Origin of the sequence: Bacillus sp. ISL-47, assembly GCF_018613175.1 — a bacterium.
GTDB lineage: Bacteria > Bacillota > Bacilli > Bacillales > Cytobacillaceae > Cytobacillus.
In genome coordinates this window covers 57,672-114,516 of record NZ_JAGGQS010000045.1, presented here as the reverse complement: position 1 = coordinate 114,516, position 56,845 = coordinate 57,672, and the positions used below count along the sequence as shown (strand labels likewise).

59 protein-coding genes (1 of these 59 running past the window's edge) are annotated in these 56,845 nt (G+C 41.0%); 12 read left to right on the top strand and 47 right to left on the bottom strand.

The annotated features are described in order from the left end of the window. From phnE to J7I93_RS15330, 4 genes are all read right to left on the bottom strand, one after another. A protein-coding gene (phnE, locus tag J7I93_RS15345) for a phosphonate ABC transporter, permease protein PhnE (protein ID WP_214726731.1) crosses the window boundary here: on the bottom strand, window positions 1-389 show its 5' portion. 367 nt of this gene lie to the left of the window's left edge; only the first 389 of its 756 coding nucleotides appear in the window; it begins with the start codon at window positions 387-389; the stop codon falls past the left edge of the window. An 11-nt stretch (window positions 390-400) separates the two neighbouring features. After that, window positions 401-1,294: a phosphate/phosphite/phosphonate ABC transporter substrate-binding protein gene (gene phnD, locus J7I93_RS15340; RefSeq protein WP_214726730.1), complete on the bottom strand. Its 894-nt coding sequence runs from the start codon at window positions 1,292-1,294 to the stop codon at window positions 401-403. An 87-nt stretch (window positions 1,295-1,381) separates the two neighbouring features. Beyond that, a complete protein-coding gene (gene selD / locus J7I93_RS15335; protein ID WP_214726729.1) occupies window positions 1,382-2,434 on the bottom strand; it encodes a selenide, water dikinase SelD in 1,053 nt (350 codons plus the stop codon). 17 nt (window positions 2,435-2,451) lie between these two features. Further along, entirely contained in the window at window positions 2,452-3,483 is a 1,032-nt protein-coding gene (locus J7I93_RS15330) for a glycosyltransferase (RefSeq protein WP_214726728.1), read from the bottom strand. Between the two features lie 237 nt (window positions 3,484-3,720). Here J7I93_RS15330 and J7I93_RS25635 point away from each other — a divergent pair, with 237 nt between their 5' ends. Beyond that, window positions 3,721-4,056: a transposase gene (locus J7I93_RS25635; protein WP_483297139.1), complete on the top strand. Its 336-nt coding sequence runs from the start codon at window positions 3,721-3,723 to the stop codon at window positions 4,054-4,056. Next, window positions 4,053-4,904 (top strand): IS3 family transposase, encoded by an 852-nt coding sequence (locus tag J7I93_RS15325; protein WP_483297138.1) that lies wholly within the window; start codon window positions 4,053-4,055, stop codon window positions 4,902-4,904. The genes J7I93_RS25635 and J7I93_RS15325 overlap by 4 nt, the downstream gene beginning before the upstream one ends. A 58-nt stretch (window positions 4,905-4,962) precedes the next feature. On the opposite strand, the gene pepF is transcribed toward J7I93_RS15325, so the two are convergent. Then, on the bottom strand, window positions 4,963-6,750 hold the full coding sequence (pepF, locus tag J7I93_RS15320) for an oligoendopeptidase F (RefSeq protein WP_214726727.1): 1,788 nt from the start codon (window positions 6,748-6,750) through the stop codon (window positions 4,963-4,965). 132 nt (window positions 6,751-6,882) lie between these two features. Here pepF and J7I93_RS15315 point away from each other — a divergent pair, with 132 nt between their 5' ends. Continuing rightward, window positions 6,883-7,692: a hypothetical protein gene (locus J7I93_RS15315; RefSeq protein WP_214726726.1), complete on the top strand. Its 810-nt coding sequence runs from the start codon at window positions 6,883-6,885 to the stop codon at window positions 7,690-7,692. Between the two features lie 33 nt (window positions 7,693-7,725). On the opposite strand, the gene J7I93_RS15310 is transcribed toward J7I93_RS15315, so the two are convergent. Next, window positions 7,726-8,724 (bottom strand): DUF438 domain-containing protein, encoded by a 999-nt coding sequence (locus tag J7I93_RS15310; protein ID WP_353050275.1) that lies wholly within the window; start codon window positions 8,722-8,724, stop codon window positions 7,726-7,728. A gap of 306 nt (window positions 8,725-9,030) precedes the next feature. On the opposite strand from J7I93_RS15310, the gene J7I93_RS15305 reads away from it, so the two are divergent. Further along, window positions 9,031-10,194, top strand: coding sequence for a glycosyl hydrolase family 18 protein (locus J7I93_RS15305; RefSeq protein ID WP_214726724.1), 1,164 nt, complete (start codon window positions 9,031-9,033; stop codon window positions 10,192-10,194). Window positions 10,195-10,249: 55 nt separating this feature from the next. Here the strand turns inward: J7I93_RS15305 and J7I93_RS15300 are convergent, their stop codons facing one another. From J7I93_RS15300 to J7I93_RS15290, 3 genes are all read right to left on the bottom strand, one after another. After that, the gene (locus tag J7I93_RS15300; RefSeq protein WP_214726723.1) at window positions 10,250-10,774 is read right to left on the bottom strand and encodes a type 1 glutamine amidotransferase domain-containing protein; all 525 of its coding nucleotides are present in this window, start codon (window positions 10,772-10,774) and stop codon (window positions 10,250-10,252) included. A gap of 77 nt (window positions 10,775-10,851) precedes the next feature. Next, window positions 10,852-11,763, bottom strand: a complete 912-nt coding sequence (locus tag J7I93_RS15295; protein ID WP_214726722.1) for a CBASS cGAMP-activated phospholipase — start codon at window positions 11,761-11,763, stop codon at window positions 10,852-10,854. Between the two features lie 64 nt (window positions 11,764-11,827). Further along, window positions 11,828-12,094 (bottom strand): DUF1292 domain-containing protein, encoded by a 267-nt coding sequence (locus J7I93_RS15290; protein ID WP_214726721.1) that lies wholly within the window; start codon window positions 12,092-12,094, stop codon window positions 11,828-11,830. Between the two features lie 190 nt (window positions 12,095-12,284). On the opposite strand from J7I93_RS15290, the gene J7I93_RS15285 reads away from it, so the two are divergent. After that, window positions 12,285-12,716: a cytidine deaminase gene (locus J7I93_RS15285; protein WP_214726801.1), complete on the top strand. Its 432-nt coding sequence runs from the start codon at window positions 12,285-12,287 to the stop codon at window positions 12,714-12,716. Window positions 12,717-12,899: 183 nt separating this feature from the next. On the opposite strand, the gene J7I93_RS15280 is transcribed toward J7I93_RS15285, so the two are convergent. Next, complete coding sequence (locus J7I93_RS15280; RefSeq protein WP_214726720.1) at window positions 12,900-13,997, bottom strand: branched-chain amino acid aminotransferase; 1,098 nt, start codon at window positions 13,995-13,997, stop codon at window positions 12,900-12,902. A gap of 451 nt (window positions 13,998-14,448) precedes the next feature. Here J7I93_RS15280 and J7I93_RS15275 point away from each other — a divergent pair, with 451 nt between their 5' ends. Beyond that, window positions 14,449-14,763, top strand: coding sequence for a hypothetical protein (locus J7I93_RS15275; protein WP_214726800.1), 315 nt, complete (start codon window positions 14,449-14,451; stop codon window positions 14,761-14,763). 29 nt (window positions 14,764-14,792) lie between these two features. On the opposite strand, the gene J7I93_RS15270 is transcribed toward J7I93_RS15275, so the two are convergent. The 16 genes from J7I93_RS15270 to J7I93_RS15195 form a co-directional block, all read right to left on the bottom strand. Further along, window positions 14,793-15,392, bottom strand: coding sequence for a response regulator transcription factor (locus tag J7I93_RS15270; protein WP_214726719.1), 600 nt, complete (start codon window positions 15,390-15,392; stop codon window positions 14,793-14,795). Beyond that, window positions 15,389-16,525, bottom strand: coding sequence for a sensor histidine kinase (locus J7I93_RS15265; RefSeq protein ID WP_214726718.1), 1,137 nt, complete (start codon window positions 16,523-16,525; stop codon window positions 15,389-15,391). The genes J7I93_RS15270 and J7I93_RS15265 overlap by 4 nt, the downstream gene beginning before the upstream one ends. A 162-nt stretch (window positions 16,526-16,687) precedes the next feature. After that, complete coding sequence (gene desA / locus J7I93_RS15260; RefSeq protein ID WP_214726717.1) at window positions 16,688-17,734, bottom strand: Delta(5) desaturase DesA; 1,047 nt, start codon at window positions 17,732-17,734, stop codon at window positions 16,688-16,690. 163 nt (window positions 17,735-17,897) lie between these two features. Beyond that, the gene (locus J7I93_RS15255) at window positions 17,898-18,482 is read right to left on the bottom strand and encodes a branched-chain amino acid aminotransferase (RefSeq protein ID WP_214726716.1); all 585 of its coding nucleotides are present in this window, start codon (window positions 18,480-18,482) and stop codon (window positions 17,898-17,900) included. A 25-nt stretch (window positions 18,483-18,507) separates the two neighbouring features. Beyond that, window positions 18,508-19,905, bottom strand: a complete 1,398-nt coding sequence (locus J7I93_RS15250) for a DEAD/DEAH box helicase (protein ID WP_214726715.1) — start codon at window positions 19,903-19,905, stop codon at window positions 18,508-18,510. A gap of 263 nt (window positions 19,906-20,168) precedes the next feature. Beyond that, the gene (locus J7I93_RS15245; RefSeq protein ID WP_214726714.1) at window positions 20,169-20,615 is read right to left on the bottom strand and encodes a hydrogenase maturation protease; all 447 of its coding nucleotides are present in this window, start codon (window positions 20,613-20,615) and stop codon (window positions 20,169-20,171) included. Further along, window positions 20,615-22,021: a nickel-dependent hydrogenase large subunit gene (locus J7I93_RS15240; RefSeq protein ID WP_214726713.1), complete on the bottom strand. Its 1,407-nt coding sequence runs from the start codon at window positions 22,019-22,021 to the stop codon at window positions 20,615-20,617. Before J7I93_RS15240 ends, J7I93_RS15245 begins: the two co-directional genes overlap by 1 nt. Next, window positions 22,014-22,919 (bottom strand): hydrogenase small subunit, encoded by a 906-nt coding sequence (locus J7I93_RS15235; RefSeq protein WP_214726712.1) that lies wholly within the window; start codon window positions 22,917-22,919, stop codon window positions 22,014-22,016. Before J7I93_RS15235 ends, J7I93_RS15240 begins: the two co-directional genes overlap by 8 nt. Next, window positions 22,919-23,425: a cytochrome b5 domain-containing protein gene (locus tag J7I93_RS15230; protein ID WP_214726711.1), complete on the bottom strand. Its 507-nt coding sequence runs from the start codon at window positions 23,423-23,425 to the stop codon at window positions 22,919-22,921. Before J7I93_RS15230 ends, J7I93_RS15235 begins: the two co-directional genes overlap by 1 nt. Before the next feature lie 54 nt (window positions 23,426-23,479). Continuing rightward, a complete protein-coding gene (gene hypE, locus J7I93_RS15225) occupies window positions 23,480-24,490 on the bottom strand; it encodes a hydrogenase expression/formation protein HypE (protein WP_214726710.1) in 1,011 nt (336 codons plus the stop codon). 2 nt (window positions 24,491-24,492) lie between these two features. Continuing rightward, window positions 24,493-25,599, bottom strand: a complete 1,107-nt coding sequence (gene hypD, locus J7I93_RS15220) for a hydrogenase formation protein HypD (RefSeq protein WP_214726799.1) — start codon at window positions 25,597-25,599, stop codon at window positions 24,493-24,495. After that, the gene (locus tag J7I93_RS15215; protein WP_214726709.1) at window positions 25,574-25,807 is read right to left on the bottom strand and encodes a HypC/HybG/HupF family hydrogenase formation chaperone; all 234 of its coding nucleotides are present in this window, start codon (window positions 25,805-25,807) and stop codon (window positions 25,574-25,576) included. The genes hypD and J7I93_RS15215 overlap by 26 nt, the downstream gene beginning before the upstream one ends. Before the next feature lie 16 nt (window positions 25,808-25,823). Further along, window positions 25,824-28,115, bottom strand: a complete 2,292-nt coding sequence (gene hypF, locus J7I93_RS15210) for a carbamoyltransferase HypF (protein WP_214726708.1) — start codon at window positions 28,113-28,115, stop codon at window positions 25,824-25,826. Then, window positions 28,093-28,758, bottom strand: a complete 666-nt coding sequence (hypB, locus tag J7I93_RS15205; protein ID WP_214726707.1) for a hydrogenase nickel incorporation protein HypB — start codon at window positions 28,756-28,758, stop codon at window positions 28,093-28,095. Before hypB ends, hypF begins: the two co-directional genes overlap by 23 nt. Continuing rightward, on the bottom strand, window positions 28,748-29,113 hold the full coding sequence (locus J7I93_RS15200) for a hydrogenase maturation nickel metallochaperone HypA/HybF (protein ID WP_214726706.1): 366 nt from the start codon (window positions 29,111-29,113) through the stop codon (window positions 28,748-28,750). The genes hypB and J7I93_RS15200 overlap by 11 nt, the downstream gene beginning before the upstream one ends. Before the next feature lie 201 nt (window positions 29,114-29,314). Continuing rightward, complete coding sequence (locus J7I93_RS15195; RefSeq protein WP_214726705.1) at window positions 29,315-29,752, bottom strand: YndM family protein; 438 nt, start codon at window positions 29,750-29,752, stop codon at window positions 29,315-29,317. Between the two features lie 206 nt (window positions 29,753-29,958). Between J7I93_RS15195 and J7I93_RS15190 the strand changes: the two genes are divergently transcribed. Then, window positions 29,959-30,483 carry a ribonuclease H-like YkuK family protein gene (locus J7I93_RS15190; protein ID WP_214726704.1) on the top strand — a complete coding sequence of 175 codons (525 nt, stop codon included), beginning with the start codon at window positions 29,959-29,961 and terminating at the stop codon, window positions 30,481-30,483. Window positions 30,484-30,540: 57 nt separating this feature from the next. Here J7I93_RS15190 and J7I93_RS15185 read toward each other — a convergent pair whose 3' ends face one another. The 3 genes from J7I93_RS15185 to J7I93_RS15175 all read right to left on the bottom strand — a co-directional run bounded on the left by J7I93_RS15185 (window position 30,541) and on the right by J7I93_RS15175 (window position 32,306). Then, complete coding sequence (locus J7I93_RS15185) at window positions 30,541-31,002, bottom strand: SRPBCC family protein (RefSeq protein ID WP_214726703.1); 462 nt, start codon at window positions 31,000-31,002, stop codon at window positions 30,541-30,543. A gap of 86 nt (window positions 31,003-31,088) precedes the next feature. Then, entirely contained in the window at window positions 31,089-32,081 is a 993-nt protein-coding gene (locus J7I93_RS15180; protein WP_214726702.1) for an LLM class flavin-dependent oxidoreductase, read from the bottom strand. 21 nt (window positions 32,082-32,102) lie between these two features. Further along, a complete protein-coding gene (locus J7I93_RS15175) occupies window positions 32,103-32,306 on the bottom strand; it encodes a hypothetical protein (protein WP_214726701.1) in 204 nt (67 codons plus the stop codon). Between the two features lie 479 nt (window positions 32,307-32,785). Between J7I93_RS15175 and J7I93_RS15170 the strand changes: the two genes are divergently transcribed. Continuing rightward, window positions 32,786-33,919, top strand: coding sequence for a zinc-dependent alcohol dehydrogenase (locus tag J7I93_RS15170; RefSeq protein WP_214726700.1), 1,134 nt, complete (start codon window positions 32,786-32,788; stop codon window positions 33,917-33,919). 35 nt (window positions 33,920-33,954) lie between these two features. Here J7I93_RS15170 and J7I93_RS15165 read toward each other — a convergent pair whose 3' ends face one another. Together J7I93_RS15165 and J7I93_RS15160 are read right to left on the bottom strand one after the other, a co-directional pair. Continuing rightward, on the bottom strand, window positions 33,955-34,824 hold the full coding sequence (locus J7I93_RS15165) for a deoxyribonuclease IV (protein ID WP_251025856.1): 870 nt from the start codon (window positions 34,822-34,824) through the stop codon (window positions 33,955-33,957). 11 nt (window positions 34,825-34,835) lie between these two features. Further along, window positions 34,836-37,412 carry a DEAD/DEAH box helicase gene (locus J7I93_RS15160; protein ID WP_214726699.1) on the bottom strand — a complete coding sequence of 859 codons (2,577 nt, stop codon included), beginning with the start codon at window positions 37,410-37,412 and terminating at the stop codon, window positions 34,836-34,838. A 211-nt stretch (window positions 37,413-37,623) separates the two neighbouring features. Between J7I93_RS15160 and J7I93_RS15155 the strand changes: the two genes are divergently transcribed. Continuing rightward, window positions 37,624-38,157: a YceI family protein gene (locus tag J7I93_RS15155; protein WP_214726698.1), complete on the top strand. Its 534-nt coding sequence runs from the start codon at window positions 37,624-37,626 to the stop codon at window positions 38,155-38,157. A gap of 47 nt (window positions 38,158-38,204) precedes the next feature. Here J7I93_RS15155 and dacB read toward each other — a convergent pair whose 3' ends face one another. Then, on the bottom strand, window positions 38,205-39,689 hold the full coding sequence (gene dacB / locus J7I93_RS15150; RefSeq protein ID WP_214726697.1) for a D-alanyl-D-alanine carboxypeptidase/D-alanyl-D-alanine endopeptidase: 1,485 nt from the start codon (window positions 39,687-39,689) through the stop codon (window positions 38,205-38,207). Window positions 39,690-39,951: 262 nt separating this feature from the next. On the opposite strand from dacB, the gene J7I93_RS15145 reads away from it, so the two are divergent. Continuing rightward, on the top strand, window positions 39,952-40,209 hold the full coding sequence (locus J7I93_RS15145) for a YpbS family protein (RefSeq protein ID WP_214726696.1): 258 nt from the start codon (window positions 39,952-39,954) through the stop codon (window positions 40,207-40,209). Between the two features lie 61 nt (window positions 40,210-40,270). Here J7I93_RS15145 and J7I93_RS15140 read toward each other — a convergent pair whose 3' ends face one another. From J7I93_RS15140 to J7I93_RS15115, 6 genes are all read right to left on the bottom strand, one after another. Continuing rightward, window positions 40,271-40,591, bottom strand: a complete 321-nt coding sequence (locus tag J7I93_RS15140) for an MGMT family protein (protein ID WP_214726695.1) — start codon at window positions 40,589-40,591, stop codon at window positions 40,271-40,273. Window positions 40,592-40,664: 73 nt separating this feature from the next. Further along, window positions 40,665-41,477 carry an endonuclease I family protein gene (locus J7I93_RS15135; RefSeq protein ID WP_214726694.1) on the bottom strand — a complete coding sequence of 271 codons (813 nt, stop codon included), beginning with the start codon at window positions 41,475-41,477 and terminating at the stop codon, window positions 40,665-40,667. Next, on the bottom strand, window positions 41,474-42,439 hold the full coding sequence (locus J7I93_RS15130; RefSeq protein ID WP_214726693.1) for a S8 family peptidase: 966 nt from the start codon (window positions 42,437-42,439) through the stop codon (window positions 41,474-41,476). Before J7I93_RS15130 ends, J7I93_RS15135 begins: the two co-directional genes overlap by 4 nt. A gap of 358 nt (window positions 42,440-42,797) precedes the next feature. Continuing rightward, window positions 42,798-43,310, bottom strand: coding sequence for a G/U mismatch-specific DNA glycosylase (mug, locus tag J7I93_RS15125; RefSeq protein WP_214726692.1), 513 nt, complete (start codon window positions 43,308-43,310; stop codon window positions 42,798-42,800). A 146-nt stretch (window positions 43,311-43,456) separates the two neighbouring features. Beyond that, on the bottom strand, window positions 43,457-43,648 hold the full coding sequence (locus tag J7I93_RS15120; protein ID WP_214726691.1) for a YbxH family protein: 192 nt from the start codon (window positions 43,646-43,648) through the stop codon (window positions 43,457-43,459). A gap of 111 nt (window positions 43,649-43,759) precedes the next feature. Continuing rightward, window positions 43,760-44,197 carry a peptidylprolyl isomerase gene (locus tag J7I93_RS15115; protein ID WP_214726690.1) on the bottom strand — a complete coding sequence of 146 codons (438 nt, stop codon included), beginning with the start codon at window positions 44,195-44,197 and terminating at the stop codon, window positions 43,760-43,762. A gap of 176 nt (window positions 44,198-44,373) precedes the next feature. Here J7I93_RS15115 and J7I93_RS15110 point away from each other — a divergent pair, with 176 nt between their 5' ends. Then, window positions 44,374-45,030 (top strand): MtnX-like HAD-IB family phosphatase, encoded by a 657-nt coding sequence (locus J7I93_RS15110; protein WP_214726689.1) that lies wholly within the window; start codon window positions 44,374-44,376, stop codon window positions 45,028-45,030. 384 nt (window positions 45,031-45,414) lie between these two features. On the opposite strand, the gene J7I93_RS15105 is transcribed toward J7I93_RS15110, so the two are convergent. The 5 genes from J7I93_RS15105 to J7I93_RS15085 all read right to left on the bottom strand — a co-directional run bounded on the left by J7I93_RS15105 (window position 45,415) and on the right by J7I93_RS15085 (window position 52,124). Next, complete coding sequence (locus J7I93_RS15105; RefSeq protein ID WP_214726688.1) at window positions 45,415-45,933, bottom strand: HD domain-containing protein; 519 nt, start codon at window positions 45,931-45,933, stop codon at window positions 45,415-45,417. 38 nt (window positions 45,934-45,971) lie between these two features. After that, window positions 45,972-46,166: a hypothetical protein gene (locus J7I93_RS15100; protein WP_214726687.1), complete on the bottom strand. Its 195-nt coding sequence runs from the start codon at window positions 46,164-46,166 to the stop codon at window positions 45,972-45,974. Between the two features lie 175 nt (window positions 46,167-46,341). Further along, window positions 46,342-48,420, bottom strand: coding sequence for a transglycosylase domain-containing protein (locus J7I93_RS15095; protein WP_214726686.1), 2,079 nt, complete (start codon window positions 48,418-48,420; stop codon window positions 46,342-46,344). Window positions 48,421-48,571: 151 nt separating this feature from the next. Then, window positions 48,572-49,555 (bottom strand): ring-cleaving dioxygenase, encoded by a 984-nt coding sequence (locus J7I93_RS15090; RefSeq protein ID WP_214726685.1) that lies wholly within the window; start codon window positions 49,553-49,555, stop codon window positions 48,572-48,574. A 325-nt stretch (window positions 49,556-49,880) separates the two neighbouring features. Continuing rightward, the gene (locus tag J7I93_RS15085) at window positions 49,881-52,124 is read right to left on the bottom strand and encodes a DEAD/DEAH box helicase (RefSeq protein WP_214726684.1); all 2,244 of its coding nucleotides are present in this window, start codon (window positions 52,122-52,124) and stop codon (window positions 49,881-49,883) included. Between the two features lie 220 nt (window positions 52,125-52,344). Here J7I93_RS15085 and J7I93_RS15080 point away from each other — a divergent pair, with 220 nt between their 5' ends. After that, entirely contained in the window at window positions 52,345-52,518 is a 174-nt protein-coding gene (locus J7I93_RS15080; RefSeq protein WP_181396072.1) for a hypothetical protein, read from the top strand. On the opposite strand, the gene J7I93_RS15075 is transcribed toward J7I93_RS15080, so the two are convergent. From J7I93_RS15075 to J7I93_RS15060, 4 genes are all read right to left on the bottom strand, one after another. Further along, on the bottom strand, window positions 52,515-53,789 hold the full coding sequence (locus tag J7I93_RS15075) for a LysM peptidoglycan-binding domain-containing protein (protein WP_214726683.1): 1,275 nt from the start codon (window positions 53,787-53,789) through the stop codon (window positions 52,515-52,517). The genes J7I93_RS15080 and J7I93_RS15075 overlap by 4 nt on opposite strands. Before the next feature lie 356 nt (window positions 53,790-54,145). Beyond that, window positions 54,146-54,847: a hypothetical protein gene (locus J7I93_RS15070; RefSeq protein ID WP_214726682.1), complete on the bottom strand. Its 702-nt coding sequence runs from the start codon at window positions 54,845-54,847 to the stop codon at window positions 54,146-54,148. Between the two features lie 252 nt (window positions 54,848-55,099). Then, window positions 55,100-55,678, bottom strand: coding sequence for a TerD family protein (locus J7I93_RS15065; RefSeq protein ID WP_214726681.1), 579 nt, complete (start codon window positions 55,676-55,678; stop codon window positions 55,100-55,102). A gap of 316 nt (window positions 55,679-55,994) precedes the next feature. After that, complete coding sequence (locus J7I93_RS15060; protein WP_214726680.1) at window positions 55,995-56,576, bottom strand: TerD family protein; 582 nt, start codon at window positions 56,574-56,576, stop codon at window positions 55,995-55,997. Between the last annotated feature and the right edge of the window lie 269 nt (window positions 56,577-56,845).

Here is a 56,845-nt window from a genome sequence, read left to right as displayed (position 1 = left end):
ACAGCCGGGAAAGGCCCCAGACCAAGTGCGGTTAATAAAATCAAGCCAAATACAATCTCAGGTATGGATCGTACAAAGCTAAGACCAACACGGGTTAAATGATAAACAAACGGTGCACCGGCTGTGTTTTTGGCAGCCATAAAGCTTAGAGGCAAACCGATAAGAAGGCCGAAAAAACTTCCCAGAAAGGCCATGGCCAGTGTTTCCATACTGTCCTCCAAAATCTTCGGAAGAAGAGAGAAATCCATCGGGAACCAATGGGACAGGAAGTCAATCATGTTTCGGAAGTCTCTGAATTTGGATAAATCAAACTCTGTCAGCTTCATACTTAAAAAAACAAATAAAGCCAATAGAGCATGTGTGATAATGCTGCGTCTTTTAAACCACAATCTAATCAGCCCTATTCTTTAATGATTCCCTCTTTAAGGGCTGCCTGGCGGATGCTTTCGTAATCTTCGTTGCTGGCTTCTGTAAAACCGCTTGCCCCGAATGCATCAAGGATTTCTGGATCTTCAATAGCTAGAAAAGCCTCTTTAAGAGCGGTGATCGTTTTCTCGTCCGTATCCTTATGGACAGCCCAAGGATATTGGAACAGCTTCTCTGATTCCCAAATGGTTTTTATTTGGTCGCCATCTACTTTTCCAGAATCAACTAATTGGTTGTAGATGGCACTGTCAATGGCACCAGCATCGACTTGTTTATTTTGGACAGCCAATGCCGTCGCATCATGGGAGCCTGTAAATCTGACAGAGCTAAAGCTATGTGTATCTTCGGATTCATAAACTTCTCGGTCCTTCAGTTCAATCGAAGGAATTAAAGATCCGGAGGTAGAGTTAATGTCACCAAAAGCAAAGTCGATTTCACTGCTCTTTTCGAGCAATTCATCAAGTGAATTCCAAGGATTGTCTTTGTGGGTAATGATATAGGAGTAATAAAATGGTTCTCCATCAATCAGCTGTGTAATGATGGCTTTTGCGCCGCTTTTTTCATGGGCAACAACGTAAGTTAACGGCCCAAAGTAAGCCATGTCAATCTTATCGTAGTTCATGGCTTCTACAACCCCGTTATAGTCCGGATACACCTCAACCGCTACCTCGCGATCAAGTTTTTCCGATAGTGTGGACTGTAATTTTTCCATTGCGCCTTCCATGGATCCTTCAGTTTGAACAGGAATGACACCAATCGTAAAAGCTTCACCTGTTTCTTCTTTTTTATTACCCTCTGATTCATCTCCACCGCAGGCGGTTATAAGCATCAATGAAATAATAGTCAAAAACAAAAGTATTTTTTTCATGTTTTCCACTTCCTTATTTTAGATCTAAAAATTTTTGTACCTAGACGATGAAAATTCACGATAAAAAGGACCCTTTGCGAGTCCTTTTTATCCAATAACAGTAATCCGTCCAGGCTGTTTGTCTGTTACTTTCCCAATGATGGCTGCTGACTGTACTCCATTTTCATGAAGCACGCCTAGAAGCGCTTCAGCTTCTTCTTCAGGAACAGAGATCAGCAGGCCTCCGGATGTAATGGCATCGCAAAGGATCCATTGATCCACTTCGTCAACATTCTCATATTGAATTCGTTCGGTCAGCCATTTATGGTTCTTTTTAGAACCTCCAGGGATGATATTCTGCTCGGCAAGCTCGCGTGTCTTTGGCAGAACAGGTACAGATTTGCTGTCGATTGTAATGCCTGTGCCGCTGCCTTCTGCTATCTCCATAGCATGGCCCAGCAAACCAAAACCTGTAACATCTGTGCAGGCATTGACATTGAAATTATCCATGGCTTCAGCAGCCTCTTTATTTAGAGCTGCCATTACCTTCATGACTCGGTCAATGCCTTCCTGATCTAGCATGTCTTTTTTAATAGCTTGTGTTAAAATACCGACGCCGATTGGCTTAGTTAAAATTAGGCTGTCACCCGGTTTTGCCGCGGCATTCGTTCTTACCCGCTCAGGATGGACTGTTCCTGTAACAGATAAGCCAAATTTTGGCTCCTGGTCATCAATCGAGTGGCCTCCAACTAAAACAGCACCTGATTCTCTCACTTTATCTGATGCTCCTGCCAATATGTCGGCCAAAATGCTCTTATCCAATTTATTAATCGGGAAGCCCACAATATTCATAACTGTTATTGGCTTACCGCCCATTGCGTATATATCGCTCAAGGAATTGGCGGCAGCAATTTGCCCAAACATATACGGGTCATCAACGATAGGAGTAAAGAAATCTAATGTCTGCACAAGTGCAGTTTCATTATTAATTTTATATACGCCTGCGTCATCTGAAGTATCCAGCCCTACAAGCAGGTTGGGATCAGGTACAGACTTTGGCAAGTGGCGCAGAACCTGCGCCAGGTCTTCAGGACCAATTTTGCATCCTCAGCCGCCTTTGGTAGATAAAGAAGTAAGTTTAATAATTTCTTCTTTAGACATGTTTCTCTCTCCTTTTTTTATTTATCAATTGAAGAAGAAGGACTGGTGCAGCTCTTAACTAAAATACTCTCATAGATCTTCTGCAATGTTTTTGCTTCGCATTCAGAAGAATGATTGCACTCTACATAGAATTTGGCAGCACGCCCTATTTTTATCCTCATTTCGTTATTATTGACTAGTTTCTCCGCATAATCAAGAAATTCGACCGGATTAGTATAGATTAAACCGGAATTCCTATGTGTAATGATATTTCTATTCCCTAAATTATTAAATGCCAGGACAGGCAGGCTGTATTGCATGGCTTCCAAAATGGCAGCAGGCTGACCCTCAGAATGGGATGTATTTAAAACCGCGTCTGCCTGTTTGTATACTTCTCCCATGAATTCATGTGGAATCTGTCCAAGATATCGAACCCATTCTTTATGCTTTTCTGCCAATTCCTTAACCATATGTCCCTCATCTTCTTCAATGATAGGGCCCGCCAGCCATAGACGGATATTTTTATGGTTTTTATAAATGTGTTTTAGCTGCTCGATGGCGAAAGGGATATTTTTCACCTTGCGGATTCCTGCCGGAAGAACAAATAAAAAGGTACCCTGCTCCTTTTTGAAAGCCGGTGCAGTTTCAGGGAACTCTACAGTGCCTTGGGGAATCACGGTGATCTTTGTCTGAATACCGTAAATTTCGCTGCTCAGTATCTGCTTTGCTTCTTTATCAAACACGTGAATGGCTTTTGCCTCTGATAATGTCCGAATGACATCAGATCTTTTCATTTTATCAAAAAGATCCACATTTAAATCAGTGCCTGTCATTGTAACCAAATAGGATTCCGGCTTTGTATCAAGCTTGTCAATAAATTGGCCAAAGCGGTAAGCATGAAAACCATGAACAATATCAGCTTGGGGCATCTTTGAAGGCTTTCTGCCCTCTTTCACGTTAATAATTTCAGTTTCAATGCCAAGCTTTTTCAGTCCGTCAGATATACGCTGGACGGTAACGGTATTGCCTCTTGCCTGGTGAAAGTTGGGGCTTGCTAGAAGTACTTTCATGGATTTCATCCTTTATCTTAAATAATTCGCTATATAAGTATTCATTTAAAAGTCTGCATCAATTATTGCAGGAATATTTCAATCTGTCCATCATTTGTATGTCTGCATCTGAATTGTCTGATAGAAAAAAAGCCTGCTTCCCATCATTCTGGATGATATTGTCCCCTTTAAGTAGACATTCAAAAAAACCTTCATGTTACCATGGTGGAAAGAGTTCTACTTGGAGGGGATTTTTCTATGGCAAAGAAAGGCCAAACCTTTAATAGTTATTCAGAGGAGTTCAAACGTAATGCTGTCATGAAATACTTAAATGGATCCAAGAGTTACAAAGTTCTCGCCAAAGAGTTGGGGATCCGTCATTGCAGCCAGCTCAAAGTGTGGGTGAGGAAATGGAAAGACGGGGTACCTTTTGATGAAAGAAAAGGTGGTGTCTCCAATCCTTTAAAAGGCAGACCCAGGACTATATTCAAGTCGGTTGAAGAGGAAAGAGATTATTTAAGAGCACAGGTTGAATATTTAAAAAAGCAGTATCCAAATCTGGTAAAGGAGGAGAAGACATTCCCAGAAGAATGAAGTATGAACTGATTGATGAATTAAGGGGTGACTATCCTGTCTCCTGGCTGCTGGAGATCACCTACATCAAGCCTGCAAGCTATTATAAATGGAGGAAAACTCAATCGCAAAGGATAGAGAAGACTGCGAAGGAACAAGACATCCGCGAGCACATTATGGGCATTCATTTCATGCATCCCGAATTTGGCCGGCCGCGCATTACAGATGAACTAAATGAAAATGGGTATCTTATTAACCATAAAAAGGTCTATAAGCTTATGACGGAAATGGACATACAATCCGTCATCAGGAAGAAGAGAAAGCGACATGGCCAGAGCCCTTCGGTCATCTTCCCCAATCGCCTGAAGAGGAATTTCAAGGCAGCTGGCCCTAATCAAAAGATGGTAACGGATATAACCTATATATCTGTTGGAGATGAATTTTATTATTTATCGGTCATCCAGGACCTTTTCAATAATGAGATAGTAAGCTGGGAGCTATCCAAGAGAAACGATCTCGAACTTGTGTTAAATACAGTAGATAATTGGACAAAGAAAAAAGACGTAGCTGGAGCCGTTCTCCATTCGGATCAGGGCTTCCAATATACGTTAAAGCTATACAACAACCGATTAGAGGCTTATGGCATCAGGGGCAGCCACTCTCGAAAAGGAAACTGCCTGGATAATGCCTGTGTGGAATCGTTCTTCTCACACCTTAAAACAGAGAAGTTGTATATAGACAAGTGTAAATCAGAAGAAGAGCTAGTGCAAACGCTTGAGGATTACTTCTACCATTACAATTACAAACGAAAACAAAAGAAACTAAAGAAACGCGCGCCGATTGAATATCGACACGCGCTCGCAGCTTAGCTTTTTTATGTTGTCTACTTGACAGGGACAAGACCAGGAAGCAGGCTTTTTTAAATACTTATAGCTCTCCGAATTCCTCTATTAGCTCACGGAATTTCTTGAGTGAGTTTTCAATTGGCTTCGGCGTGGTCAAATCAACACCTGTTTTCTTCAGCAGTTCCAGCGGATAATCGGAGCTGCCGCTTTTCAGAAACTCAAGATAGGTATCAAGGGTTTGTTTGTCTCCTTCGAGAATTTTTGTCGCCAGATGAATGGCTGAAGCAAAACCTGTTGCATATTTGTAAACGTAAAAGGGGCGGTAAAAATGGGGGATTCTCGACCAGCCGTATTTGACCTCTTCATCAAAAACGATTTCATTGCCATTGTATTCACGGAATAAACCCTCATAGATTTGATTAAAGACTTCGGCATTAAGCGGCTGTCCTTTTTCCGCCATTTCATGTGTTTTCATCTCAAACTCGGCAAACATGACTTGAGTAAAAAAGGTTCCTTTAAATTGATCAATAAAATGGTTAAGAAGATGTTTTCGGACTTCTTCGTCTTTTTCTTTGTTTAATAAATAGTTAATTAGCAATACTTCATTTACGGTTGATGCCACTTCAGCGACAAAGATACTATAGCGGGCGGTAATTTGCGGCTGATGCTGTGAGCTTAGTTTGCTGTGTACGCCATGGCCGCATTCATGCGCAAGCGTAAACAGGCTGTCAAGGTCATCACGGTGGTTCAGCAAAATATATGGGTGGACGCCATATATGCCTAAATTATAGGCACCTGAGCGCTTGCCTGGCGTTTCGCGTACATCAATGTAGCGTCCTGTATTAAATTCCTTCAGGATGCTGACATAATCTTCCCCCAAAGGAGATAAAGCTTTGCACATGGTGTCATAGGCTTCCTCATAAGTGATAACGGGCTTTACACCTTTTACTAATGGCACATTCATGTCATATTGGCGCAATTCCTCAAGGCCAAGCTTTTCCTTTCGGATCCTGGTATATTGATGCATTGGCCCTATATTGTTTTTTGTCGTTTCAATCAGGTTATCATAAACCTCTTTTGGCACCTTATCTCCAAACAACCCCTTTTCAAGAGCGGATGGATAGTTTCGGATTTTAGCCATTGTTACATTATTTTTGATGGCTGCCGATAGAGTAGACGCAATGGAGTTTTTCAGCTGGATATATGGCTGGTAGTAGGCCTTATATGCTTCTTTCCGTTTTGAACGGTCTTCGTCCTCCATAATTTTTGCATACATACCACGGGTTAGCTCTACCTTATCCCCATCTTCTCCAGTTACTTCCCCAAACTTCATATCCGCGTTATTTATCATTCCAAACGTGTGGCTTGGTGCGGAAAGTGCCTCTCCCAACTGTGATAAAACCTCTTCTTTATCTTTATTGAGGACATGAGGTTTGTAGCGAAAGGATTCAAGCAGGTCTTCCTCGAAGTATTTCAAGCCCTTTTCTTCTGCAATATAGCCCTTTAATGTATCCTCCGCCAAGCTTAAAAGATAGGGCATAAAAAAAGATGTGGATGAACTGATTTTTACACTTAACTGCTTCGCTCTGTCCACATAAGATTGTGATTCAGTCACCCTCGTATCTTCATCTGTTTTCAGCATGGCATAAGCATAAAGCTTATTAAATAAGTAAGAAAGTTTTTCTTTTTGTTCAAGATATTGATACAGAGAAGATCCATCTGTAATATGGCCATCATATTCCTTCAGCTTTTCAGCTATTTTTTCAATGTGCTGGTAGTCTTTCTCCCATTTTTCTAAACTGGGATAAATATCATTTAGATTCCATTTTTCTTTTTCAGATACTTCATTTCTATTTTTGTATGTATTCATCTTTTAAACTCCTTTATAGAATAGCTTTAATTCTATTATTAACTATATTCAAAAGTTATCTGCAAAACCCTTCATCTTTTTTGATTTTATCTTACTTGACCATTAAAATATTCATGAAAGGATGTGGACGGCTTGGCAATTACTCTGCCTCAAATAGAAGATGCAAACAATACTGCGTATTTTCCTCCTAAGGGTGAATATGAAACCTTTGAAAACGATGCCCACTATGAAGAGAAAGTCAGGGAATGGGGATTATCAACCACAAAGGAAGTAAAAAAGGAATTCTGGTATAAGGAAAAAACACATCAGCGCCTCGTTACGATTAAGGGTTTTCAGGCTTACGGGGAATCTGGAGATTATCATACCATTGTTATTGAATTTCAGGACGGAAATCTAAGCTGCATACACCCTGCTTATCTGAAAGAAATGCAGGCTCCGAGCTTTGGAAAAGCCATCATTGCCGACTTTGGCGGACCAGCTTCAGTTCAATCTGAGAAGAAAGCTTTAAAGGATGATAACGATAAACCCGCGGATGCTCTAAAGAAATCAGAGGAAAACCAAACAAAGAAAAAACCTGCTGCCAAAAAAGCAAAGAAAGAAAAGCAGCCAGCGTTGGAGCTTCCTGCAGAAAAAGTGCATTTTACCGCTAAAGTTAAACAATTTGCTTTAAGCTGGAACCATTTTAATGAAGAAAATGATGAAGTCGTCGTTCTCGAGAATGTCGTCATTCAACAGGACGATCCTGTTGAAGTAGGCCTTGCCTGGTGCTCTCATTCAAAAACCTTGAAGAAGTTTGAATTGGAGCCTGGTGAAGCACTCGAATTTGATGGAAAAATCGTCAAAAAGAAACTGCCAAAAGGGAAAGATTGTGAAGAGGAATTCATTATAGAACAGCCTGTTCCCTATAAAATCAACAACCCTTCAAAAATAAAAAAAAGCTAAAGAGCGATTCTGCTCTTTAGCTTTTTGGTTCGCTTACGAAAGTATTCTTTTTTCCCCTTCAATTTCCTGGATAGGACTGATATTTTGTGTGAATTCCAGGGTGCCTACATAGGAGCCGTTTTCGTCTCTTACAGCAAAATACCGGATATAAACGTACTTGTCTCTGAACTTAATCCAAAAGTCCTCAGAATCCTTACGGCCTGCCTTGAAATCTTCCAGCAATTCCTCGACAACATGCACGCTCCGCGGCGGATGGCAATTTTGCACAGTGCGCCCGATAACGGCCTTTGTCCTGGCGAAAATCCTTTCCCTTCCATGGGAGAAATAGCGGACTACATCATCATGGTCAATAAAGGTTATATCAACTGGAAGGTGATTCAAGAGAAGCTCTAGCTGCTTTAACGATAATATGCCGGTTTCCATCTTGATATAGCCTTCTGAAATGGCTTTATCCCCAATCGCTTTGCGTTCTGGCTTCCACTCGGCTTCAGGGCCTGTCAGGCAGAAGCCAATCTCGTCGCTTTCATGCGCAATTTTGATCCACTCATCCTCTGTCAGGTTTTTTAATGCCATCGGAAAAAGGATGTGTTCCTCCCGGTAAATCATGGCACTTACCTCATTAAAGATAAATTGCGCTTCTTGAATCACCTTCTGCTTGTCCCCATTGTAATTTGACAGCAGCTGTTTAGCTTCTTTAATGCCATCCCTGATAAAATCGTCAATTCTCCACATATTGTTTGTGGGACCGTATATTCCATACTTCTCCAAGTATGGGAAAAGTAAATTCTCTTTGCGGCTGTAATGTTTATCAAGATCCAGCAAAAGTGTGCAGTCTTCCAAAAGTTTATACACATTTTCTTCGTTATCATCTTTTATAAAAGCTTCCAAACTTACCTTTAGTTTTTCCCGGAGATGTTTATCAACCTCCCTGTTTTCACGAATAAACGTGTGGATAGGGTGCCCAGGCTGGTCTTCCGGTTTATACAGCGGGCGTTCTCTTGGAGCATCTTGAATAGGATTGTTTAGGTTTATTTGATGTTCACGGTTATTAATAATCTCGCTCAATTTCCATTACCTCCTGTATACCAAACTTGAATTATTGAGTTTGATAATACTTCTCATTAGCAATGTAACATACGAAGAAAGATTGATATGTGATGAACATCATAGGTTGGAGGTATTTTAATTCACAGGAGAGAGACTGGTCCCGCATTTTTGAGGAGGAAAATAGTTTAGTTTTATGCGCACTGATGGAATATAAGCCTGATATTACCACCCCCTTATTCACTCCTTTTTTGTTACACTTTTATGGGATGAAAAACGGAGGTTTAACTATTAATGAAGAATATATATCAGATCCTTATGATGATTGCGATCATTTTTGCAGGCGGTTTTGCGGCGGGAACGATTTTTACAAAGAATAGTGAGCAGCCTGATTCTATTAAACTTGCAAAAACAGCAGCTCAATCTGGTAAAAATCCAGTTCAAAAAAGTGCTCCTGAGTTACCCGATGCATCTCCAAAGGTGTTGATTGGTTATGTACAGGATTATCGTGATCCCGATGCAGTTGATTATTCAAGTCTGACGCATGTTATTTTTTCATTTGCCCACCCCGAAAAGAATGGCAGCCTTTCTTTTAACGGCGATACGGCATTAAATAATCTTCGGCGTATAGTTTCGAACGCACACAAGCATGATACAAAAGCGATTCTGGCAGTGGGCGGATGGTTCCATATAAAAGGCGGAGAATCGTATGAATACTTTAAATTAGCGATAGCAAGGCCAGCTTCAAGAAACAAGCTGGTGAATGAACTTGTTAGCTTAACAGACAGGGAAAAACTTGATGGTATAGATATTGATTTTGAACATCCTCGTTCACAGAAAGAAGCAGAGTTCCTCGAAGTTTTTATCCATGATCTTAGTCAAAAGCTTCATGCAAAGGATAAAGAGCTTTCTGTAGCGGTCCATTCGAAGATTCACAGTGTTACAGGAACAGAGGCAGGAAATATAATTTATAAGCCTTCCATGTTTCGGGAGGTCGATTATGTCAATATCATGGCTTATGACGGACAGTGGGATGGTGGCTATAATGCAGCTAATTTGTCTCCATATCCTTTTACAGAGAATATCGTAAATTATTGGGCAAATCTTTTTGATACACACAATATTTCTAAAGAAAAATTAGTTCTTGGTGTCCCCTTTTATGCACAGCCTGAAAATCCCTCCATCAAACAGGTATCTTATGAAGCAATTATAAACCTCAATCCGGAAAATGCTTGGCGGGACAAAATCAATATGAATGGAACAACCTACTATTATAATGGTGAATCAACCATGCAAAAGAAAACAAATCTTGCATTAACCAGCGGGTTTGGAGGCATGATGATCTGGGAAGTCGGCCATGATGCCAAAGGGTCCTACAGTCTTACTGGAGCGATTGCAGAGGTCCTTAAAGACTCGGATACAAAACTAAAATACTATTCAATAAAAAATTTGGATTAAATAAGCCAGAAGAAAGAGCATGGTAAGCACCTTGCTCTTTCTGTTAAATTCAACTTTACTTGCTCTCAATGACCTTAATCAGTTCCCGCAAATAATCCGGTAAATCTGGAGGACGGCGGCTGGAGACGAGGTGTCCGTCAACTACAACTGGCTCATCATACCACTTGGCACCGGCATTCTCCATATCGTCCTTAATCCCTGGAGTGCTAGTTACCTTTTTTCCTTCTAATACTTTTGCCGATATGAGCACCCAGCCTGCATGGCAAATTTGCCCGATTGGTTTTTTATTTTCCTCCATGTGCTTAATTAGGGACAACACCTCCGGAAAACGGCGGATTTTGTCCGGTGCCCAGCCGCCAGGTACAAGGATGGCATCATAATCCTCCCCCTTTACCTCACTATAAGAATAATGGGAAGTTGCTGGCACTCCGTATTTGCCAATGTATTTCTCGCTTGCATGCTCTCCGGCCAAATGGACATCTGCACCTTCTTCCTGCAGCCTGAGTATCGGATACCATAGTTCCAGATCTTCAAAGTCATGATGAACTAAACTTAATATTTTTTTTCCTTTTAAACGCATGGATCGATTTCCCTTCTTTTATTAGTTTTAATAACTCTTACCTTACAGCTGTATCCCTTTATTTACAAATGATCCAATCAGGAGAGCAAAAATTCTTTGATTTCCTCTCTTCTGTCCGTGTAAACCTTCTTCCCGAGAGTAACCAACTCATCCACAAACCGGATATCATCAAAAGGCATTTCTTCACCAAGCTCTTCATTAAGGCGCAAGTAATTGTCAGCCAACAGGTGATGGCAATGGTATGTAACTGATTCCGATGACAGATGAAGGGCAAGATCGAGCAGCTTTGGCGTGACTTTCATGGATGGCAGCTGGAACGGAAGCCAATGCTTCACTCCCCAATATTTATCATGGTTGATGGTGAAATCAATTTTCTGCAATCCGGTTCCGAGTGAAAGGATTTTAATATCTCCCAGATCCTTTTTAAAATAATGCATAGCTTCCGTAATACATACTAGCGAAGGGTTATTGGCCCACAAACCGCCATCAATGGATAAGTAACGGTTACTAATATTGTTGGGTGGAAAATACACTGGTGCTGAGCAGGAGGATAGAACAGCATCCCAAAGCTTCATGGATAAGCTTTCATTGCCCGGGTGGCCATAATTGGAACGATGGACAAACGGCTTTCCATGTGTGACGTCCACAGCAGGAATTAAAAGGGGCTTTTGAATTTCGGAAAGGGCTGTTTCCCCGAAGGCTTTCCGAATAAAACGGCGTAAGTATTTATCGCTGTAAACGCTTTTAAAAAGGCCAACTTTCGCCTGCTTAACAAAAATCTTCTTTCCATACAATTCATACGCTTTTAATACATTGTCCATATCCTTTTTTAAGGTTAAGGAAGATGCTATTATCGATCCGGTGCTGGTTCCTGCAAACATGTCGAAAAAATCGCCTGCAGGCTGCTGAAGTTCGTCCTCCAAGGCTTTTAAAATACTTACAGCAAAAACACCCCGTATCCCTCCGCCATCAATACATAATATTTTCATGTTCTCACCTGTTTTTTCTGGTCCTTTTTGTATATAAAAAAGAGAAGGAATGATCCCTTCTCTTCTATTCTTCTTCAATCATGTTATCAAATACAGCAGAGACCTTGTTAAATTCCTCTTCACTCTCAATTGGAGTAAAGTCTCCATCTTCATCAAGCTTTAAGAAGAACACGTCAATATCCTCTTCCGTGTCTTCCTCCAGATCATCAACAAAGCTGACTGCAGCATAACTAATTCCCTCTACGTCCGCAGAGGCAAGAACTTCCACTTCCATTTCCTGTCCGCTTTCATCACTGATCGTAAAAACCTCGCCGACTTGGATCTTGTCCATGTTTTCCATCTCCTCTCCAAATTGGTTCATTCTTTATATTCCCATTTAAAAGTGGTTTCATGCTTAATATAAAAAAATGACAGGCTCAGTACATAAGGAATAGGTAAATTATGTTAAGATATAAAGGAAGCAAAATGTTCTTTTTCTGTTATACGAACGGGAAACGGACCTACTAGGGAGGGGAATAATTATTTTAAAAGTAAGGCCTTTAGAAGATAGAGACTATGAATTGATTAAGGAAGCCGAAAAAGTAATTGAAAAGAATTATAAGTATGGACGACATCACATTGGTGCAGCAGTTAGAACATCATTCGGTAATATTTTTTCGGCAGTTCACGTAGAAGCGAATGTCGGAAGAATAACAGTGTGTGGGGAAGCAATGGCTATTGGTAAGTCTATATCTGAAGGAGACCACGAATTTGAAACGATTGTAGCGGTGGCTCATCCTCATCCACACGAAGATATAGAAAAATGCTGGGTGGTTGCTCCTTGTGGTATGTGTCGAGAGTTAATTAGTGATTATGGGAAAAAAACAGATGTAATCATTTCTTATAATGATAAATTAGTAAAGTGTAATGTAATGGAACTATTACCAGAAAAATATACAAGTGGTATAGAATAATGTCATCTTCAACAACTGGGGGCTTTAATTGAAGGAGCCTCCCTGAAAAAGAAAAGCTCAGAGTTTATTACTCTGAGCTTTTTTTGCGTGTAATCTACTGTTTAATTTAACGTGTGAATTCAAATGTTATTTAGATTGTAACATTGAGTTTTCTCCACAATAACAAGCCAATTCTTGTCTATTTTATTTAACAGCAGCTGCTTCTTTATTCTCAACTTTTACGCTCCAGCCGAATGGATCCGGTTCAGTGCCTTTTTGAATACCAGTTAATGTATCATAAATTTTCTTGGATAATGTACCTGTTACACCATTGTTGATCCCAATTTTTTTGTTTTCCCAAAAAAACTCTCCAATTGGTGAAATGACTGCAGCGGTGCCCGTTCCGAATGCTTCTTCCAGCTGGCCGTCTGCATGGGCTTGGTAGATCTCTTCAATTGAAATTCTCCGCTCTGTTACTGGAACATTCCAATGTTTTAATAATTCAAGAACAGAATTACGGGTAATGCCTTCCAAAATACTTCCGTTAAGTTCAGGGGTAACAACTTCCCCGTTTATTTTAAAGAAGATGTTCATGCTGCCAACTTCTTCAATATACTTATTTTCTTTGCCATCAAGCCATAATACTTGCGAGTATCCTGATGAACCCGCAAGCTCCTGTGCCTTTAAGCTGGCTGCATAGTTCCCGCCTGTTTTTGCCGTACCAGTTCCGCCGGCTACAGCGCGCACGTATTCGCTTTGTACGGCAATCTTGACTGGATTGATGCCTTCTTTATAGTAGGCACCAACAGGTGATAGGATAATAATAAACTTATATCTCTTGGAAGGTGCAACTCCCAGGTAAGGTTCAGTAGAAATAACAAACGGGCGGATATAAAGAGAAGTTCCTTCAACATTTGGAATCCACTCCCGGTCAAGCGCAATCAGCTCTTTTAACGCATAAAGGGCAAGCTCTTCATCAATTGCCGGGATACATAACCGCGAATTGGAACGGTTTAATCTTTCCATATTTTTTTCAGGCCTGAATAGCAAAACCTCATTATCCGTTGTAAGGTATGCTTTTAATCCTTCGAAGACACTCTGGCCATAGTGGAAAATCATTGCTGCTGGATCCAGGGTTAGCGGCTGGTAAGGAATGATTCTTGGATCATGCCAGCCTTGGCCGGCAGTATAATCCATTACAAACATATGGTCTGTAAAGTTTTTGCCGAACTCTAAGCTGTCAAATTGAGGTTTTTGTTTTTTCTCTGGTGTACGATTGATTTCAATTTTAAATTCTGTCATTTTGATTACTCCCCATCTGTAGATGATTTAAAAACCTAATGCCTGCTGTTCCTGCTGCTCTTAAGAGGGTAAATAAAAACGCCCAGTCATCCTCCGAGCGTGGACGAAAGGGCTTGCTTCCCGGCAACAACCAATATGGATGCAAAACAGTTTAAAAATCCAGCAATGGTTTCATTAGTAAAGGACTTTAATGCTGTTTTTTTCTTAGGAATGATAAGGTTTGCCTTTCGCTCTTTCTACTTCAAGGCAGTAGTGCAGTTATCCGTTAAAGTTTTTATAAGTTTTTCTAATATTATGATATTCTAATGATTAAATGTCAATAAGAATTAACAATAAATTTTGAATAAATCCGAAATGTTGAAAATTCTGTTCACAATTACTATTCCCTATTAGATGAAATAGCTGGGATTTAGAACTATAATAAATATATCAACCCATAAGGAGAAGTATGATGAATCATAAAGAGCTCGAAGAAAAAATTATTCAAAACTATCAGGGCGAAGAAAAAATGATGATTCTTGTTTTTGCCCAGTGGTGCATAAATCATGATTTGAATCCTGAAGAAATTTATTTAAAAGCCTATCCCGGCCAGGCAAAAAACCAGGCTTTACAAGAAGCAATTGATTTGACAGTCCCTAAGGAGGAAGCTGGTGATGTGCCTGACCAAACGCTGCTTGGAGTCCTCTCCATGTTCGGCAATGATGATCTCGCCTTTGTGGTTATGGAAGAGATGAAAAAATTGAAAAAGGACGGCAAGACCAAATAGGCTGCCGTCCTTTATTACAATTCTGACTCTTATTTAAACCAGCCCTTCTCCTTGGATTGAGTAATGGCTTCAATTCTGTTCGTTACTTCAAGTTTATCTAGAATAGCAGATATATAGTTTCTCACAGTCCCTGTTTTAATGCTGAGCTTATCGGCGATTTCCCTTGTGTTTTTTCCGTCCGCAATCAGCTCAAGCACTTCTTTTTCCCGGTCTGTCAGAGGGTTTTCTTCGCCATAAACATCGTCCATTAACTCGGGTGCATAGATGCGCTTGCCCTCCATTACACTTCTGATGGAACTGGCCAGCTCCTCACTCGGGCTATCCTTCAATAAATATCCTCTTACCCCCGCCTTCAATGCACGCTGAAAATACCCAGACCTTGCAAAGGTTGTTAAGATTATTACCTTGCAGCCTATCCCCTTCAATTCTTCGGCAGCTTCCAGCCCACTTTTTTCCGGCATTTCTATATCCATTATGCATACATCAGGCTGTAGTTTTTTCACAAGTGAAATGGCCTCTTCTCCGTTTGATGCCTTGCCGACAACCTCCATGTCATCTTCAAGGCTTAGCAGGGATCCTAAAGCCCCCAGCATCATGCGTTGGTCTTCTGCAATGACAATCCGTATCATGGACGCTCCTCCTTTTCTGTTTGCTTTACGACTGTTGGCACTTTCATGAGTATTGTTGTTCCGTTATTAGAAATAATATCAAGACTCCCGTTAACAAAATCGAGGCGCTCGCCTAATCCCAGCAGTCCTGACCCTTTGCCTATATCCTTTGAGGGAACCATTCCGATGCCATTGTCTTTTACAGTGATCCTGACTTCATTCCATTTTTGTTCGATGCTGATGCGGCACTCGGTCGCTTTACTGTGTTTGACGACATTGGTAACAGCTTCTTTCATGCACATGCTTAAAATATTCTCAAGAAATAATGAAACATTGTTTAATTTGATCTCTTCTTCTCCGATGAAGTCAATCGATGCGGCTTTCAATATTTGTTTAACTAGAAGGATTTCATCTTTAAGTCTGATGCCCCTCATCTGGGAAACCATATTTCTTACTTCGTTCAAAGCCGTTCTTGCGGTTTGCTGGACGTCCACAAGTTCTTCCTTTGCCTGTTCGGGATCCTTGCTGATCAGCTTTCTCGCAAGGTCACTTTTCAGGCCGATGAGAGATAGCTTTTGGCCAAGAGTATCGTGAAGGTCGCGGGCAATTCGCTGCCTTTCCTCCTGCTTTACGAGATCAGCGATCCTTTTATTGGCATCTTCCAGCTGCTCTTCCAGTCTTTCCTGCTTCTTCCTATTGTGTATGTTAAACGGAAGCAAAATAACACTGATCCAGATAATGATAATAAAGGGCAGTTGCTCCAAAAATAAGGGGTCCTGTGTTACAAAATTATAATTGATTGAGATCGTGGTAGCGACCAAATGAATGACATATAGAGTTAAGAAAGCAATTCTGTTTGTTATGTGGCCATTATAATAGGCGATATAGAATGCGAAATAAACAAACTGAAAAAGAATCGCCATCGTAATGGAAATGCTTATTAAAATACCAGTCCAAAGATAGACAGGCCATTGCCGCGAGAGAAAAGCAAAACGCAAGGAAATGAAAAATAGGATCGTCAGAATAATCCCTACGGCAATTTCAATTTTAGAGGTGGATCTGAAAATGAAATAAAAAGGCAATATGCTAAATACACTCCAAATATATGGAGAGATGCCTGAGCTTTTTAAAGTGTTAAAGAATTTCTTAAACATAAATGAAAACCTCTTTTGCTTTCTTTAAGGCTAAGTATTTTGACACCTTTTTGATTGGAGAGGATATATACAAGCTATTATAAAAATAAACAGCTCCTTTGTCATCATACCACAAAGGAGCTGTTCTTTAGTATGGGACTGGTTACTTGTCCCGTTCTCACGTTAAGGCTTAACTGATGCAGTCTTACCCGCTCTGTTTTCCTTTTTGCTGTGTGCCGCTTTTTTAGCAGCCTGATAGCCTGTGAAATTCTGTAGTTCCTCATCCCATAATCGGAATCGCAGTGACTGCAGGCTTGTAGAAAGTGTGATCGTTGGCACATTTTGAAGCTCTGCCGTATTATAATGCGCATCTTCCAGGTTATAGTTAGGCACTCGCGGACTTAAATGATGAATATGATGGAACCCGATGTTTCCTGTCAGCCATTGCAAAACTTTTGGAAGCTTGTAAAATGAGCTTCCCTCAACAGCTGCTTTGACATATTCCCATTTATCGTCTTCTTCAAAATAAGAATCCTCAAATGTATGCTGTACATAAAACAGCCATATTCCAGCTGCTCCTGAAATTAAAAATATTGGGCCCTGAACCATCAGAAAAGCTTCCCAGCCGATTGCCCAGCACATTAGTGCGTATAAAGCAACGATTGCCGTGTTTGTAAGATAAGTATTTATACGCTCATTCTTCCTCGCACCTTTGCGGTTAAACCGATTCTTTAACATAAAAACATAAATCGGCCCTATTAGAAACATGACAAATGGATTGCGGTACATGCGGTAAGCTGCACGAGTTGAAAAGGAAGCAGCCTGATATTCATTCACTGTCAAAGTCCAAATATCTCCTGTTCCGCGCTTGTCCAGGTTTCCGCTTGTGGCATGGTGGACGTTGTGGTCATGCTGCCACTGGTGATAAGGGAAAACAGTCATAATCCCGGTTATAGTTCCAACAATTTTATTGGCAGAGCGATTTTTAAAGAAGGAATGGTGACAGCAATCATGGAAAATGATGAAAGTCCTGATCAGAAATCCAGCCGCTATTACGGAAATACCCAGAGTGAGGAAATACGACACACTCAAGCTCTTATACGCAAGAAACCAAAGCAGGAAAAATGGTCCAAGAGTATTGATCAACTGCATAATACTGCGATTTAAATCTGATTTTTCATAAGGTGCCATCTGTTTTTTTAAGTTGAGTTGTTTTTGTTTAGAAGTCATTTTTTAATTCCCTTCATCATGACGTTAATTTAATAATAAAGGGTTTCCAGCCTGCTTTGAAGACATAGGTGTCATGTCCAACCCATGATAAATGTCATGGTTGGACATGAAATTTAAGAGCTGATCCTATTATCACCTAATATTTTTATCTTTTTCTTTGCAATTATGCCCGTTTTTCTTCTACAGTGGAAACAAGGTGAAAGAGATAACGGTATATTAATTGGTAGGCTTCATTTATGGTTAAATCCTCTTTAAAGCCTTCAATGTCGTTTAATGAGAAATTGAAATCCCAAAGCCCATCCTGCTGGCTGAACATTAAGCTGTATTTGGCAGAACCGGATGAGGTGTTTTCATTTATAAATGATTTTATGGCAGATTCTGATTTTTTTGGCAGTTTCAATCCCAGCATCACTTCATAATTTCCAAAAACATCATCTGTTTCAAAGGACACCGCTTCTGCGCCTATTAGGTCAAACCAATTTGACTCCAGGTACATAAATTCATTTTTATTTTTTTGGAAGTACTCGATCGGCTGATTTAAAAACTCTGCCGTTTCCTGGCTGAGAACTTCCTCTGTTTCTTTGTCACCACGCTCAATATAAGCATCCGCAAAGCGGTTATCAGAGTTTTTCACATCATTTGCATCAGCTTCTGCTAGCAGCTGATGTTTTTCAGCAAATTCTTTTTCTTCCATATAAATATTGTTTCCTTGTTCCTTCAAGTGTTTTTCAATCCGTTCTTTTAACAAGGTGCACTTCCTCCTTTAATAATGATTACCTGCCACGTTTTTTTGACGTACTTCTCATAGACTTGGCTGCTGCAGTCTTCTTTTTTCCCTGCGATGTTCTGCGGCCTGACAGAGTGGAACTTGATATTTCCGATCGCTTACTTTTCCCTTGCCTGCTTTTTTTATTTGGGCCTCTGCTGTCTTTATCTTTCCGGGCTGTTTCTTCCCTACTTTCTCTCTTCCCTCTTCCAGATGAACCCTGGCGCATTAGGGCTTGTCCGCTTTTATCTGAATTCCGGGCAGGTTTCTTATTTTCTTGGTCCTTTTGGCTATTTCCCAGATTTTGCTTAGGAATATGGATATTAAGGCCTTTTTCGATTGACTCCAGGAGAGGCTTGTCCGCAGATGAATAAAAGGTAATCGCCAGTCCTTTTGTCCCTGCCCGCCCCGTTCTTCCGATGCGGTGAACATAGCTTTCAGGATCAAGCGGAATATCATAATTGAAGACATGTGTAACTCCTTCGACATCAAGGCCTCTGGCAGCCACATCTGTGGCTATTAATAACTGAATTTCAGCATCCCTGAACCGTTTCATTACTTGTTCCCGTTTTGCCTGGGATAAATCGCCGTGCAGCTCATCACATTGAAAACCATTCGTTTTGAGTACCTCATATAACTTGCTTACCCTGCGTTTAGTTCTGCAGAAAATGACGGCTAAATAGGGTCTGTGTGTTTGAACCAGCTCCATAATTGTTGCCTGTTTAGCGCGGTCTGTTGTATGTATGGCCAACTGCTTTACTGAGTGGGCAGGTCCTTGAGTTTTTTCAATTTGAATATACTCTGGCTCTTTCATGTGTTTTTTTGCAAGTTTTCGAATTTCTGCAGGTATGGTTGCAGAAAACAGCATGGTCTGCCTTTCAGGCGATGTTTCTTTTATAATATCTTCGACTTCATTCAGAAATCCGATATGAAGCATCTGATCTGCTTCATCCAAAACTAAAAAATCGGTGCGGGACAAATCAATGGTTTCCCTTTTAATATGGTCAAGCAAACGACCGGGAGTACCGACAACGATATGAATATTTTTTTTGAGCTTTTTTAGCTGTTTGTCAACATCCTGTCCTCCATATACTGCCAATACATCTATAGCATTATTGTCTGCAGTGAGCTTTTGAATCTCGTCTGTTATTTGTAAAGCCAATTCCCTTGTGGGCGTTACAATCAGTGCTTGGATAATTGCTGCAGACAGGTCGATCTTTTCCAGAATCGGCAGAATAAAAGCAAATGTTTTGCCCGTTCCCGTTTGTGCTTGGGCAATCAGATCTTTGCCCGACATTACAGCCGGAATTGCTTGCTCCTGAATGGGAGTCGGTTTCCCGATCCCCTGGCTCAGCAATGTTTTTGAGAGCTGTTCTGAGATGCCTAATGTTAAAAATTCCTGCAAATAAAACCCTACTTTCTTTTCCTAGCGTATTTTTTAAGGAGAGAAATTCTTTTAGAATATTATGCCCTTATTTATATTGTGTGTTTACAGAAAAAATAGCAAGCATTCTTATTTAAAGAAAAAACAAAAAAAGGATGACCAAGGTCCGTTCATCCTAAATCGTTAAACTTCTTTTATTTTTATGGCTCTGTTAAACTTGCCTGTTTTCCGCTTTAATCAACAGGGTGCTAAAAAACAACAATAAGCTTTTAACATAGCCATTTTTATAGAAGTTCCTCAATTGTTTTCTTCACTGAGTATAAAATCTCGGGCCATTTCTTTGATAGCACCCTGCTTAAACCCATTTGGAAAGATATTTCGGAAGGTTCAATGCCGATAAGAAATCCTTTCATTTTGTCTCTTTGATAATATAATGCTTGAAATAAATGCAGGTTATGAGGCGATAAATCCAGCATTCTATGTGAGTGGACCCGGTCAAGCGGAAATATGGTCAGGTCACCTGGTTTACTACCAGAAAGTACTGCATCAAGTATAATGACAAATTCGGCACCTTCAAGCTGTGAAAGGCTATAATCAATGTCCGACTCGCCAATAACATAGTTGATTTGCGGATTCGTTTCTGTTTTACTTAGTTCTTCAACAAGATACACCCCGATACCATCATCCATCATCAGCTTATTGCCTATTCCTAAAATAATGATATTTTTCATTAGAACACCTGAATGGTCTTGATTTCTTTTCCGGGTCTATGTACGTGTGTCGCACACGACATGCAAGGATCAAAAGAGCGAAGGATTCTCCCTATTTCAGCAGGGTTTTCGGGATCCTGAATAGGAGTGCCCATAAGCGCTTCTTCAGCTGTTCCAAGGTATCCGTTATCGTCACGAGTGGAGAAGTCCCATGTTGAAGGGGTAATAATTTGGTAGAAAGCAATCTTTTTATCCTTAATTTTAAGCCAATGTCCCAATGCACCTCGTGTGGTGTCTACTAGCCCTCTCCCTATAGCTTCATCTGGCAGCTCATACTTTTTCTGAACATCTGTATTAGGGATGAGCAAATCCAATAAAGTTTTCATGATCCCGGCAATTTTTTTCGCTTCTAGTGCTCTGGCTATGGTTCTGTCCATAGCAGAGATACCATTCGTATATTCCCCGCTTAAAATCAGCCTTGCTAAAGGTCCGACCTCAAAGGGGAGATTATCGTATCTGGGCGCCTTAACCCATGAATAGGCTTTTTGCTTGGTGCGGTCAGGTTCAGGAATACTTTCATTAGGAAAGTAACTCGTTGTAGATGACTGATACCAGGAATACTCTATTTTCTCTTGAATTTTAGCTTCATTAAATGGCTCGATTCCTTTATCTGTATACACAAGGGGATCAACATATAATGTTTCAATATCCTTATAATGATGAAAAGCACCGTAGGTCAAAAGGTTTCCATATCCACCGCCCAAACGGTAATATTCAGGGTAATACTTCGCTATTTCAAAAACATCAGGAATCATTTTCTCATCGATAAATCTGGATATTTTCTGAAGGATGGAATCCAGATGAACGATTTTTTCAGCTGTAGCTTGAGTGGTAATCCCGCCGATAAAAACACCGTGGTTATGTGGAGCTTTTCCTCCGAGAACGGCCAGCATTTGATGCGCAAGCCTGCTTAGTTCCAATGATTCGAAGTAATGCTGTGAAATTGCCGCATTCACATGTTTTGGCAGTCTGAAATCATTATGGTCTGCTTGCAGCAATGTATTCCCTTCAATTTTCACAAAATCAGGTACAGTATATTGATAAAAGTGGCGGATATGGTTCTGTAAAAACTCACAGCAATGGATAATATCACGCAAATATTTCCCTTGCTCACTTGGGGCAACTTTCAGTGCGTCCTCCAAAGCGATTGAAGATGCCATTGAGTGGGCTGCTGAACAAATCCCGCAAATGCGCTGGGTAAAATAAACAGCATCGAAGGGGCTTCTGCCGACGAGCATTTGCTCAAAGCCCCTGAACAGGTTTCCTTTTGTCTTCACATCAACAACCTGATTCTGATCGACAACAACTTCTATTTCCATAAATCCGCTGATTCTTGTTAATGGATTTATAACAATCCGTTTACTCATCCTTCACCACCCTTGTTGTGTCAAAACTGATAAAAGGAGCCATCGCATCAGGGAATCCGAATTGGGCACAGCCAATGCAGGGGGTGTCATCTCCTATCGGCCAATTCACATGCCCATTCCATTGCCTTGTGGGACAATCAGTCCTGGTGACTGGGCCCCGGCACCCCAGCTTAAATAAACAGGTTTTATCTCCGAGCTTTTCAGCAAAAATGCCCCGGTCAAAAAAAGGCCGCCTTGGGCATCTGTCATGAATGAGCGTACTATAAAACATTAATGGCCGGCCGAGGTTGTCAGTATCGGGATCACCGTATAAAAGAATATGGGCTAACGTTCCCAAAAACCAGTCCGGATGGACAGGGCAACCAGGCAGTTTTATCATATTCTTATCTGGGAGGACATCCTGCAGTCCTACTGACTGGGAAGGATTGGGCCTGGCTGCAGATACACCCCCGTGGGTCGCACAAGCCCCTACAGCGAGAATATGGGATGCTTTTCCCCCTAGCATTTTCGCCGCTTCCAAACCGGTAAGCGGTTTTTCCTGCCAGCTGCCGATAATGTTATATAATCCATTGTCCCTTAAAGCAACTGCTCCTTCCACTGCTAGAATATATTCTTCATCTAATGCGTCCATGAGCTTTTCAACGGCCAGCTTCCCTTCAGAAGCCATTAAGCTATTGCTATAAACGAGATTGACCATGGAGCCCATCAAATATTCAAAATCCGGATTTTCCCCATTAAGCAAAGAAATGATATTGCCGGAGCACCCGTTCAGCTCCAAGTAAACAAGGTTCTTTTTTTTAATTAGACCGTCCTCAATCCCTTTTCTTGCACCTTTGGTTAACCTCGCTGCAATCGCCTCATTGGTTAATGACTCAGGCGGCAAAATATATTTTTCCATTATACCAACCTCCCTACGACCGGCAAAGTCGCTAAAATCGATTGCTGTCCTGTGTGGCAGGAGGCGAACTCCTGGGTATAATCCTTCCCTGAAACCAAACCGAAATGAGTGGCAGCGGCCCAAGCCCTGTTATTGGTAACATCATAGACGATGCCGCCCACGGCTACATATGCAGGCCTTCCATTTTTGCCATCGTAATTCGCTAATTCTTGAATGGTGAAAGGTTGATTAGGCTGAACGAATGGAGGGTTCGCTGCAGATATGTTCTGAGAGTTTAGCTGATTATTTGAAGCAGACATCGGCAGGACTGAACCATTATTTGCTGAAATAGTGTGGTTAGCCAAAAGATCATTCAAAAATTGAATACTCGTTAAAGTATCCCATAATCGCTGAAGGCTTAATTGTTTGGCTGTATGGTCTGTGGTGACCGAGATGGTGTAAATATCATGCCTTGCCTGTGTCACAAGGCTATTAACCTGGTGCTGAAGCATCCTGATGTTTTGCATAGCATTCTCTCCTTAGGCTTTCATACCCTATCCTATGCAGTGGAGCAGAAAACTTTAACAAATTCTGGGCAATAGCATTCCGGACAGCCGTTGCAATCGCCGGGTTGTTCCTAGCGGAGTTTTTAAAAATAGCTCCCCTGCACTCACATTTCTGCTCGTTACCCGCCCGATTATCGCAGCTTTTTCTCCCAGAGGATGTTTCTTTAAGATTTGAAGCACACGTTCCTTATTTTTTGATTCTACAATTAAAATCATTTTCCCCTCATTTGCCAGATAAAGAGGATCAAAGCCAAGGATATCGCATGCTCCATGAACATCATTCCTTATAGGTATAGATTCCTCCAAGATCTCGGAGGTAAAATGGAAATCCTCACAAAGCTCCACAAGTGCTGTGGCTAGGCCGCCCCTGGTGGGATCCTTTATTACTCGAATTCCTTTTACCTTTTGCAGCAGTTCTTGAATCAGCCCGTTCAGAGAGGCGCAATCACTTTTAATATCCGATATGAGGCCAAGCTCTTCTCTGGCACTGACAATCGCAATTCCGTGATCTCCGATTGTGCCGCTTAAGATAATAGAATCACCTTCCTGAATGTTTTCTTGATGGAGTTTCTGCCCGCTTTCCAAAATGCCAACGCCTGCAGTATTAATAAATAACTGATCAGCGCTCCCTTTTTCAACCACCTTTGTGTCTCCAGCAATGATTCTGATTCCTGCTTTTTTAGCTTCAGCAGCCATGCTGTCTACAACTTCCTTTAGATATCTAAGAGAAAGTCCTTCTTCAATAATGAATCCTGCTGTCATATATTTTGGAACAGCGCCGCTGACAGCCAGGTCATTAACAGTCCCGGTAACAGCCAGCTTACCAATATTTCCGCCGGGAAAGAAGATCGGTTTTACAACATAGCTATCAGTAGTGAATGCAATGATTTCAGATTTGCATTCAAGCATGGGGGCATCATACTTTGTGTGTTCTCCATGGCCGAATGCTTTTTCAAAGACTTCCTTAATCAGCTTGTGCGTTAGCTCTCCACCTTCCCCATGGGCCAGGTTAATCCTCTGCTGCATGGTTACTCCTCCCTCATATAGTGATAGTGGGCTGCACATGTGCCTTCTGCTGAAACCATGCAAGGACCAATTGGATTGGATGGTGTGCAGGCTTTTTTGAAAAGGACACACTTCTCAGGTTCAACAAGTCCACGAATTACCTCACCACAGCGGCATTTCGTTTTTCGCGGCGGCTCTGTGATGACCTTAAACTTCTTTTTCGCATCAAACTTTTCGAATTCTTCTTTCAGCACCATGCCGCTACTGGGGATCGTTCCAATCCCGCGCCAATCTTCATCAGCATGCTTTAAATATTCCTGCATGAGGCTTTGGGATGATAAGTTCCCTTTTTCCGAGACAATGTATGGATAATCATTAATGATATCTGCTTTCTTCTCTAGGCATAGCTGCAATAATTTGTAAATACTGCTGAGCAGCTGTACAGGTTCAAAACCTGAAATAACTCCAGGCATTTTGTATTCCTCCGCTAAAAAAGAGTAGCTCTCTTTTCCAAGGACAATGGAAACATGGCCGGGGAGCAGAAAGCCGTCAAGGTGAATTTCTCCCGCCTCGAGAAGTGACCGCAAAACCGGTTCAACCAATTTAGTGGTCATCCAAATTGTAAAGTTGTTTAAGCCCCTTTTTTCCGCTTCTTTTATTGCAGCAGCCAAGAGAGGGATGGTGGTTTCAAATCCTATCCCTAAAAATACTATCTCCCTATCTGGATTTTCTTCTGCAATTCGAAGGCTGTCCAGTGGAGAATAGACAATGCGAATATCCTTCCCCTCTGTTTTTGCATCCATCAAAGAATGCTTAGATCCTGGGACGCGCACCATATCTCCAAAAGTACATAGAATTCTGCGGGGATCTTCGGATAAGCTGATCATGCTGTCAATTGTTTTTTGGTCTGTGACACAAACAGGGCATCCTGGCCCTGCGATTAATCGAACATAATCTTTTAATCTCGTTTTAACCCCTGTTTTTGCAAGAGCCATTGTATGGGAGCCGCATACTTCCATAAATACAGGCTTGCGTCCAGTCTTTATGGTATACTGTTTCGCTAGCTGGATCACTGTCTCTGCCGACCGCTGGCTTAATACAGGATCAGAAAAAGGTGCCATGCTGTCCATCAATTATTTTCCTCCATTCTTCAATGCTTTCCCGGGCGAATTCCTCGTTGATTATGGTCATAGCCTGGCCTGCGTGGAGCAGGACATAGTCATTTATTTTGACCTCTGGGACAAAGAGGATGCCTACATACATTTTTGCTCCCATAACCTCCACCAAAGCCCGGTCTTGTTCGATTTTAATTACCTTCGATGGAACACCCACGCACATTGGATCACCGCCTTCTTCACTCATTAGTATTTTGAACTTTATGGGAAGCCACAATTATCTGCCCTAAAGATAATCCCCCGTCATGGCAGGGAACTTTTTTATGTGTGAAAACAGAAAACCCGTTCTGCGTCAGCTGTCTGGAAAGCTCTTGTGCCAGGAACTTATTTTGAAACGAGCCTCCTGAAAGAACAATCTGCCTGTTCAGCTCCGGTTTTTCTTCTGCAGAAATCAAAATCATGTGTACCGACGCAGACACTAGAGTCTGATGAAACTTATAAATAATTGTTTGAAGCGGCCTCCCCATTAAGTGGTCCTGAATAATCTCATACAACATGGGCGAGAAATCAAGCTGATGCGGTTTACCGTTGTTTTTTCTGACGTTAAAGGAGTAATGGCCGGGGGAGTTATCAGTCTGTTCCGTAAACATGTAATCTGCTAGCTTAATAGCGGCTTCTCCCTCATACGTTGAAGTTTGGCATATACCTAAAATGGCACTGATAGCATCGAAGAGCCTTCCGCATGTACCGGCCAAGGGGGTATTGATTTTCCTTTTAAGCATGTTTTCTATTATGCCGATTTCCCGCTTCTTTTCAGGAAAAAGTTTTTCTGCAAGATTCCTGCCCTGATCCGGCCAGTAGTGTAAGATCATCCCTGCTGCGTTCCTCCATGGCTCTTTTATGGATTTTTCCCCGCCGGGCAGCGGACTATATGTGAGATGTGCTAGTCGTTCGCAGGAAGCGGCACTGCCAAACATTAATTCAAATCCCCAAATATGCCCGTCTTCCCCATAGCCTGTGCCATCCAGTATCAGGCCGAAACATGGCTCCTTTAGGCCATTGTCTGCCATGCAAGATACATGGTGTGCATGATGATGCTGCACTGGAATTACCCCCCCTTTAAACCTTTTCGCTGCCATATTTACCAGGTAGGCTGGATGTGAATCCAGGGCAATGTATTTTGGCTTGTATCCTAACCATCTTATATAATGGTCCATTTGATATTCATAATGCAGAAGCATTTCTTCATTTTCCAAATCTCCAATATGCGGACCCATAAAGATGCTATTTTCCTTCCCGACTGCAAAGGTATTTTTTTGATTGCCTCCCAATGCCAGTATTTGATCGACTGGGTACTCCGTTGTAAACACTTCAGGTATGAAACCTCTTGCGCGGCGAAGAAAGGTGATCTCTCCTTCTTGATTCACCTCAATAACGGAATCATCAATAGGATAAAGAATGGGGCGGTTATGTGTTAGAACAAAGTCACCTAGATCCTCTGAATCATCTCTGTATTGAAGTGGGAACCCGGAAGAGTTTGAGCTTGTCAGGACTATACTCTCCAATCTGCTGGTCTCAAACAATAAAAAATGAAGCGGCGAATATGGAAGCATTACTCCTAGTGTGGATATCCCTGGAGCCAAAATCCCAGGGAGTCCGCAGGTCTCTTTTTTTCTCAATACAACAATGGGCATTTCAGGAATGTTTAGCATTCCAGCTTCTGCTTCTGATACGTGACAATACTTCATTGCTGTTTCGAGCGTTTTCACCATGATCGCCAGTGGGCGCTGCGGCCTTCTTTTCCGTTTCCGTAGCTCCTTGATCGCGCTTGGGTTATGTGCATCACAGGCAAGGTGATACCCGCCTATCCCTTTTATGGCGAGAATTTTCCCTGCCGATAAAAGGCGTGCAGCTTCCTGAATGGAATTTTGAGTTGTTATTTCAGGCTTTTTTTTAGACTGATAAAGTGTTAGTGCAGGTCCGCATTTAGGACAGCATATCGGCTGTGCATGATGTCGGCGATTAAGCGGGTCTTCGTATTCTTCCTGGCAGGAAGGACACATTTGAAATTCGTTCATAGATGTTTGGGGCCTGTCATATGGAAGATCCCGAATGATCGTATAGCGCGGCCCGCATTGGGTGCAATTTGTAAAAGGATATCGATATCGCCTGTTATCAGGGTTTTTAATATCGAATAAGCAGTCCTTGCAGATTGCGGCATCCGCAGGGATTAAAGGTGTATGACAGCCAGTTCGCTTGCTTGGAATAATCGTAAATTCCAAATAATTGGAAGGTTGGTTTTCAGTCACAATGACTTCACTAACCTTTGCCAGATAAGGAGGGCTGGTTTGTATGTGGTCGATCAAAGCAGTAACTAAATCGTCAGAGCCCTCTGCATGAATAAGAACACCATCCAAATTATTTTGGACTGTTCCTTTTATCTTGTACTTTTTTGAAAGACTGTAGATAAAGGGTCGGAACCCAACCCCCTGCACTTTTCCTGTCACTTTAATCTTGACTGCGCGCAGCATTGGCGTATACTTCCTTTATCCAATTCAGCCATTCTTCCATGCCATCTCCAGTTTGGGCGGAAAGCGCAAGAAAATCAGCATGGGGGTTTATACATTGTAAATCCTTACGTGCTTCCTCTAAATCAAAATGAACATATGGAAGCAAATCTGTTTTGTTTATAATCGTCAAATGGGTCCTGTGAAACATGACTGGATATTTTGGGATTTTATCATTCCCTTCTGGCACACTAAGGATGACGGCTTTGTAATCTTGTCCTAAATCATAGCCTGAAGGGCAAACCAGGTTGCCGATATTTTCGATAAAGAGGATATCGATCTCCTCAAGCTGAAAATCCGGTAAAGTTTTTGCTATCATTCTTGCATCCAGATGGCATCCGCCTACAGTATTGATTTGCACCGTTTTTATCCCTAAGGCACGAAGACGTTCTGCATCCCTCTCTGTTGCCAAATCCCCCTCAATAACAGCAATTTGATATTCATGCGCAAGGGCTTTTACAGTTTGCTCAAGCAGCGTAGTTTTTCCGGCACCAGGTGAGCTCATCAAATTGATAACAAGTGTTTGATTCCGTTTAAATATGATTCTGTTGAAATCAGCGGCTTTATTTTGATTCTTCAAAACATCATCATCCATCTTAATCTTCATTTTTATCACTTCCTTCATAAGACTCTATCCGAAATGTTTCGCCTGATAGCAGCACCGTTTTTGTTTGATTGCATTGTGAACAAAGGGCAATTCGATAATCTGGTACAAAATCAGTCCCGCAAGCTAAGCAGGCTGCTTTTGCTTCCTCCCTGATCACCAATAACTGTGTTTCTTCATCTATAATGCAGTCTGACTGTGTTTGAAAAAAAGAAAATGCAAGCTCTAAAGCATCCGGAAGCACATTGGATAAATCCCCTACAATGACTGAAATACTATTAATCTTAATGAAGCCTCTCTGGCGGGCATCTTCCTCCACTATGTGAAGCAGTTCGCCCATAAGAGACAATTCGTGCATGTGCAACACCCTTTATCATTCGACCTCTCTATTATTAATGAATATTCTATTTTCAGAGGAAAAGACCTCATTGAATAGATGGCATTAAATCAAAAAAACCAATGCAAACTAGACTATTAAAAAGTCTGCATTGGTTTTTTTATTCCGCTTATTTGGTGTATCTACGAATAGCTGCAAATTTATATAAAGAGATGCTCAAACTCAATCTTTTAATGGATCCTTTTCTTCCCCAAGTTCCATCCCGTAAGCAAGTCTTGGATTCATCGCAGATTCGCTACGCGTTTCCCCCTGGCTGACTTCCATTCTGTTTAACAGATAACGATGGACAAATACTTCAGAAAGAGTGATGATTCCAGCAGCTATAATACTCCCCCATGCAATTTGCAAATAACTGTTCAGCAGGACACTTCCAAAAACCCATACAGCCGCATAAACTAAAAAAAAGTCAGCTATGAGGGCATTCCGGTTCCCCAATCTCGGAAGGATTATTCGGTCACCAAGCATGTAGGACATAACCGTAACCAAAATGCTGAATGAAACGATATCAGCAAAAGTGGCATCGAAAAATACATCAAGGGCAATTGCAAACGCAATCACACTGGATATAAATTTAATGATTAAAATCATCGTATTATTCATCTATTTTCCTCCTTTAAGCTTTAGTTTTTAACACTCTTTCTTTTCCCATTCATAATTCGTTTTTCCATTGGAAAAGCAATTTTCTAAAAAAATAACAACTTGTTCGAAACCTCTCAATATAATGATAGTAGAAAGTTTTTATCTTAAGTAAAAGGTTGTTGAAATCGTGTTATTTCAAAACAAAATACTTAATGTGGTGATAACAGGTGAGTGCTGAATATAATTTTCAAAATCTCCAGGAACGGCAATTGACGTTCGATCAGGTGTTTAACCGTATTTTACTATTTATGAAAAGAAATCCTGATGGAAACTTCCGTTTAATGATTGGAACAGATTCGCAGGTGCATTGCAACCGTACAGTGTTTATTACCGGAATTGTGATTCAAAACGAGAGGAAAGGAGCCTGGGCCTGTATAAGAAAAACTATTATTCCAAGAAAAATGCTGCATCTGCATGAAAGGATTTCATATGAAACCTCTCTCACAGAAGAAGTGGTCTCCCTATTTACAGAGGACCGAAAAGATAGGATGTTTGAGATTGTTCTGCCATATATTTATAAAGGAGGATCCTTTTCGATGGAGGGTCATATGGACATTGGATCCGGCAAAAGAAATAAAACGAGGGAATTTGTGAAGGAAATGGTGTCAAGGATCGAATCTATCGGTTTGGAGCCAAAAATAAAGCCGGAAGCATTCGTTGCCTCAAGCTACGCCAATCGCTATACGAAATAAGTGTTAAAAAAGAACTCAGAAAATGAGTTCTTTTCACTGCCTGATTAAATACTGCTATTAAACGCCTGCATGCTCCTTATATTCCTGTTCCAGCTTTGTGGCAACCGCTTCGGTCAGCTCTGCTGTAATTTCAGGAAGTGATGTATTAAGCAGGGAATTTGCCACTTTAGCCATCATACCTTCTGCCTTAATGTCCAGAGCACCAGTCATCAAGTTTTTATTATTTCGGCCATTGGCTGCAAGAAAATATCCATGCCCGGTAAACTTCTCATTAATCCCGGTTAAATTAAACGTCACCTTAGTTGGCTCTTGCCAGCCGGTGATATCCACTTTTAATTCAATTTTTTTCTTCAGGATCCCCATATCGCTTTTAAAGCTCCAAGTTGATTCTTTGTTATTAAGTACCTCATGTGCGATATATCCAGGTACTAGAGGTGCCCAGTTGTCAATATCACTGACAAAATTCCATATCGCCCCAATTGGTACATTCACTTCCGCCTGATGTGTACAGTTTGGCATATTTACCGCCCCTTTTGAAGTTTTTCATAGTTGGTTTCCCTGAATATGTATTCAAAATAGGCGGGCGAGATTCATCATTTTTTAAATTAACTCAGTACTTCTTTGGCAATAAGTTCGTATGAACGCAGGCGGGCTTCATAACGGTGAACAATGGTTACAATCATGATCTCATCCGCTTGGTACCGGTCCTGCATATCTCTAAGCTCCTGTGCAACTTCGGTGGGATTGCCTATAATTAAGCTGGACTTTTTAGTAAAAGGGTCCTGATTTACATTGAGAAAATAGCTTTTTGCTTCTTCAATCGAAGGGATTCCTTGATTGCCTTCGCCTTTATCTGTTTTCAGCCTCCACAGCATGCTGCTGAGAGCTAGCTCTTTTGCTTCCTCCGCCGTTTCGGCACAAATAGCGGATACTGTTAAAATCACTTTGGGCTTCTGCAGGCTTCCTCTTGCTTTGAAATTTTCCCTGTATTCCCTTATGATTTCTTCTCCATCTTTTTCGCTCATAAATTGGCCAAATGCATAGGCTGCACCGTTCTCGGCAGCCATAACAGCACTTTTGCAGCTGGTTCCCAAAATCCATGGTTCGGGTCTGATTTTTGGAACAGGCGATGCGGAAATCCTTGAAAACATATGATTTTTCGGAAAGTCTTTGTTTAAGAAATGGAGCAGCTCCTTCACTGTTTCGGGCATTTTCCGGACACCTTCCAAAAAATTGTCTGAAAGTGCCATCGTGGCTTCAGCTGATCCGCCTGGTGCCCTGCCGATCCCGAGATCAATTCGATTTGGAAACAAAGTAGCAAGCATATTGAACAATTCCGCAATCTTGTATGGTTTATAGTGCGGGAGTAAGATGGCGCCTGCACCGATACGGATTTTTTCTGTTTTGGAACCAATATAACTTAACATAATCTCTGGAGCGGAGCAGGCTAAACCGGATAAATCATGATGCTCTGCAATCCAATACCTTGTATACCCCAGCCTCTCTCCAGCTTGCGCAAGCCTTGCGGATGCCTCTAAGGCATCCCTTGGTGAATATCCTGAAGAAATAGGTGCCTGATCCAAAATACTTAATTTCAAGGTTTCCCCCTCTTTCAAAAATTAATAATTTCCCGTACCCAGCGGGAATCCTTCCGGGTAGGAAGCATGATCAAACAGCATCACAGGTATTTCTCCATCATAGACGATAGCTGTACTGCTGTATTTTAATCCTCTGGATGCTCCGGCTTCTGCTTCCTGTAAAGTGCTGAAACGGCCGATATGGAGAACGTCAGCGCTTTGGTTATATAGTTTGACAATAAACATTCTTTTTTCCCCTCCTATGTTAAAAATCGAATAATTATTAGCAAACGAGCGAAACTTATATTATTGATGATTATTGTGCCAGTAGGTTTCTTTTCTATATTAAAGGTTCTTTTCGTATAGATTGTTGTTTTTGCTTTGAACTCTGCCTGTTGATTTCAGCAAGAGGCGCTCAGCGAACCACGGGGCTACCGGGAGCCTCCTCGACGCTCTGCGTCTGCGGGGTCTCCCTTGGAACGCTACTCCCGTAGGACGTTGAATAAGCTTCCTCGAATGGACACCGCACGAAGAAAATGCGATAGCATTTTCGCGGGATTAGCGCCTTCCGCTCCAATCAACTTAGTTTATTAAAAATGGTTCGAAAGCAACAAACTTTGCGAAAACAGCGATATTAAAAATTCTTTTACAAGTATAGCAAACCAGAATCCCTTTTTCATTTCATTGAAACTGAATCAGGGCCAACAAAAAATGGAGTGTGGAAAATGAAGGCTGTCACTTATCAGGGTCCTAACCGTGTAGCTGTTACGAATGTAGATGACCCGAAGCTTGAAAAAAAAGATGATATTATCGTTAAAATAACGTCCACGGCGATCTGCGGTTCGGATTTGCACTTATATCAGGGGAATATGCCCCTTCCCGAAGGATATGTTATCGGACATGAACCGATGGGCATTGTCGAAGAAACAGGCCCTGAGGTGACAAAAGTGAAAAAGGGCGACAGAGTTGTTATCCCATTTAATGTATCTTGCGGACAGTGCATTTATTGCCAGCAGGATCAAACCAGCCAATGCGATAATTCCAATCCGCATTATGATTCGGGAGGTTATTTTGGATACACCGAAAAATTTGGAAATCATCCTGGGGGACAGGCAGAATATTTAAAAGTTCCTTTCGGCAATTACACACCATTTCTCGTTCCGGAATCGTGTGAACTTGAGGATGAATCCCTGTTATTTTTATCTGACGTCCTTCCTACTGCCTATTGGAGTGTTGTAAATGCTGGTGTTAAAAAGGGTGATACGGTTATCGTCCTGGGCTGTGGTCCAGTTGGTCTAATGGCTCAAAAATTTGCATGGATGGAAGGCGCCGAGCGGGTCATCGCGGTTGATTATCTCGATTACCGGATCAATCACGCAAAGGCAACGAATAAAGTGGAAGTATATGAGTTCACTAAGTACCCGGATATGGGAGAGCATTTAAAGGAAATAACTCATGGCGGAGCTGATGTTGTCATTGATTGTGTGGGCATGGACGGGAAAAAGTCACCTCTTGAGTTTTTAGAGCAAAAGTTAAAGCTTCAAGGCGGGACCTTGGGACCGATTCAAATTGCGACAAAAGCTGTCAGAAAAACAGGAACAGTCCAAATTACCGGGGTTTATGGTGCAAATTATAATATGTTCCCGCTGGGTGCATTCTTCTCCAGAAACATTACGCTGAAAATGGGACAGGCGCCTGTCATACCATTTATGCCTAAGCTATATGAGAAAATCATAAACAAAGAATTTGATCCGAAGGACATCATCACGCACAAAATTACCTTAGATGAGGCAAGTCATGGGTATAAAATTTTTAATGGACATGAAGATGATTGCATTAAAGTGGTTTTAAAGCCTTGATCATGAAAAGCCTGCTGTTTTGCCAGCAGGCTTTTTCAAATTACATCGGTGCTATTTACCCATTTTTTTATAAGAAGCGCTACCTCATCTGCATGTTTAATTCCTTCATCAGACGGTGTTTCCAGTATAAAAGGCAGCTTTTTAAATGGCTCTGCTTTTACGAACTCATCAAACTGTTTTTCGGTTATATGTCCTGTGTTGAATATATTGGCGTGCCGGTCCTTTCCTGAACCCGCCGGATATTTTGAGTTATTAAAATGAATAGCTTTTAAATGCTCAAAATAGTTCAATTCTTCTCCTTTTTGAAGGAATTCTTCAAGGTTGTCCCCATTCCAAAGGTCGCTTGCAAAGGCATGGCAGGTATCCAGGCAGAAGCCAATTTTGTCAGGGTAATCACATAAGCTGCGGACCTGAACAAGTTCCTCTATGATCGTCCCCATTGTTCCTGGATGGCCGGCAGTGTTTTCAAGCAGGATAAGACACGGCCCATCCCATTGCCTAAGCACTTTATTTAGCATTTCAATCATTAAGTGATAGCCAGCAAGCGGGTCCCTGCTGCTTATAGGACTGCCGAAATGGACGACTACTCCCGCTGAACCGCAGCAGTTAGCTATATCAAGATCATTCAGTAAGGAGTTAATCGTAAGATCTTGTTTCTCCGGATGCGGTGTCAGGCTCGTCGGATATGGTGTATGTGCAATAGAAAAGATCCCGTGCTCTTCGCAAAAATCCCTGCAAAGCCTGGCATCCTCTTGATCAAAATCCTTAACAGTTAAGCTCCTCGGGTTTTTAGGGAAATACTGATAGGCGGAAGCATTCATTTTTTCAGCAGCTTTTGCAGCCCCTAAGTAGCCTTCCCTAATGCTTAAATGGCAGCCAAATAACATTCTACCCCATCCAATCATCCCTGGATTGTTTACCTTCTATAGTAGTTATATCTTTTCCTGGAGCGTGTAGTATGGCACTCATCACAAATTTGAAACTCATGTTCCCAAGGAAGCTTTTTGCCGCATCTTCGGCATTTTCTTGAGAGCTCTTTAATGTCTGTTTTCAGCCTTTCATGGACATGGTCACTTATTTCTTCTCGTAATCTTTCCCAATATAATGCTTCAGTTCTCTGTTCAAGCCGGTAAAGAAACAGAAGGTGCAGGCCAATAGCTTTGTATGTGAGTTCCAACTCCTCGAGGTTGCGGTTCTTGATCCGCGGCTCGGGCAGCTCAACACCATCAATTATGGCATACATGGTCTCCTCCCATTGCCGTACAAGATCATTCTCTTTTTTTGAGAACGGGAGATGGAGAAAGCCGTACAGATCCATAATGCCAAGCTTAGCTTCTATTTCAGTTCCGCGAATCCTCTCGTATAGATCTCTTTCCTCTGTCAGAGCCGCTTTTTTGGTGCCTTTAGGGCTTTCAAACTTATCCCATAGCTCAAAAAATGTGCCCAAATCACGATAATACCGTTGAAATCTTTCAAATACAGTATTTGTTGGGGCAATCGCAAAGGTATGGACAGGTTCATCTTCCATTTCAAGCAATGCCTTCATTCTTTTAATATCTTTCGTAAACGAGACCTTCCCGATATTGTATAAACCTTTGCGGCCTGCCCTCCCTGCAATTTGCTTAACCTCCTGTGATGTAAGCAGCCGCCTCTTTGTGCCGTCAAACTTCTCATTTTCGAGAAAGACGATTCTGCGGATTGGCAGGTTAAGACCCATCCCAATGGCATCAGTTGACACGATCACGGAAGTTTCGCCATTAATAAAGCGCAATACTTGTTTCTTTCTTGTTTCAGGCGGCATGGATCCGTAAATCATACTGACCGAGTGGCCTTCCTGCTGGAGTCTTGAGGCTGTTTCCAGCACTCTTTTCCTGGAAAAACAGATAAGCGCATCTCCTTTTCTCACATTTTTGAACTTAAACTCTTTCGCTTCCACTTCCAGCGGAATATCGCGGCTATATTCATTCAGTTCGATGTCTGCATCGCCAAGCAGCTGGAGCATCATGCTCTTTGCACTTCGGCTGCCGATAATATGCACTTCATTGGCATTTGCTTTTGTGATCGCTTTATACCAAGAAAAGCCGCGATCTTTATCTGTAATCATCTGGGCTTCATCTATAACGATCACATCAAAAAAATCTTTTTCATGAAACATTTCAACCGTGCAGGAGAGATGCTTTGAACCGGATACTAATTTTTCTTCTTCCCCTGTTTTCAAGGAGCAGGGTACTTTATCACGGTTCAGCTTATCATATACTTCCAGAGCAAGCAGTCTAAGCGGGGCCAGGTACATACCGCTGCCTGCCAGCTTCATTCCTTCAAGAGCATGATGGGTCTTGCCTGTATTGGTTTCCCCAATATGAAGAACATAGCGCTTTGCCCGTTCCAGCGAAGGACTGTATTCCTGTCCGAAAACATACTCCAGCATTCGGGCTTCTTCTTCTTTTTGCCGCTGCAGTTCTGCCAGTTCCTCAGCTTTTTTACGCTCTCTTACTTCAAGGTCCTTCTCGAATAACTCTTTATGGACATCTGGGGCAAACGGGATGTCAGCGAGCTTTAGCAGATCTTCAACATATTCTTCCTGAATACTTTCAAAAAAGCTCTCATTGATATCGTGAAGAGTATGGGTAATCAGCTTTTTAACCGCCTTCCCAGTCAAAGGCTTGCCGTAAGCTTCTTCATACTCCTCAAATAATTCATGTGGAAGGTTTTGCAGGACAAGGGTTTGCAGGGTTTCAGAAAGATATCCGGAAATATTGTTCTTATACACATAGTAATAGGTTTCGTATTCAAAATAGCCCTGGCCCCAGTGCAAGGTTTTATGGATATTTCCAGTCAGTTCAGCAAGGAAGTCAGCCATAGCTCTATACTCGTCGGAATTAAAGCCTCCAGCTTCCTCTAGCTTTTCTTCCAGTGCAAAGGTATCGACCTGGGAGTATCTTATTTTGTTTTTAAAATCCGATGCCAATTGCTTGGCTGTCATATGTCTTATATATAAATAAAGAAGACTATACTCCTGTTCCATGATCTCATCAATTTTCTCTTCAATCGTTTCGCGGATGACATATTTTTTTCGCTGCAGCCTCTCTTCTTCAGCTTTTTGAAGATAGTGGGCTCGAGCATTCTTATAGCGGTCTTCCCATTCCTCATCTTTGCTTTCGAACCGATCATTAAGCCATTCTGAGGTATTAAACGGCTGATAATCCCTCATCTCAGTTCTAAATATATGATTGATCAATTTCCTGTCCACATTCTCTGTTTCATATCCTTTGTCGCTTAAGTACTTCTTTTTTTCGTGCTTTGAAATTTTAGTTGTAATTTTATTCAGCCAGACATTCACCCAAATTTGGTCGATATAATGGAACCTTTCAGATAGGTATTCCTTATAAGTCGGCATGGCCTCTTTACTCCCAAGATAGCGGTCGACATCTTCAAGTATTTTTATTTTCGTGTGCTCTGCAGCATTATTATAAGTTTGTTCAAGTTGATTCATATTCCGTTCCCCTTTAAGCACCACAATTAGTTTGTGCTGTGATCATTATGTATTAGGTTATGTATCCTAAGGAAAAATTAAGTAGTCTTCATTTTACCATCTTTTGAAAAAATATCATTGACAGAAAACTGAAACGGTCATATACTTTATCTAGAATTAAAATATCTTGAATTCAAAACAATCGAATTCAAAACAAATGGAGGATGAAATAATGGCAAAAACAAAATGGGCTGTTGATCCAGCACACAGCAGTGTTGATTTTTCAATCAAACATATGATGATCGCAAACGTGAAAGGAAGCTTTAATAGCTTTGATGCAGAAATCGAAGCAGATCCTGCGGACTTAACAACAGCGGACATTCAATTTAATGTAGATCTTTCAAGTATTGACACACGGAATGAAGACCGTGATAACCATCTGCGTTCAGCTGACTTCTTTGATATTGAAAAACACCCTAAAATGACGTTCAAATCAACAGGCATCTCAAGCAAAGGTGACGATGAGTATGATGTAACAGGAGATCTAACGATTCATGGAGTAACAAGACCTGAAACGTTCACGGTTACTTATGAGGGTTCTGGAAAAGATCCGTGGGGAAATGAAAAAGTGGGATTCAGTGCAGCGGGCGTAATTAAGCGCAGCGACTACGGCTTAACATGGAACTCTGCCCTTGAAACTGGCGGTGTCCTTGTTGGCGATAAAGTGAAAATTGATCTGCAAATTCAGGCTGCCAAAGCTGAATAAGAAAAAGGGCAGGAATCCGAAATGGAGACCTGCCCTTTTAGTTTGCTCTATTGGTCAGCTAGTAATTTGGCAATTTTGTCTTCAATCAATTTTCCTCGTGAACCATCCGTTAAGTTATTTAGTACAATTGAGAAGATTAGCTCTTTTCCGGTAGTTGTTGTGACATACCCTGATAATGAACTGACTGTCGAGATTGAACCGGTTTTTGCTTTAACATTTCCAACAGCATTGGAGTTTTTCATTCGATTTCGAAGAGTTCCCCCCTCCATGCGGTTTGTGTTTCCGGCAATCGGCAGGGAATTTAAATAGAATGGGAACCATTCTTTACCTTGTATTTCAAAAAGCAGCTTTGAAATCTCATTTGCCGGAATTAAGTTTACATGTGAAATTCCTGATCCATCACGAAGTACTAGAGTTTTTTCATTCATGCCAAATTCTTTAACTTTATCTTCTAAAACCTCAAGCCCCTTCTCCCAGCTGCCTTCCCCTTTTTCGATTTTACCCATTTCCTTGATGAGTGTCTCGGCATGTCCATTGTTGCTTAATTTCATAAAAGGAATAAGCAATTCTGAAAGCGGCATGGATTGATGCTCTGCAAGAACCTTGGCACCTGCAGGCGAAGATGAAGCAATAATCTTCCCCTGCAGCTTGATGTCTTGTTCGGCAAGGGATCGTTTAAAGAGATCCAGTGCATAGCCAGCAGGCTCCCAAACAGCAATCCATTCCCTGGAACGGCTTCCGTCAACCGGGATTTCTCCTTCAATGGTTACAGTGTTAGTACCGTGGTCACGTTCGATGCTGATATCTTTATTCTCGCCTTTTGCAACGGTTTTTGCTTTGTTTACAATTTTTATGTAATCCGTTTCCGGCACCATCTTAACAACTGGCTCATGTCCTGCATTTTCTCCAGGGTACACCTCTACAATCACAGTTCCTGCATCATAATCTTCGTTCGGAGAGGCAGTCAATGCTGAAACCTGTGCACCGTAATACCAGGATTCATCGCTCCAGGATAGGTCTGTTGAATAGCGCTCATCATCGTACCACGTGTCATCACCGATCAGGTTACCATGAATCACTTTAATGCCTGCTTCCTTCACCTTTGCTGCAAAAGCATCAAAGTCCGCTTTTAAAAGAGTAGGATCTCCTTTTCCTTTTAAGATCAGATCACCTTGCAGAGTCTGCCCGTTCAGCGAGCCTGTATGAAGAAGTTCTGTTTTGAACTTATAATTATCACCCAAAGTATCCAAAGCTGCAGCAGCAGTCAGAAGCTTCATATTGGAAGCTGGCCGTAAGCGTATATCTCCTATATGGTCATAAATCAATTCTCCTGTTTCTGCATTGCGGATACTGACCCCGGCCAGTGCTCCCTGTAAAATGGGGTCATTGTTAAGGATGTGGTTTAGCTGCTGAACTAAATCGCTTCCTTCTTCCGTTGCCTTTACCTGAGGAGACTCTGTTTGGGAAAAAGGAACAAATGCGAGCACAAGAATCAACAACATGCTAATACCCATTTTCAGTGTTTTTTTCATATGTATAATCCACCTTTCATTTCTAGTTCCTAACCTTTTCTTTTTTGAAAGGTGAGTTCCCTTTATTTCCATTATAAGGAAAAAGATTCATTTTTCATCTCTTCACTATTTTATTCTCCTCTTTGGAAGTTATGAGGACTGGCTCTTCATACCCAGATTTTTTTAAGTGAATTTATTATTGTTATTTAAGATAATTAATCTTAAAATATTTTTATAAAAAATGGTATGATAGCAATAAGTGAATTTTTTAAGGGGTGGAAAAATGAGTGTACATAAAGCAATATCAGAACATGTTGGCAAACAAAATAAAATCATAACAAGCTTCGCAGCTCTTGATCAGGAACGTGAAAATTATATTGAACAAGCTTTGGATAACTGCAGAAAAGGATTGCCTTTTTCTGCGGATAAGATAAATGAAGTAACCGCGAGGATTAATGAATTATCTAAACAGGGCATTGTACCTGCCAGGAAGTTGGTAACAATTGAAATGATTAAGGAATTTGCATCAAGATCAAAATAGGTATTTCTAATTAGTGGAAACCCTGTATTTATTTGGAATATACAGGGTTTTTATTGAGCGATTACGAATGGTGGTAAAAAGGGTCATATAGATACTCCTGCAAATCCAGTATTCCTTTTGTAGATACATAAATTTCTTCTTTTTCAAGCAGTTCTCTTTGAAGGTTAAAAGAAAGGTCATCTTTAAAGCCTATTTCCCCTTTCCCGTTTACAACCCGATGCCAGGGTAGCTGATGCTTTTCACTTAGGGAGTGAAGGATTCGGACTACCTGCCTTGCACCCCGCGGACTGCCGGCAAGTTTGGCAATTTGTCCATAGGTCATAACTTTTCCGGAAGGGATGTTTTGAATAATCTTAATAGCTTTTATGGTAAACGGCTGCATATCAAGGCTCCTCTAACTAGTTGTTTATAGCAATATTATAAACAAAAAACCGCCTGAATTCAGGCGGTTTCACTTATAAGCCGAGCATTTCCTTTGCACGTTCAGGATAATCAATAAAGGGATTGCGGTTCCCCTGCAGATCCTGGATTGCAGTGTTTCTGTGCTTTTCATATAAAGTCACAGGATTTTCTTCATGCCATTTCAGCAAAAGATGCAGATCCATTTTGGTTTCCATCCTGATCACTTTTGTATATCTTACTGCAAAATAGAATACTGCTCTTGCTGCGACCCCTTTTCCATATTCAGGTTCAAACTTCTCATTTTCTGCCATCCCGCAGCCGTTTCTAATTTTCACAGCTTGGAATTCAGGAACATATGACTCAAAATCATAGTATGGAAAATTGCTTCTCATACTATTGCAAGCCGGTTCACAAGCAAAAAGATGATGAAGATCCCCTCTCATTGGCTCTTTCCCTCCAAACCAGGATTGGGGCACAACATGCTCCGTATTAAAAATGACCCTTTCGCTGGAGGTAAAGCCTTCTTCCTGAATCATTTGCAAGAGCTTTAAATCCTGATCAATTGTTTTGAGTGGGTCGAGTCCAGTGCCAGAGTATAGGCTCTTAAGCTTACGGTTCTCCTGCAAATCAACCCAAGGATATACATATTGATGCGGTGAATAATCCAATTGCTGGGTGTGCGTACTTTCAAGCAGCGAATGGAGTTGTACTGCAATATTTTCTTTTTCAAAATCCACCTTGCTGTAGTATGCCTCTTGCTTTTTTAAATCCAGCTCTGAATCATAATAAGTTTCATTTTGAACACTATCAATATATTTCGTTTGAGCCGTCATCCATGCCTCGGAAATGCTGTTCACTTTAATCATATTGCATTCATTACCATAGTTTTAAAGTTTTGGTCAAATATGCCGGCCAAATGCTCAGGAACTGTTAGATAGACGAGCCCGTTCCCTTCAAGCTTTGGTGAATTGCCCAGCGGAACAGTCCGCCTGATTAATTGTGCATACAGCTCAGGTTCTGAAAGTTTTCTTTCGAACTGCCTGTTTGCATAATCTTTAATCAATGCCAGTGCACCGGAGACATGAGGAGCTGCCATGGAGGTGCCGCTAAGTGTAGCATATTTTCCATTTAAATAGGTTGATAGGATACCTTCACCTGGTGCAACGCAATCAATTTCGTTATGGGAATTTGTAAATTCAGATGAGTCTCTTTCAAGGCTAATCGCTCCAACGCTAATAACCTCATTGTAGCAGCCAGGATAAGCAAACTCATCAGTTGAATCATCCCCATCGCCTTCATTGCCTGCAGCGCAAACAACAAGGATATTCTTCTTGACTGCAGCTTTTATGGCATTATACAGCTCAGGTACATCAGCCGGGCCGCCAAGGGACATCGAGATAACATCCGCATTTTGCTCGATTGCATAATGAATGCCATTGATAATCCACTCATATTGTCCGGATCCATTTTTGTTTAAAACCTTTACAATCAGGAGTTCTGCCTCCGGGGCTACTCCGATTACACCTGCATCATTTTCCTGCGCTGCAATTGTACCGGCAACATGAGTGCCGTGTCCGTTATAGTCTGTAAAAATATCAGGGTTGCTGCTATCATCGTCTGTAAAATTGCGGCCGCCAACAATACGATCCTTTAAATCTGGATGATTTACATCACAGCCTGTATCCAGGACAGCAACTTTAATGCCTTTTCCTTTGGTTTCGTTCCAAATCTTTGGCGCCTGAATTAATTCAACACCTTTTGGCACTTCTTTAACTTCCTCTTCCTGCTGGATCACCTTATAAGGAATAACGCGAACATATTGCTCCATTTCTTTCCCTCCTTAAGAGATTAAATTGAAGCTGGTTCTAGCTGTTATAACCATTTTAACAATTCTGAATCTTTTTTGACAGTATCGTTCGTAGGGAATTTACTAGACTTGGGTGAGAAAAAAGGAAGAATTTGTGCTATTTGCACTAGGTTAGGGAGTTTAGATAAAATTACTTCGCCTTAATTCATTTTGGAGCTGGTTATAAAAAGGGACAACTTAAAAATGCCTGATTGGCTTGGGAAATGACCGTTAATCGAAAGGAATAAAGCCCAAAATGACAGCTTGCCACGATTCTATATTTACGGGCTGAAAAATGGTTATAATCAGAATAAATACATTATAACTAATATAACAAATCTCACTTTATGGACCTTATTAGCTTAGGAATCTCAGCATAAATTTGAACAATTTCATCAACCTTCATTCTGACTAGTCCTGAGGATGATGGAGCGACAAAATCGATGGTGCCTGGCACGACTGATTCGTCCTGGGTTCCCCAGGGAAGCTTTTTTTTTCGGCTGTATTCCTGGTATACACCTTTTCCTACAAAACAAACAACCTTGGGCTTGTATGCACTAATTTTTTTAATCAGCTCTTCTCTTCCTTCTTTATATTCTTCTTTCGTTATTTCATCGGCTGCTTTTGTAGGCCTTGGTACGATATTAGTCATGCCGTAGCCTAATTCCAGCAATTTGTAATCTTCAGTGGGATCGAATTTCGTCGGAGTTAAACCAGATTCATGGAGGATTTTCCAAAAACGGTTATTGGGGTTTGCAAAATGGTGCCCTGTCTCTCCTGAGCGTATGCTTGGGTTAAAGCCGACAAACAGCAAATCAAGGTTTTCCTTTAAATGGTCTTTAATAGGCTCCATAAAATTATCATTCCTTTCATTGGTGCTGATATTGTCTATTGTATCTAAATGATATGGGAACAAAAAATAAAAAGTATTATTCAGATGAATGAAGAGGTACTGCGTCCTGTCATTGACAACGCCAGGACGCAAGTAAAAGAGGAACCTTAAAGTCCGTGATTATTGCAATAAGTATCAACGATTTCTTCAATTTGGTCATTTTCTGGAAACTTGCCAGTAAATTTAAATGAAATCTCTTCTATGAACTTTCCATTCTGATATACATGGATAGCCCCATTTTGGTTGATTACACTGAATTCCGGCTCAAAACGATAGCCGTTTCTTTCAATGGCGCCCATTTTCGTCATCTCCTTGTGTATAAAGCTATCTTTAGTATGAGAAATAACACAATAGGCTATTTGCGGAAAAGAAAAAAAGAGCCATTGCGGCTCTTTTTTGTGTTAAACAAATTATCCTTCTAAGATTTCTACTTTCTCCATAACATCGCCATTACTCATCGCTTTAACTGCTTCCATGCCAGAAGTAACTTTTCCGAAAACAGTGTGAACACCATTTAAATGCGGCTGTGGTTCATGAACGATAAAGAACTGGCTTCCTCCAGTATTACGGCCAGCATGCGCCATTGAAAGGGAACCTTCCTCATGCTTATGAGGGTTGCCTTCTGTTTCGCAGTTGATTGTGTAGCCAGGACCGCCTGTACCTGTTCCATTTGGGCATCCCCCTTGGCTAACAAATCCAGGAATTACACGGTGGAAAGTTAGACCATTATAGAAACCTTCGTTCGCAAGCTTTTTAAAGTTTTCAACAGTGCCTGGAGCTGCTTCCGGGTATAATTCAAATTCTACCTTTTCACCATTTTTCAATACTATGTATCCTTTTTCTGCCATGCTCATTCATCTCCTTATGTGAAAATCAAATTAATAATACCATTAATCTCTTCAGGAATAAAATTAAAAGGCGTATTTTTCTTTGATTGAACATAAAAAAGAAAGGGTATTGCTAATAGAGCACTGATAAACGAATTCATCTTAGCAAGAAATGCAATTACGGGAGGGTTAATAGGATGAAAAAGTGGGCTTTTGTATCTGATTTTGATGGAACCATTTCGAAGAAGGACTTTTATTTAATTATGATGGATAAATATTTCCCAGAAGGCCGTAAGCTTATGCCGAAGTGGAAAGCTGGTGAAATAAAGGATATCGATTTTTTAAATAGAGTCTTTACCTCGATAGACCAGGAGGAAGATCAAATTATTGCGGATATTCTTTCAATTCCCATTGATGAAGAAGTGCCAGAATTTATAAAAACGATCCAGGAAAACGGTGGTGATTTTTATATTTTGAGTGCCGGGACAGATTATTATATTCATCATATTTTAAATAAATATGGAATTAAAGATGTTAAGGTATTTTCCAATGAGGGCTATTATCATGAGAAGAATGTTCATATGAATATAGATAAAAATCACAGGCATTATTCTGAAAGGTATGGTATTGATAAGTCAAAGGTTATTCAGGACCTTAAGAGTAAGTATGAAACGGTGTACTTTATAGGCGACAGTGAACCAGATTCCCACCCTGCTGAGCATGCCGACATCACTTTTGCAAAAAATGGGCTTCAGGATCTTCTTCGCAAAAAGAACGTACCATTTATACCAGTTGAGGAATTTAAAGAAGTTGAAAGATATTTGATGGATAAGGGTTTGCTTTCTAAAGATTAGGGTCCGCTCCAGAGCCTGCTTCCAGCCTGCTCTGGAGTGTGGATGTAATATGTATGCAATCTTTCCGAATTAACTAAATAGCTCAATAAAAAGTATAAGTATAAAAATGATTAGTGCATAAAATGATAGATGCAGAAAGACAGTTGTTAATCCAAATTTAAATTCTTCCACATTAAATGTTTGCTGTTTTCGGCTTCTTGCACGCACTTTACCATCACCTTCCTACTAAAATATCCCCAAAATTTTAACAATTTTGATAATGTTTAATCTCCCTGATAATAGTATTCTGCTTACTATGTGCGCTTCCCTTCTTTCTCAGGCTCGGAAAATAATGAACTGATTTCCTGGGGAAGCGCATAATAAGACAGAATGCTTGTTTATTCTTCATTTTTTCTGCAGAAATTCATCAATTTTTTCATCGAGGATCTGCAGGCTTTTCATTGCCCTATCAAATTCAAGTTCACGATAATGATGTGCCCCTCCTGGTTCTTCATCCTTTTCATCTGCCAATTTGACAATGGATTGCAGCGGAGTCCTCACAACCTCTCCGCCTGGCAGAAAAGAATCTGTATGAAAGAGAATGGCCAAAGCGATTTCTTTGGCTTTTACCGGGTTTTCTCCCAGGCGAATTAAAAGTTTATGTGCACGCTCTGCCCCCTTAATGGCATGTATATCATTTTTCCTGTAGAGTTCATAATCCCATTTTCCATTTTTGTACCAAGTGTAATGACCCATATCATGCATAAAACCGGCCTTTGCAGCAGAGTCGGCATCAACATTTTGATCTTTGGCAAGCTGGAAAGCATGATAGGAAACAGCAATTGCATGAGCGATACCGGAACGAGTGATATATTTTTGGGCTATCCGGTGCTGATAAATATCCGTTAATTTTACATCCCTCACAAAAATCCCTCCAAATACTCCCATAAAAATTCAAACTGCTAAAATCTCTTATTCAGCTTTTTCTGCTTATTCATGACTTCATATGACTTTTCAATAATATCGGTTAGGACGTCTCCTTTATAAATTCTGCCAAGCTTCGTGTTTTCCTGATAGTATTCAACAATTTCATCTAGCATATTTGATGTATCTTTTGATATTCGAACATTAAGCTGTATGCGGGTTTCTCCACTCATAAAAAATTCCTCCTGGTGAAAAATATCTATTTGCTAGCATTTCGCTAGCGGATGCTGTCGAAATGTTAGGGGCTGCTATAAATACTTAGGTTACACTGTTTTTTGGAATTATTCCAGTATAAAGGTTAAAGAAAATTAAAAAGGAGAATAGCGGATACTATTCTCCTTTTTATGATTAATTATTAAATTGGCCCCATTTTTCTTTAAGGAATTTACCGAATTCCTCTAGTTCCTGCTTGCCTTCTTTTAATTTTTCTTTCCATACAGGAAGATCCTCTCTAAGTTTGCCTTCGATCTTTTCTGCTTGTTCTTTAATGGTCTGCTCTATTTCTTCTGTTAACTCTTTCTTGGCCAGCTTTTCATTTACAGATTTAGTAGTGAACTCATCACCATCCATGTATGGAAGGCTTTCTTCCATAATCGCTCTGAACACAGGTACAGCCGTTTCAGAACTGCTTTTTGATAAATAATGCTCCCGGTCAGTTTGGTCATATCCAAGCCAAACTGCTCCTACCAGGTTAGGGGTATAGCCCACGAACCATTGGTCCTTTGTTCCGTTAATGTCGTTGTATGGGAGCTGGGTTGAACCAGTTTTGCCGGCAATCTGGAACCCTTCCATTTTTGTCGCGCTTCCTGTGCCTGATTCAACTACATTGAGGAGCATGGAAGTCATTTGGTTTGATACAGTTTTGCTCGTCACCTTAACCGTTTTTTTGTCTCTTTCAGCAATTATCGTTCCTGTCGGTCCGACTATTTTAGTAATCAAGTGTGCATTATGCCTTTTTCCGCCATTGGGAAAAGTGGAATACGCCTCTGCAAGTTTTAGAGGAGAAATTCCTTTCCGCATTCCGCCGAGTGCGATACCCAAATATTCGTCTTCTTTTTCAAGCGGTATCCCAAATCGGTCAAGGGCATCAAGTCCTTTATCCAATCCAATTTCATTAAGGAGCCAGACAGCTGGAACATTGATTGAATCTTCTACTGCCTTATACATAGACACCTCACCGGAATATTGGCCAGAAGCATTAGCTGGTGTGTAATCTCCATATGTTACAGGTTCATCTTTTAACATAGATGTAGGTGAGTAGCCTTCCTCCAGTGCTGGTGTGTAAACAGCAAGCGGTTTTAAAGTTGATCCTGGCTGGGCTTTAATATGTGTGGCCCTGTTAAAGCCTCTGAAAACATGTTCCCCACGGCCTCCAACAAGCCCTCTGACTCCTCCGGTTTGCGGGTCCATAAGAACTGCGCCGCTTTGGACGATTTCGCCATTCATGCCAGGGGGAAAAATAGAGTCTTTATCATATACTTTTTCCAGGCTTGATTGAAGATTCTGGTCCATTTCCGTAAAAATTTTATATCCTCTTGTGAAAATCTCTTCCTGTGTTAAGCCGAATTGATTAATTGCTTCATCCAGGACAGCATCCACATAGTAAGGATATTTCCTTTCCTGCTTACTCTTTGTGCCTTCCTTCAGCTCTATTTTTTCATTTACTGCATTCTCATACTCCTGCACTGAGATCATTTTATGTTCCTTCATTTTTCCAAGAACAACATTCCTTCTTTCCATCGCCCTTTCATAATGATTATATGGGTCGAGTGCAGAAGGAGATTGCAATAGCCCTGCAAGCAGTGCGCTTTCGCTGATGGTTATTTCCTGAGGTGTTTTGCTAAAATACTTGTTCGCTGCCTGTTCAATTCCCCAGGCGCCGCTGCCAAAATACACCTGATTTAAATACATTTGCAGGATTTCGTCTTTTTTATAATTTTTTTCGATCTCAACTGCAAGGAACAGCTCCTCAGCTTTCCGTTTATATGTTTGCTCAGGTGAAAGCAGGGCATTTTTCGCCAGCTGCTGTGTAATGGTACTGCCTCCGCCGGTAATTCTTCCTGCAAATAGATTGCTGAAAAATGCCCGCGCGATTCCTTTAATATCGAAACCGTTATGCTTATAAAAACGTTCATCTTCAATAGCTACAACAGCATTGCCGACATAATCGGGAAGCTCTTCAATATTAGCACCCTCTGCCCTGTTCGCTGCCAAGTTTGCGGCAGTATCGCCATCTTTATCGTATATGACGGTAGATTGCCTTAAACCTTCTTTAAGGGACTCAACGTTTGCCGTAGCAGCCAGAAATGCGAAAAATAAAATCGTCAAAAGAATGATCGTCAGTAATAAAAGAAGCAGTATTTGTGTTAAATGCTTTTTTCGCCACAACCTTATAAAAGCTTCTTTAAATTTTTGATATTTATCCATGGTGACTCCTTCTTATTCTCTGTTAAGTTTCAACTTGATAGTGTCCTCTTATTATATATTAAACGAACAAACTCTATAAAAAGTTTCAAGATAAAAGGTTTCCTTTATATAGAAAGGGACGAACATTCATGTTCATCCCTCATTTAATATTTTATGGATTATTTGTATTAAGCGGCTTTATTATTGCCTCAATTTGTTCCCGCTGACCTTCAAAGTATGGAGGCAGCGCAAGCTTTTCGCCTAAATGTTCGAAGGTTTCATCTTCTTCAAATCCCGGCCCGTCTGTTGCTAGCTCAAACAGAATCCCGTTCGGTTCGCGGAAGTACACTGATTTGAAATAATATCTTTCTACGAATCCAGAACTCGCGATCCGCCGGTCCTTTAGCTTTTGAGCCCATCTCTTCAATTCTTCTTCATCCTCTACACGGAAGGCAACATGGTGGACACTGCCGCGGCCTGGCCGCTGCTGGCCCAAGTCCGGACGTTCACTTATATGGACCTCTGCCCCGTTTCCGCCCTCGCCTGTTTCGTAGATGTGTACTGTATTTTCTTCATTGAAATCGAGTGTGTATTGTCCCTTTTTCCGGAAATCCATTACCTTTATAAGCATTTCTTCTGTCGGTTCCAAATCGGAGACTGTCAGCATTACCGGTCCAAGCCCTATAATACCATGTTCTTGAGGAACAGGACTTTTACTCCAAGGGTGTCCCCCTTTTACCCCTCTATAATTCTGATCGGAAATAAGGGCCAGGCGCTGGCCTTCGAAATCTTCAAAAAACAGTGCCTTCCTTCCGCCTGCTTCACGGATATCTTCATGGATAACGCGAAGATCTTCTAGCCTTTTATTCCAGTAGTGCAGTGATTCATCTGATGGTACACGCAAAAAGGTACAGGTAATGCTGTCAGTACCGCGATAGGTACGGCCAGCATTTGGTATCTCGAAAAATGTTAAGTCAGTGCCGGGGTTTCCTCTTTCATCCGCATAAAATAAATGGTACATGGAAGTGTCGTCCTGGTTCACTGTCTTTTTTACAAGACGCATTCCAAGTGTTTTTGTATAAAAATCATAGTTTTTTTGGGCATTTGCTGTTATGGCAGACACATGGTGCTGCCCCTTTAGTGGTTTCAGATTCAAATGATCACAACCCCAGTTTTTATTTTAAGGCTCTTTTGCTGAGCATCCTGGAGCGGAAATCAACCACTCCTCACTTCTTGTTTAATAAACAACAAAGCTTGCGAAAACAGCCTTTTTTATATTTTGAATGAACTTCTTAAGGATTGCAATAAAGGGCACTCAGGGTAAAAAAGTCTTGTGTTGTTTAAATATAAGTGTTATATTAATAAAGCGATGAGCTAATTGCATAAGACGACAGACAGCCTTAATTGGCAATGCACTATGTGGAGTGCAGTCGGGTCGCCGCAATACGTATAAAAAGACGCCCCTTTGGGCGTCTTTTTTATTATCTCTGTTTGAATTGTGAAGTAAGATAGGTGCCTGCAATCACAGAATCCAGCCTTGCAGCTACATAAGGCGGTTTTGCTTTTTTATGCGTCTCTGCAGGCATGCCAAGCCATAATATTTGTCCATCAATTAATAAGAATGGAAATGGAAAGCTATGCGGAATTACTTCGTCAGCCTGAATGGCTGGTATGGGATTCTGAGCAAGCAGGACTAGCTTTGTTCTTTTATTTCTTAAAGAAAACGCTTTGCCCCATTCCTCCCCAAGTTTTTTAGGCTCCGGCAGGGAAATAACGATCTCCCTTTGTGCAGACTGAATATCCTCTTTAACTCTGTCCATTTTCCGTGCATGCATCCATTGAAGGCGTGCATGCTGATTTTTGATCCATTTGCCTATTTTATCCGGATGGACTGCCTGTCCGTTTTGCAGCTGATGGTCAGCCAGCCGGTGCCATGTTTTATTCCTGAAAACATGCTTCTGGATAAAGTCCAGGTCACAAATGTGGATGAATTTTCCTTTCGTCCTTGTAATGGCTACGTTTAAAAGCCTCTCGCTTTCTTTCCCGATCAATAGCATTCCGGCTCTTTCATGTGGAAAGGAATCAACCGTATCAAAGATCATTACTTCCCGCTCGCTGCCCTGAAAGCGATGGACAGTTGCAGCAATGATATCCGCTTCTGTCAGTTCATTTTCATACAATTCTCCAAGCAATCCTTCCATTAATCCAGCCTGAGCCCGGTATGGAGTTACATATCCGATCGAACGGCTGCCTCCTAAATAGGACTCGTGAATGAGCTGAAAAGACAGCAGGAGCTCCCACAGATTAATCCTTGAATTCGTGTGCCCGTCTTTAATGCCATATTCCCCTGCACCCTCAGTATTAAGCAGTATGGAGGCTCTGCCGGGAAAAGGTGTGTATGCGGCAATATCAGACCTGGCTGCGAGTACATCCGGATGGTCCCCCACCAGAGAATGGTAAATATGCTTATTGGAAAAAGCAGATATTTCAGGATGCATCCGGCGCTGCTCTTTTAAGAGAAAAAGATGGGGGTGCAAATATCCATCCTTCACTGCATCAGAGACTCCTGAGTGATGAAAAATATCTTCCCTCAACCATTTTTCAGCCATTTTATGGCGTGCGGCAGCAATGGGCGGAAGCTGCTTAAAATCGCCGCATATAATGACTCTTTTCCCTAGAGAGGCTGCAAAGGCTGCCTGTGGAACATAGGCCATGCTGGCTTCATCAAGAATGACTAGGTCAAAACTCTTCTCATAGATAGCCGGATCACTCGCAGCTTTCGCCAACGTGGTTCCTATTACAGATGCACTTTTAATAAACTCTAATTCTTTCTGCCTGATTTTTTCAAGGATTCCTGAAAGTTTCTTCTCGATGTCAATCAGCTGATGGGAGTCTCTTTTGCTGAAAGAACGGGATAAATCATGTTTTAGCAACCGCCGCTCTTCAAATAATGAGTCTTTCCTTTCAGCAAGGTCGGAATGATGTTTTTGTAAAAGGTAGTTTGCAGTCAGTGAAGGATGATTTAATAAAGCGGGCCCAATCTGCGAACCATACCTGAGCAATTCTCCGTCCGGTACTTTCCGTTTATTTGCTGAAAAAGCTGAGATTTCAGCCATCAATACATCTATGGCCTGATTGCTATGAGCAAGGATCAGGACGCTTTGTCCTTTAAAATACTTATTGGCAGCCACACGGGCAAGTGTATAGGTCTTACCCGTTCCTGGAGGTCCCCATACATACGTTACCGGATTATACTTGGAACGTAAAATTAGCTCATGGGTGCTTGTTTTTATTTTATCTGCGGGATGTTTGTCTGGCATGGAAGGGTCCATCATTTTTTTTATTCTGGCTCTTTTCCTTTTGCTCTCCTTGATTTCTTCTAAGCGCTGGTAAAGCTGATCTAATAGCTCCCAAGGATCATGAAGCAAATAGGCCTCAGATAAATCCATCCCAATATCCTCCTCCAAGGCAAGAATTACATTATTGCCTTCCGATGAAAGAATATGGCCCTCAACCTTCTTGCTTCCCCATTCAATTTTCACAGAAGAGCCTGTTGGAACTTTGATGGTTGAAGGTATATCGAAAAAATAAGTATATGAATCCGATTTTGAAAGCAATCGTCCATTTAGCAATAAGTAACGGGTGCTGCCGTATTTTTTTAAATGAATAATTTCAGCCAGGATCGCTTTTTGCCAATCTCTTAGATAAGTGAGTGTTGAAGTCATATTTCTCTTCCTTTGTTTTATTCGATATAAATATTCAATTAGACTAATATATCATTTACATGCCGATATGCAAAAGAAAAGATGGAGGATTACCGCCTCCATCTTTCCCGTTTATTTGTTAAAAAGCTTCAATTAGCAGAAATAGAGGTTAATTCCCAAGAAGTATGAGATAATGGATTAATACACTTTAAGTATTGATTTATAGAAAGCAGGGATATTTTTGAAACGAAGAAATAAATTTGAACAAAATGATACCGTTATTTTAATTAATACAGGCGAGAAGGTTACAATCAACAAATCATGCTATGTGGCGAAAATGAAAAAATACACATATACAATCAAAGAGAATCCGAAGATGTTTTACTTTGAAGAGGAAATGAAAGAGATTATTTAAGTTCTTGGCTTTACAATTGTAAAATTTTTATCAGCAAAAGCCCAGTTTTGAGGGAAAGGCAAACTCAATTGCCAATAGGTCATACCCAGAAGATTATACTGATCAATTAACTTATATTTTTCAGTGATGCTTCGGATATCTTCGAACCAGACTAGATGTTCTTCTGCCCCTCTCCAGTATTTAAACCATGGAGAGGCCGCATAACGATCGTACTGAATAATGGCCCCCGCGCTTAAGGCTGTGTCTTGAATAGCTTGCATAGAGTAAGCGCGAGTTACATTGTCTGCTGTCCTCCAATCATAGCCATACAAAGGCAGAGCAATTTGCAGTTTCTCCGGATTAATTTGGGTAACGGAATATTTAATAACCTCTTCTACCCACCATACAGGAGCTACCGGATTTGGGGGACCAGTCGGGTAGCCGTAATCCATGGTCATGACTGCCATGATATCAGCAGCACTCCCAATTGCTTTATAATCATATGCTCCAATAATTCGGTTCGTTGGTATATCCTCTGTTTTGGCATGGACATTGACATGGAGAATAAGGGAACCCATTGCACTTTTTAGTTCTCTTAAAAATAAGCTGTAGTCCTGCCGCCTCGGCGGAGGAATGAATTCAAAATCCAGACTTACGCCACCATACCCCTTCTGTTTTACGAAATTCATTAAACTTAAAATTAAGTTCCGCCTGTAAACCGGATTTTTCAGGACTCCGCCAATAAGTTCAGCGCTGAATTCTCCATCTGCCAGATTGCGGATCATTAGCAGCGGAGTAACATTCAGTCGCTTGCTCTCGGCAACGATAGCTGTATCCTCGAGTTCTGCGTATGCATAGCCTTCCTTTGTTAGGGAGTAGGCTGAGATAGCAATGAACGTCAGGTTTTTTGCTGTCTGCCTAAAAATGGGTAAAAAAGCTTCAGGAGAATATGGAACTATGAACCCGAGCGTTTGCATGCTCTTTTTTACTGTAGTAGGAATGTTTATTTTTTGTCCGATATACAGCCATTCAGGTCTGATTCCCGGATTTGCTGAAAGGATTGCGTCTACACTTGTTTGGAAGCGCTGGGCAATTCTCCAAAGTGTATCCCCCGGCTTAACGATATAACTCCTGGTTACAGCCCCGTCTTCTGGAATATAGAGAGCCAAGCCAGGGATAATTCCTGGTGCATTTTCCAGGCCGTTTGCCTTTATAATACTTTGAATGGAAACATTGTATTTTTGTGAAAGTGCCCATAAACTATCCCCTGATTGAATCACATGCATCCCCATCTTTTCACCTCTTTTTCCTATCCTTTCATTAGTTTATGGCGAAGGCAAGCGCGAATAGTACTAAAGATAGAATGCTATCCCTTTAGGAAAGCTATTTGTAAAAAAAAGAAAAGCCTATTCCATTGGGAACAGGCTTTCTACACTGAATGTATTGTCTAACGGTCTTTTTGAAGCTGCTATTTTAGCGATCACTTCTTTTTAGATAATTGGAAGAGTAATTGCATCAAAAGGTCTGTAAGGAACCATTTAAATTAGTTATTGATAAATAAGTATCATCAAAGGGCAGTTACATCCCTTTACTAAGTAGGAGAAGTTTTAACTTATTTCGCTGAGGAACTGACAAATTCAGCATTTAATTACTGATAATCAGCCTCATGTCCGCTCAAGGAATCCATATGGCTGGCAATCATGGCGATAATTGTGCTCGCTTCTTCTTTGCTGAAGATAAAATGGTCTTCATCTTTAATCATTTCTTCATCATCTGTCCAAATGCGATTAACCCGTCGAAGCACTCCATCACCAGTTTCCTGGACCACTCCAAACTGGTATGATACTTCGACTTCATCTTCTTTGAAAAAGGCGGTTACTTCAGGTGTTTCCCATTCCACATCTACTTCTTCAAAAATATCTCCATCGTCATCTTCAATGACTTCATATTCATCCGCGATAACATAATTACCATCTTCAGAGGCATAGATTACTTCGTCCTCCTCATCCGTTTCAAATTCATAATAGTCATCATCTTCTCCATTCATGTAATCATGGAGGCTTTCATGGACTGTATCAATAATGTCTTCAATATCAAAAAGCATGGTTTTAGAAGTATGGCCAAGCTCAAAATCAAAGTCTTCTACATAGAACTCCTCGTTATGGGGATCAAAGAAGAGAGTGCAAAAATACTCCCTATCGTTATCCTCTGTTTCAATAAAAAATTCCATTCTGGGATGCTTGGCACCCCTGTCAATAGACATATGGCCAATCTGATCATATTTACTGCAAATTGATTCCAAATGATCCTGTAATTCACCGCTCACCCTGTCAAACCATTCAAGTGACATGCTGCATCCCTTCCTCTCAAGGTTTTTCAAACCTAGTATTCCCTTTCATTTTGATTTAAGTATGGGAGTATTAACCAAAATATTTGGTTTTGTCCTTTCAGAGGATCAAAGGGATGATTAGTTCCGATGGCAAGCCCTTTTTTCAGGTTTGGGCAGCATTCTTGTACATGTGTCTTTGCTATATTCCTGTTAACGGGCTTTATCTTTTCAAATAAAAAAAGGCACCTAATCAAATCAGGTACCTAAGTATAATTACACCTGTAAACCATAGTTACGGCAAAGGGCCGCTAGCCCGCCAGAGAAACCACTTCCGATGGCATTAAATTTCCAGTCGTTTCCGTGGCGGTATAATTCGCAAAATACAACTGCTGTCTCAATAGAAAAATCTTCGCCAAGATCGAAACGGAGCAATTCCTGATTGTTTGATTCATCCACAAGCCTTACAAAAGCATTGGAGACTTGGCCGAAATTCTGCTGTCTTACTTCCGCATCATGAATGGTTACCGTTATTCCAATCCGATGAACATGGGCAGGGATTTTTGTGAAATCTACAACAAGCTGTTCATCATCGCCGTCTCCTTCACCAGTCCGGTTGTCCCCGGTATGTACAACTGCCCCGCTTGGATGCTGCAAATTGTTGTAAAAAATAAAATCGTGGTCATTCATACATTTGCTATTTTGATCAGCAAGAAATGCAGAAGCATCTAAATCAAAATCTTGTCCGCCGCTATACTTGTTTGTATCCCAGCCCAATCCGATAACTGCCTTGGTCAACCCCGGATTGGTTTTTGTCAGATCAATTCTTTGTCCTTTTGATAATTGAATACCCAAATTAGCTCCTCCTTAAAAAAAGAAAAATACTTATTTATTTAAGGCCCTATATACTTTGCCTGTTGTTCGTACCAGGCACTCAGTCAACCGCGGGCGGCCTGCCACCTCAGGCATCAAGCCTGCGGGGCTCCCTTTTATCCTCAATCCCGCAGGACATTGATTAGCATTCTCGAATAAACTATGCACGAAGGAATACAAAAGCATTTTCGAGAATCTAGTGTCACTTCAACAAAATGCAAAGATCAACAATGAGCATTAACACAGCCCTATTTTAAAAAGCCAAGAAAAGCAGCTGCTCTTCCTGGCTACTGGAAATTTACCCTACCTGCAATCCAAAGTCAGTTGCAATTCGGGCAAGGCCGCCCTGGTAGCCTGAACCGACAGCAGAGAATTTCCATTCGCCATTATGGCGGTATAGTTCGCCAACTACGATAGCAGTTTCAATGGAGAAATCTTCCCCAAGATCATAGCGGATAATTTCTTCATTTGTTTCTTCGTTTACGATTCTTGCAAAAGCATTTGAAACCTGTCCAAAGTTTTGTCCGCGACTATCAGCATCATGGATGGTAATGACAAAGGAAATCTTTTCGATGGTTGCAGGCACGGCGCCAAGGTTTACCTTAACCTGTTCGTCGTCGCCGTCTCCCTCCCCTGTCCGATTATCGCCTGTATGTACAACTGAACCATTGCCGCCTTCAAGCTGGTTATAGAAAATAAAATCTTTATCGGATGCGCATTTTCCGTTTGCATCCAATAAAAACACACTTGCATCCAGATCAAAGTCCAGACCGCCATCATATTTATTCGTATCCCAGCCCAATCCAACGATAACCTTCGACAATCCAGGATTTGTTTTTGTTAAATCAATCTTTTGTCCTTTTGATAAAGAAATACCCATTATTCAATCATCCTTTCGAATTTAAAATAAAAGATCCTTGAGATGCAGGAAGCAATACCTTATGGATAAAGCGATTGCAATCTATGTACTCTTTAAGTGTAAACGTTTAAAAAGAAATCGTAAACCGTTATGGTACAAAGCTGGGAAAAAAGATATAATCATCCCTTAAAGTTTATTGTGTGCTTCTAAAACTTGCTGCAGCCTCTCCTTAGAGTCACCATTTCCAGTCAACTGGATAAATCTGTTCCTTCCTTCTTCACTAATTTACT

Excerpts from the sequence above, each read along its gene's own strand:
- phnD (WP_214726730.1), bottom strand. The coding sequence starts at position 1,294 with ATGAAAAAAATACTTTTGTTTTTGACTATTATTTCATTGATGCTTATA.
- J7I93_RS15330 (WP_214726728.1), bottom strand. The coding sequence starts at position 3,483 with ATGAAAGTACTTCTAGCAAGCCCCAACTTTCACCAGGCAAGAGGCAAT.
- J7I93_RS25635 (WP_483297139.1), top strand. The coding sequence starts at position 3,721 with ATGGCAAAGAAAGGCCAAACCTTTAATAGTTATTCAGAGGAGTTCAAA.
- J7I93_RS15325 (WP_483297138.1), top strand. The coding sequence starts at position 4,053 with ATGAAGTATGAACTGATTGATGAATTAAGGGGTGACTATCCTGTCTCC.
- pepF (WP_214726727.1), bottom strand. The coding sequence starts at position 6,750 with ATGAATACATACAAAAATAGAAATGAAGTATCTGAAAAAGAAAAATGG.
- J7I93_RS15305 (WP_214726724.1), top strand. The coding sequence starts at position 9,031 with ATGAAGAATATATATCAGATCCTTATGATGATTGCGATCATTTTTGCA.
- J7I93_RS15300 (WP_214726723.1), bottom strand. The coding sequence starts at position 10,774 with ATGCGTTTAAAAGGAAAAAAAATATTAAGTTTAGTTCATCATGACTTT.
- J7I93_RS15295 (WP_214726722.1), bottom strand. The coding sequence starts at position 11,763 with ATGAAAATATTATGTATTGATGGCGGAGGGATACGGGGTGTTTTTGCT.
- J7I93_RS15290 (WP_214726721.1), bottom strand. The coding sequence starts at position 12,094 with ATGGACAAGATCCAAGTCGGCGAGGTTTTTACGATCAGTGATGAAAGC.
- J7I93_RS15280 (WP_214726720.1), bottom strand. The coding sequence starts at position 13,997 with ATGACAGAATTTAAAATTGAAATCAATCGTACACCAGAGAAAAAACAA.
- J7I93_RS15275 (WP_214726800.1), top strand. The coding sequence starts at position 14,449 with ATGAATCATAAAGAGCTCGAAGAAAAAATTATTCAAAACTATCAGGGC.
- J7I93_RS15270 (WP_214726719.1), bottom strand. The coding sequence starts at position 15,392 with ATGATACGGATTGTCATTGCAGAAGACCAACGCATGATGCTGGGGGCT.
- J7I93_RS15265 (WP_214726718.1), bottom strand. The coding sequence starts at position 16,525 with ATGTTTAAGAAATTCTTTAACACTTTAAAAAGCTCAGGCATCTCTCCA.
- desA (WP_214726717.1), bottom strand. The coding sequence starts at position 17,734 with ATGACTTCTAAACAAAAACAACTCAACTTAAAAAAACAGATGGCACCT.
- J7I93_RS15245 (WP_214726714.1), bottom strand. The coding sequence starts at position 20,615 with ATGAAAAATATCATTATTTTAGGAATAGGCAATAAGCTGATGATGGAT.
- J7I93_RS15240 (WP_214726713.1), bottom strand. The coding sequence starts at position 22,021 with ATGAGTAAACGGATTGTTATAAATCCATTAACAAGAATCAGCGGATTT.
- J7I93_RS15235 (WP_214726712.1), bottom strand. The coding sequence starts at position 22,919 with ATGGAAAAATATATTTTGCCGCCTGAGTCATTAACCAATGAGGCGATT.
- J7I93_RS15230 (WP_214726711.1), bottom strand. The coding sequence starts at position 23,425 with ATGCAAAACATCAGGATGCTTCAGCACCAGGTTAATAGCCTTGTGACA.
- hypE (WP_214726710.1), bottom strand. The coding sequence starts at position 24,490 with ATGCAGCAGAGGATTAACCTGGCCCATGGGGAAGGTGGAGAGCTAACG.
- hypD (WP_214726799.1), bottom strand. The coding sequence starts at position 25,599 with ATGGACAGCATGGCACCTTTTTCTGATCCTGTATTAAGCCAGCGGTCG.
- J7I93_RS15215 (WP_214726709.1), bottom strand. The coding sequence starts at position 25,807 with ATGTGCGTGGGTGTTCCATCGAAGGTAATTAAAATCGAACAAGACCGG.
- hypF (WP_214726708.1), bottom strand. The coding sequence starts at position 28,115 with ATGCTGCGCGCAGTCAAGATTAAAGTGACAGGAAAAGTGCAGGGGGTT.
- hypB (WP_214726707.1), bottom strand. The coding sequence starts at position 28,758 with ATGAAGATTAAGATGGATGATGATGTTTTGAAGAATCAAAATAAAGCC.
- J7I93_RS15200 (WP_214726706.1), bottom strand. The coding sequence starts at position 29,113 with ATGCACGAATTGTCTCTTATGGGCGAACTGCTTCACATAGTGGAGGAA.
- J7I93_RS15195 (WP_214726705.1), bottom strand. The coding sequence starts at position 29,752 with ATGAATAATACGATGATTTTAATCATTAAATTTATATCCAGTGTGATT.
- J7I93_RS15185 (WP_214726703.1), bottom strand. The coding sequence starts at position 31,002 with ATGCCAAACTGTACACATCAGGCGGAAGTGAATGTACCAATTGGGGCG.
- J7I93_RS15175 (WP_214726701.1), bottom strand. The coding sequence starts at position 32,306 with ATGTTTATTGTCAAACTATATAACCAAAGCGCTGACGTTCTCCATATC.
- J7I93_RS15170 (WP_214726700.1), top strand. The coding sequence starts at position 32,786 with ATGAAGGCTGTCACTTATCAGGGTCCTAACCGTGTAGCTGTTACGAAT.
- J7I93_RS15165 (WP_251025856.1), bottom strand. The coding sequence starts at position 34,824 with ATGATTGGATGGGGTAGAATGTTATTTGGCTGCCATTTAAGCATTAGG.
- J7I93_RS15160 (WP_214726699.1), bottom strand. The coding sequence starts at position 37,412 with ATGAATCAACTTGAACAAACTTATAATAATGCTGCAGAGCACACGAAA.
- J7I93_RS15155 (WP_214726698.1), top strand. The coding sequence starts at position 37,624 with ATGGCAAAAACAAAATGGGCTGTTGATCCAGCACACAGCAGTGTTGAT.
- dacB (WP_214726697.1), bottom strand. The coding sequence starts at position 39,689 with ATGAAAAAAACACTGAAAATGGGTATTAGCATGTTGTTGATTCTTGTG.
- J7I93_RS15145 (WP_214726696.1), top strand. The coding sequence starts at position 39,952 with ATGAGTGTACATAAAGCAATATCAGAACATGTTGGCAAACAAAATAAA.
- J7I93_RS15140 (WP_214726695.1), bottom strand. The coding sequence starts at position 40,591 with ATGCAGCCGTTTACCATAAAAGCTATTAAGATTATTCAAAACATCCCT.
- J7I93_RS15135 (WP_214726694.1), bottom strand. The coding sequence starts at position 41,477 with ATGATTAAAGTGAACAGCATTTCCGAGGCATGGATGACGGCTCAAACG.
- J7I93_RS15130 (WP_214726693.1), bottom strand. The coding sequence starts at position 42,439 with ATGGAGCAATATGTTCGCGTTATTCCTTATAAGGTGATCCAGCAGGAA.
- mug (WP_214726692.1), bottom strand. The coding sequence starts at position 43,310 with ATGGAGCCTATTAAAGACCATTTAAAGGAAAACCTTGATTTGCTGTTT.
- J7I93_RS15120 (WP_214726691.1), bottom strand. The coding sequence starts at position 43,648 with ATGGGCGCCATTGAAAGAAACGGCTATCGTTTTGAGCCGGAATTCAGT.
- J7I93_RS15115 (WP_214726690.1), bottom strand. The coding sequence starts at position 44,197 with ATGGCAGAAAAAGGATACATAGTATTGAAAAATGGTGAAAAGGTAGAA.
- J7I93_RS15110 (WP_214726689.1), top strand. The coding sequence starts at position 44,374 with ATGAAAAAGTGGGCTTTTGTATCTGATTTTGATGGAACCATTTCGAAG.
- J7I93_RS15100 (WP_214726687.1), bottom strand. The coding sequence starts at position 46,166 with ATGAGTGGAGAAACCCGCATACAGCTTAATGTTCGAATATCAAAAGAT.
- J7I93_RS15095 (WP_214726686.1), bottom strand. The coding sequence starts at position 48,420 with ATGGATAAATATCAAAAATTTAAAGAAGCTTTTATAAGGTTGTGGCGA.
- J7I93_RS15085 (WP_214726684.1), bottom strand. The coding sequence starts at position 52,124 with ATGACTTCAACACTCACTTATCTAAGAGATTGGCAAAAAGCGATCCTG.
- J7I93_RS15075 (WP_214726683.1), bottom strand. The coding sequence starts at position 53,789 with ATGGGGATGCATGTGATTCAATCAGGGGATAGTTTATGGGCACTTTCA.
- J7I93_RS15070 (WP_214726682.1), bottom strand. The coding sequence starts at position 54,847 with ATGTCACTTGAATGGTTTGACAGGGTGAGCGGTGAATTACAGGATCAT.
- J7I93_RS15060 (WP_214726680.1), bottom strand. The coding sequence starts at position 56,576 with ATGGGTATTTCTTTATCAAAAGGACAAAAGATTGATTTAACAAAAACA.